53 protein-coding genes and 1 pseudogene (1 of these 54 only partly in view) are annotated in these 57,066 nt (G+C 60.5%); 19 read left to right on the forward strand and 35 right to left on the reverse strand.

All coding sequences use genetic code 11. From position 1 onward, the window contains the following. A pseudogene (locus M0954_RS08830) lies at nt 1-227 on the forward strand (MFS transporter); the annotation flags it as partial. 14 nt (nt 228-241) lie between these two features. Beyond that, nucleotides 242-1,111: an amidohydrolase gene (locus M0954_RS08835; protein WP_297352712.1), complete on the forward strand. Its 870-nt coding sequence runs from the start codon at nt 242-244 to the stop codon at nt 1,109-1,111. Here M0954_RS08835 and M0954_RS08840 read toward each other — a convergent pair. From M0954_RS08840 to M0954_RS08880, 9 genes are all read right to left on the reverse strand, one after another. Continuing rightward, on the reverse strand, nt 1,108-2,058 hold the full coding sequence (locus M0954_RS08840) for a dihydrodipicolinate synthase family protein (RefSeq protein ID WP_297352714.1): 951 nt from the start codon (nt 2,056-2,058) through the stop codon (nt 1,108-1,110). The genes M0954_RS08835 and M0954_RS08840 overlap by 4 nt on opposite strands. Nucleotides 2,059-2,117: 59 nt before the next feature. Then, the gene (locus M0954_RS08845) at nt 2,118-3,440 is read right to left on the reverse strand and encodes an MFS transporter (RefSeq protein ID WP_297352716.1); all 1,323 of its coding nucleotides are present in this window, start codon (nt 3,438-3,440) and stop codon (nt 2,118-2,120) included. A 62-nt stretch (nt 3,441-3,502) separates the two neighbouring features. Further along, complete coding sequence (locus M0954_RS08850) at nt 3,503-4,849, reverse strand: MFS transporter (RefSeq protein WP_122158053.1); 1,347 nt, start codon at nt 4,847-4,849, stop codon at nt 3,503-3,505. A 69-nt stretch (nt 4,850-4,918) separates the two neighbouring features. Further along, a complete protein-coding gene (locus M0954_RS08855) occupies nt 4,919-6,343 on the reverse strand; it encodes an FAD-binding oxidoreductase (RefSeq protein WP_297352717.1) in 1,425 nt (474 codons plus the stop codon). Nucleotides 6,344-6,424: 81 nt separating this feature from the next. Continuing rightward, complete coding sequence (locus M0954_RS08860) at nt 6,425-7,309, reverse strand: dihydrodipicolinate synthase family protein (protein WP_297352719.1); 885 nt, start codon at nt 7,307-7,309, stop codon at nt 6,425-6,427. A 211-nt stretch (nt 7,310-7,520) separates the two neighbouring features. Beyond that, nucleotides 7,521-8,216 carry a GntR family transcriptional regulator gene (locus M0954_RS08865; protein WP_122158050.1) on the reverse strand — a complete coding sequence of 232 codons (696 nt, stop codon included), beginning with the start codon at nt 8,214-8,216 and terminating at the stop codon, nt 7,521-7,523. Between the two features lie 112 nt (nt 8,217-8,328). Next, complete coding sequence (locus M0954_RS08870; RefSeq protein WP_123388305.1) at nt 8,329-8,568, reverse strand: hypothetical protein; 240 nt, start codon at nt 8,566-8,568, stop codon at nt 8,329-8,331. A gap of 401 nt (nt 8,569-8,969) precedes the next feature. After that, complete coding sequence (locus tag M0954_RS08875) at nt 8,970-9,260, reverse strand: DUF4148 domain-containing protein (protein ID WP_122158048.1); 291 nt, start codon at nt 9,258-9,260, stop codon at nt 8,970-8,972. Between the two features lie 159 nt (nt 9,261-9,419). Then, the gene (locus tag M0954_RS08880; protein WP_122158047.1) at nt 9,420-9,875 is read right to left on the reverse strand and encodes a hypothetical protein; all 456 of its coding nucleotides are present in this window, start codon (nt 9,873-9,875) and stop codon (nt 9,420-9,422) included. Between the two features lie 125 nt (nt 9,876-10,000). Here M0954_RS08880 and M0954_RS08885 point away from each other — a divergent pair, with 125 nt between their 5' ends. Further along, entirely contained in the window at nt 10,001-10,591 is a 591-nt protein-coding gene (locus tag M0954_RS08885; RefSeq protein ID WP_297352721.1) for a YigZ family protein, read from the forward strand. Nucleotides 10,592-10,605: 14 nt separating this feature from the next. On the opposite strand, the gene M0954_RS08890 is transcribed toward M0954_RS08885, so the two are convergent. The 4 genes from M0954_RS08890 to aldA all read right to left on the reverse strand — a co-directional run bounded on the left by M0954_RS08890 (nt 10,606) and on the right by aldA (nt 16,454). Beyond that, nucleotides 10,606-12,267 (reverse strand): GMC family oxidoreductase, encoded by a 1,662-nt coding sequence (locus tag M0954_RS08890; protein ID WP_297352723.1) that lies wholly within the window; start codon nt 12,265-12,267, stop codon nt 10,606-10,608. Nucleotides 12,268-12,322: 55 nt separating this feature from the next. Beyond that, a complete protein-coding gene (locus tag M0954_RS08895) occupies nt 12,323-13,540 on the reverse strand; it encodes a mandelate racemase/muconate lactonizing enzyme family protein (RefSeq protein ID WP_297352725.1) in 1,218 nt (405 codons plus the stop codon). Further along, complete coding sequence (locus tag M0954_RS08900) at nt 13,541-14,863, reverse strand: nitrate/nitrite transporter (RefSeq protein WP_297352727.1); 1,323 nt, start codon at nt 14,861-14,863, stop codon at nt 13,541-13,543. Between the two features lie 166 nt (nt 14,864-15,029). Beyond that, a complete protein-coding gene (gene aldA, locus M0954_RS08905) occupies nt 15,030-16,454 on the reverse strand; it encodes an aldehyde dehydrogenase (RefSeq protein WP_297352729.1) in 1,425 nt (474 codons plus the stop codon). Between the two features lie 973 nt (nt 16,455-17,427). Between aldA and M0954_RS08915 the strand changes: the two genes are divergently transcribed. Continuing rightward, the gene (locus M0954_RS08915; RefSeq protein WP_123388311.1) at nt 17,428-17,685 is read left to right on the forward strand and encodes a hypothetical protein; all 258 of its coding nucleotides are present in this window, start codon (nt 17,428-17,430) and stop codon (nt 17,683-17,685) included. A 655-nt stretch (nt 17,686-18,340) separates the two neighbouring features. On the opposite strand, the gene M0954_RS08920 is transcribed toward M0954_RS08915, so the two are convergent. Together M0954_RS08920 and M0954_RS08925 are read right to left on the reverse strand one after the other, a co-directional pair. Further along, nucleotides 18,341-18,601, reverse strand: a complete 261-nt coding sequence (locus M0954_RS08920) for a DUF6723 family protein (RefSeq protein WP_122158040.1) — start codon at nt 18,599-18,601, stop codon at nt 18,341-18,343. A gap of 127 nt (nt 18,602-18,728) precedes the next feature. Next, complete coding sequence (locus tag M0954_RS08925) at nt 18,729-18,998, reverse strand: hypothetical protein (RefSeq protein WP_074266312.1); 270 nt, start codon at nt 18,996-18,998, stop codon at nt 18,729-18,731. Nucleotides 18,999-19,215: 217 nt separating this feature from the next. Between M0954_RS08925 and M0954_RS08930 the strand changes: the two genes are divergently transcribed. After that, nucleotides 19,216-19,419, forward strand: a complete 204-nt coding sequence (locus M0954_RS08930) for a cold-shock protein (RefSeq protein WP_074266313.1) — start codon at nt 19,216-19,218, stop codon at nt 19,417-19,419. A gap of 172 nt (nt 19,420-19,591) precedes the next feature. Here M0954_RS08930 and M0954_RS08935 read toward each other — a convergent pair whose 3' ends face one another. Further along, the gene (locus M0954_RS08935) at nt 19,592-20,302 is read right to left on the reverse strand and encodes a 1-acyl-sn-glycerol-3-phosphate acyltransferase (protein ID WP_297352731.1); all 711 of its coding nucleotides are present in this window, start codon (nt 20,300-20,302) and stop codon (nt 19,592-19,594) included. Nucleotides 20,303-20,759: 457 nt separating this feature from the next. Here M0954_RS08935 and M0954_RS08940 point away from each other — a divergent pair, with 457 nt between their 5' ends. From M0954_RS08940 to M0954_RS08950, 3 genes are all read left to right on the forward strand, one after another. Next, a complete protein-coding gene (locus M0954_RS08940) occupies nt 20,760-21,434 on the forward strand; it encodes a response regulator transcription factor (protein ID WP_122158038.1) in 675 nt (224 codons plus the stop codon). 145 nt (nt 21,435-21,579) lie between these two features. After that, on the forward strand, nt 21,580-21,849 hold the full coding sequence (locus tag M0954_RS08945) for a DUF4148 domain-containing protein (RefSeq protein ID WP_122158037.1): 270 nt from the start codon (nt 21,580-21,582) through the stop codon (nt 21,847-21,849). 92 nt (nt 21,850-21,941) lie between these two features. After that, entirely contained in the window at nt 21,942-22,217 is a 276-nt protein-coding gene (locus tag M0954_RS08950) for a hypothetical protein (RefSeq protein WP_122158036.1), read from the forward strand. A 173-nt stretch (nt 22,218-22,390) separates the two neighbouring features. Here M0954_RS08950 and M0954_RS08955 read toward each other — a convergent pair whose 3' ends face one another. The 5 genes from M0954_RS08955 to M0954_RS08975 all read right to left on the reverse strand — a co-directional run bounded on the left by M0954_RS08955 (nt 22,391) and on the right by M0954_RS08975 (nt 27,583). Next, the gene (locus tag M0954_RS08955; RefSeq protein ID WP_123388313.1) at nt 22,391-23,071 is read right to left on the reverse strand and encodes a response regulator transcription factor; all 681 of its coding nucleotides are present in this window, start codon (nt 23,069-23,071) and stop codon (nt 22,391-22,393) included. A 13-nt stretch (nt 23,072-23,084) separates the two neighbouring features. Next, a complete protein-coding gene (locus tag M0954_RS08960) occupies nt 23,085-24,548 on the reverse strand; it encodes a HAMP domain-containing sensor histidine kinase (RefSeq protein WP_133893612.1) in 1,464 nt (487 codons plus the stop codon). Nucleotides 24,549-25,128: 580 nt separating this feature from the next. Further along, entirely contained in the window at nt 25,129-26,274 is a 1,146-nt protein-coding gene (locus M0954_RS08965) for a porin (protein ID WP_123388315.1), read from the reverse strand. 340 nt (nt 26,275-26,614) lie between these two features. Beyond that, the gene (locus M0954_RS08970) at nt 26,615-26,926 is read right to left on the reverse strand and encodes a DUF4148 domain-containing protein (protein WP_297352733.1); all 312 of its coding nucleotides are present in this window, start codon (nt 26,924-26,926) and stop codon (nt 26,615-26,617) included. Nucleotides 26,927-27,280: 354 nt separating this feature from the next. After that, entirely contained in the window at nt 27,281-27,583 is a 303-nt protein-coding gene (locus M0954_RS08975; protein WP_297352735.1) for a hypothetical protein, read from the reverse strand. Between the two features lie 387 nt (nt 27,584-27,970). On the opposite strand from M0954_RS08975, the gene M0954_RS08980 reads away from it, so the two are divergent. The 3 genes from M0954_RS08980 to M0954_RS08990 all read left to right on the forward strand — a co-directional run bounded on the left by M0954_RS08980 (nt 27,971) and on the right by M0954_RS08990 (nt 31,459). Next, nucleotides 27,971-29,986 carry a bifunctional DedA family/phosphatase PAP2 family protein gene (locus tag M0954_RS08980; protein ID WP_122158030.1) on the forward strand — a complete coding sequence of 672 codons (2,016 nt, stop codon included), beginning with the start codon at nt 27,971-27,973 and terminating at the stop codon, nt 29,984-29,986. Between the two features lie 111 nt (nt 29,987-30,097). Beyond that, the gene (locus M0954_RS08985) at nt 30,098-31,144 is read left to right on the forward strand and encodes a VTT domain-containing protein (RefSeq protein WP_122158029.1); all 1,047 of its coding nucleotides are present in this window, start codon (nt 30,098-30,100) and stop codon (nt 31,142-31,144) included. A 111-nt stretch (nt 31,145-31,255) separates the two neighbouring features. Beyond that, nucleotides 31,256-31,459: a cold-shock protein gene (locus tag M0954_RS08990; RefSeq protein WP_074266324.1), complete on the forward strand. Its 204-nt coding sequence runs from the start codon at nt 31,256-31,258 to the stop codon at nt 31,457-31,459. Nucleotides 31,460-31,554: 95 nt separating this feature from the next. On the opposite strand, the gene M0954_RS08995 is transcribed toward M0954_RS08990, so the two are convergent. Then, entirely contained in the window at nt 31,555-32,166 is a 612-nt protein-coding gene (locus M0954_RS08995; RefSeq protein WP_297352737.1) for an H-NS histone family protein, read from the reverse strand. Between the two features lie 263 nt (nt 32,167-32,429). Between M0954_RS08995 and M0954_RS09000 the strand changes: the two genes are divergently transcribed. Beyond that, entirely contained in the window at nt 32,430-33,719 is a 1,290-nt protein-coding gene (locus M0954_RS09000; RefSeq protein ID WP_122158027.1) for an Nramp family divalent metal transporter, read from the forward strand. 15 nt (nt 33,720-33,734) lie between these two features. Here M0954_RS09000 and M0954_RS09005 read toward each other — a convergent pair whose 3' ends face one another. Further along, nucleotides 33,735-35,555, reverse strand: a complete 1,821-nt coding sequence (locus M0954_RS09005) for a GGDEF domain-containing protein (protein ID WP_297352739.1) — start codon at nt 35,553-35,555, stop codon at nt 33,735-33,737. 500 nt (nt 35,556-36,055) lie between these two features. After that, nucleotides 36,056-36,997, reverse strand: coding sequence for a LysR substrate-binding domain-containing protein (locus tag M0954_RS09010; RefSeq protein WP_122158025.1), 942 nt, complete (start codon nt 36,995-36,997; stop codon nt 36,056-36,058). 393 nt (nt 36,998-37,390) lie between these two features. Here M0954_RS09010 and M0954_RS09015 point away from each other — a divergent pair, with 393 nt between their 5' ends. Continuing rightward, a complete protein-coding gene (locus M0954_RS09015) occupies nt 37,391-38,977 on the forward strand; it encodes an inorganic phosphate transporter (RefSeq protein ID WP_297352741.1) in 1,587 nt (528 codons plus the stop codon). A 111-nt stretch (nt 38,978-39,088) separates the two neighbouring features. Here the strand turns inward: M0954_RS09015 and ppk2 are convergent, their stop codons facing one another. Beyond that, nucleotides 39,089-40,015, reverse strand: coding sequence for a polyphosphate kinase 2 (ppk2, locus tag M0954_RS09020; protein ID WP_122158023.1), 927 nt, complete (start codon nt 40,013-40,015; stop codon nt 39,089-39,091). Nucleotides 40,016-40,331: 316 nt separating this feature from the next. On the opposite strand from ppk2, the gene M0954_RS09025 reads away from it, so the two are divergent. Both M0954_RS09025 and M0954_RS09030 read left to right on the forward strand, forming a co-directional pair. Next, nucleotides 40,332-41,378: a trypsin-like peptidase domain-containing protein gene (locus M0954_RS09025; RefSeq protein WP_123388317.1), complete on the forward strand. Its 1,047-nt coding sequence runs from the start codon at nt 40,332-40,334 to the stop codon at nt 41,376-41,378. Nucleotides 41,379-41,509: 131 nt separating this feature from the next. Continuing rightward, nucleotides 41,510-41,779 carry a hypothetical protein gene (locus tag M0954_RS09030; protein ID WP_122158021.1) on the forward strand — a complete coding sequence of 90 codons (270 nt, stop codon included), beginning with the start codon at nt 41,510-41,512 and terminating at the stop codon, nt 41,777-41,779. Nucleotides 41,780-41,869: 90 nt separating this feature from the next. On the opposite strand, the gene ggt is transcribed toward M0954_RS09030, so the two are convergent. From ggt to M0954_RS09060, 6 genes are all read right to left on the reverse strand, one after another. Next, nucleotides 41,870-43,594: a gamma-glutamyltransferase gene (ggt, locus tag M0954_RS09035; RefSeq protein WP_122158020.1), complete on the reverse strand. Its 1,725-nt coding sequence runs from the start codon at nt 43,592-43,594 to the stop codon at nt 41,870-41,872. A gap of 181 nt (nt 43,595-43,775) precedes the next feature. Then, the gene (locus M0954_RS09040) at nt 43,776-45,179 is read right to left on the reverse strand and encodes an MFS transporter (RefSeq protein WP_122158019.1); all 1,404 of its coding nucleotides are present in this window, start codon (nt 45,177-45,179) and stop codon (nt 43,776-43,778) included. Nucleotides 45,180-45,404: 225 nt separating this feature from the next. Further along, nucleotides 45,405-46,169, reverse strand: a complete 765-nt coding sequence (locus tag M0954_RS09045; RefSeq protein ID WP_122158018.1) for a phosphocholine cytidylyltransferase family protein — start codon at nt 46,167-46,169, stop codon at nt 45,405-45,407. Nucleotides 46,170-46,182: 13 nt separating this feature from the next. Next, nucleotides 46,183-47,199 carry a flippase-like domain-containing protein gene (locus M0954_RS09050; protein WP_122158017.1) on the reverse strand — a complete coding sequence of 339 codons (1,017 nt, stop codon included), beginning with the start codon at nt 47,197-47,199 and terminating at the stop codon, nt 46,183-46,185. Further along, on the reverse strand, nt 47,196-48,017 hold the full coding sequence (locus M0954_RS09055) for a 2OG-Fe(II) oxygenase (RefSeq protein WP_297352743.1): 822 nt from the start codon (nt 48,015-48,017) through the stop codon (nt 47,196-47,198). Before M0954_RS09055 ends, M0954_RS09050 begins: the two co-directional genes overlap by 4 nt. Further along, on the reverse strand, nt 48,014-48,697 hold the full coding sequence (locus tag M0954_RS09060; RefSeq protein WP_297352745.1) for a CDP-alcohol phosphatidyltransferase family protein: 684 nt from the start codon (nt 48,695-48,697) through the stop codon (nt 48,014-48,016). The genes M0954_RS09055 and M0954_RS09060 overlap by 4 nt, the downstream gene beginning before the upstream one ends. Nucleotides 48,698-48,924: 227 nt before the next feature. On the opposite strand from M0954_RS09060, the gene M0954_RS09065 reads away from it, so the two are divergent. Beyond that, the gene (locus M0954_RS09065; protein WP_122158014.1) at nt 48,925-49,365 is read left to right on the forward strand and encodes a hypothetical protein; all 441 of its coding nucleotides are present in this window, start codon (nt 48,925-48,927) and stop codon (nt 49,363-49,365) included. A 50-nt stretch (nt 49,366-49,415) separates the two neighbouring features. Here the strand turns inward: M0954_RS09065 and M0954_RS09070 are convergent, their stop codons facing one another. After that, a complete protein-coding gene (locus tag M0954_RS09070; protein WP_122158013.1) occupies nt 49,416-49,952 on the reverse strand; it encodes a hypothetical protein in 537 nt (178 codons plus the stop codon). A gap of 630 nt (nt 49,953-50,582) precedes the next feature. Here M0954_RS09070 and M0954_RS09075 point away from each other — a divergent pair. The 3 genes from M0954_RS09075 (at nt 50,583) to M0954_RS09085 (ending at nt 53,063) form a co-directional block, all read left to right on the forward strand. Next, nucleotides 50,583-51,740 carry a porin gene (locus tag M0954_RS09075; RefSeq protein ID WP_123387042.1) on the forward strand — a complete coding sequence of 386 codons (1,158 nt, stop codon included), beginning with the start codon at nt 50,583-50,585 and terminating at the stop codon, nt 51,738-51,740. 272 nt (nt 51,741-52,012) lie between these two features. Next, nucleotides 52,013-52,357: a sugar ABC transporter ATPase gene (locus tag M0954_RS09080; RefSeq protein ID WP_122159467.1), complete on the forward strand. Its 345-nt coding sequence runs from the start codon at nt 52,013-52,015 to the stop codon at nt 52,355-52,357. Nucleotides 52,358-52,544: 187 nt separating this feature from the next. Then, a complete protein-coding gene (locus tag M0954_RS09085; protein ID WP_297352747.1) occupies nt 52,545-53,063 on the forward strand; it encodes a metal-dependent hydrolase in 519 nt (172 codons plus the stop codon). A 36-nt stretch (nt 53,064-53,099) separates the two neighbouring features. Here the strand turns inward: M0954_RS09085 and M0954_RS09090 are convergent, their stop codons facing one another. The 3 genes from M0954_RS09090 to M0954_RS09100 all read right to left on the reverse strand — a co-directional run. After that, nucleotides 53,100-54,305, reverse strand: coding sequence for a PLP-dependent aminotransferase family protein (locus M0954_RS09090; RefSeq protein WP_297352749.1), 1,206 nt, complete (start codon nt 54,303-54,305; stop codon nt 53,100-53,102). A gap of 275 nt (nt 54,306-54,580) precedes the next feature. Beyond that, complete coding sequence (locus M0954_RS09095) at nt 54,581-55,753, reverse strand: FAD-binding oxidoreductase (RefSeq protein WP_297352751.1); 1,173 nt, start codon at nt 55,751-55,753, stop codon at nt 54,581-54,583. Nucleotides 55,754-55,811: 58 nt separating this feature from the next. After that, nucleotides 55,812-57,066, reverse strand: the 3' portion of a protein-coding gene (locus tag M0954_RS09100) for an aldehyde dehydrogenase family protein (RefSeq protein WP_123387039.1). It continues 245 nt past the right edge of the window; only the last 1,255 of its 1,500 coding nucleotides appear in the window; its start codon lies off the right edge, out of view — the gene reads right to left on this strand; its stop codon occupies nt 55,812-55,814.

The raw sequence follows: 57,066 nt of genomic DNA on the forward strand, positions 1-57,066 counted from the left end.
AACTCTATCCGCGTGGCACGCGCGGCACCGGTGTCGGCTTCTGCTATAACTTTGGACGGGTGGTCTCGGCCGGCTTCCCGGTCATGGTCGGACACCTCGCCGGCCAGTTTTCTCTGGGCTTTGCGATTGGTATCGATGCTGCGATCGCCTATGCGATAGTCGCGGTCTCGGTCCTCATGCTGCCGGAGACACGCGGCCGTACTCTGGACGAAGAACCCGCAGCTTGAGTTGAGTGTCACGAATGACTGCTTCTAACGGTACGTCCGCCCCATGCACTGATACTGTTCTGCCCGTCACGGGCATCGACAGTCACGCGCACGTGTTCGTGCACGGCTTGCCGCTCGCATCGGGCCGGCGCTATGCGCCGGCCTATGAGGCCACGCTCGACGACTATCGCGCGATGCTCGCGAGCCTGGGCTTATCGCACGGTGTTCTGGTTCAACCGAGTTTTCTCGGCACCGACAACAGCTTCCTACTGTCCTGTCTCGACGCGCATCCTGAACAGTTGCGCGGCATCGTCGTAGTGGATCCAGCTCGCGATATCGCGCAGATCGAAACCTGGCACGCCCATGGCGTGGTCGGCGTGCGTGCCAATCTGATCGGCGCGGCGCTGCCCGACTTTGGCGATACGACATGGGCTCCCTTTCTCGAACGCATGGCGGACCTGGGCTGGCATCTCGAGGTGCAGATCGAGGCAGCACGTCTTTCAGCGATTGCGCCCGCCGTGCTTGCCAGCGGCGTGCATATGGTGGTCGATCATTTTGGCCGCTTCGATCCGGCGCTCGGCACCGGTGACCCGGGCTTCGCCACTCTCCTCTCGCTCGGCCCGACGCGACAGGTGTGGGTGAAAGTGTCGGGTGCGTATCGCGTGAGCCCAGAACGCGATGATCCGGGTGCGGCATTGGCGGTCGCCGCTAGCGCATGGCCCGCGCTGGTTCGTGAATTTGGCGTCGACCGTCTGGTGTGGGGCACCGATTGGCCGCATACGCAATTCGAAGACGTGCAGAACGCCCGGCTGACTCGCGATCAACTCGAGTCTTTCGTGAATCAGCCAGACCAGTTACGCGCCGTGCTGGTCGACACGCCCGCGTCGCTGTTCCAGTTCCGCTAGCGCACCGCAGCGATCCGCGCGCGGAAATGCTCGGTGCCGGCAACGATCTTGTCGAGCACCGCGTCGAGCGCCCAGAAACGTTCACGCACGTCGTAGTCGATCACGCGGCAACGGATCGAGTTGAATGTGCCGATGCGCTGATGGTAGATCTTCGCGAGCGCCGGGTAGCCGAGTGCCTCCGACACTGCCGCAACCACCAGAAACGTCGACAATTCTTCGGCTAGCAGCGGATCGCGAGCGCTCCCGCTACGCAGCCATTGGTAAAGATCCGGGTGAAAGTTGGTGAATACACCGTTGAAACCTGCCGAGCCGACCTTCATCGCATCCCATGCGATCGCGGCATTCGCATTCAGGATCTTCAACGGTGCCCCCTCGGCCAGCGCGACACGACGCTTCACGGTGGGTAGATCGCAACTGACGTCCTTGAGCATGACGAAGCGTCCCGTGTCGATACAGGCCTTCAGCTCTTCGTCTGAAAGCAGCCGCCGATACGGCGCGGGACATTCGTAAAGCCCGAGCGGCAGGTCGGACGGCAAACGCTGCAGCAGGCGTCGCAGATTCGTCAGAAAGGTCGCCGTGCCCTCACGCTTTGGATCGAGCCGATTCGTGACCAGCACCACCCCTTGCGCCCCCGATGCTGCAGCCGCCAGCAGTTCTTCAGTCTGCGCATCCGGATCGTCGCTGATATGACCGGACGCGACCACGGACACCCGCCCCGCCACCTTATCCACCACAAAGCGTGCGAGCGCGGCCCGCTCCTCAAGGCTCAGGAACTGCATTTCACTCGACTGCGCGACTGCGAACAACGCGTCCGCGCCATGCTCGAGATACCATTCGATCAGGCGCTCGAGTCCGCCGTAGTCGATCGCTCCGCTCTCGTCGAACGGCGTCAGCATCACGGGAACAATGCCCTCGATAACACCCGCGGGCTTCGATGTATGACCCATCAACCTCTCCTCAAAAAATACTGTTTCAATCGCGACGCGCAACGCATGTCCCGCTCTCGTCAAGCGGGTACATGAGCCACGCCTGCCGCGCTTTCCTGTTCGGGAATCGGTTTGCGCACCAGCAGCAGATAGGCCATCGCCCCGGCACCCGCGATGCCTGCGGCCGTCAGTAGCGCTGGCACGAACGACGACGCCTGGGCAATAAAGCCGGTCACGATCGGCGCCAACGCACCACCGAGAAAACCACCGAAGTTCTGGATGGCCGCCAGCGAGGCGATGCGGCTGGGTGGCGCCGCCGCTGTCGCCAGCGCCCATGACGAGGCGGCCGCCGCATTGCCCAGAAAGACCACCACCGAAATGCAGGCGACCGCAATCGCATTGCTCTCGACGAGAGCAGCCGGAATCGTGAAGACCATCATGCCGAGCATCGAGACTACCACCGCGTTGCGGCGACTCGCCACCGGCGAACGGCTGCCTCGGGTAATCAGATCGGAGAACCAACCCGCCACCAGCGCCCCGACGATGCCGCACAGGAACGGCACGGATGCCGCGAAGCCCGTATGTATCAGGCTCATGTGCCGCTCGATCGTCAGATAGCCCGGCAACCACGTCAGATACACCCAGTTGAGGTAGACCGAACCGAAGAAGCCGATCAGCATCCCCCAGGTCGTCCCATACGAAAACAGACCACGCCATTCGGCGAACGTGAGCTTGGGGGGAGCTTCGCCTGCGGAATGGCTGTCCTCGTCGAGATAGCGGCGCTCTGTCTCGGTCATCTGCGACTTGTCCGGATCGCGATACAACGCGAACCAGACGATTGCCACCACAAGACCCAGCATGCCCGTTGCAATGAATGCCCAGCGCCAGTTGAACGACACCACGACAAACGACAGGCAGAGCGGTGCAAGCGCGCTCCCCAATGGCGAGGCCGCGTTGTAGATGCCGGTGGGCGTGCCGCGCGAGCGCAACGGAAACCAGTTGCTCACGACCCGGGCGGCCGAGGGAAACTGTGGCGCTTCGCCAATGCCGAGCACGGCGCGCGCAACGATAAAGAAGCCGAAGCTGGACGCGAGGCCACCGGCCATCTGCGCCAGCGACCACACGACGAGTCCAACGCCCAGCAACCGGCGCGGGCCAATGCGGTCGACCAGGCCACCAATCGGCAACTGGCACACCGCGTAGATCCACAAGAACGCCGACAGCAGCAGACCCATCTGACCGAGCGAAAGTCCGAGTTCGGTACGGATCATCGGGTTGGCGACAGCCAGCGTGCCGCGATCCATATAGTTGACGACACCGCTCACCATCAGCAGCACGAGCGCTACATTCTGGCCTCGGCGGATTCTTGGCGGGGTGGGCTGACTTTGCGCGATATCGCTCATGCTCGCTGTCTCCGTCTCATAGTAAGTATGGCTGCGTCGTCGTAGTAGTTTGCCGCCGTGTATCACACTTCCGCGCGCAAAGGCTCGGCCGGATCGGACGCGCGGCGATCGGCTTGCGCGGGACGCAGCATGGCAAGCAGAAGCGCCGCCACGAGGCCGCTCGCCGCAAGCACATAAAGTCCCGCAGGTACCGAGTGAAACGACGCCTCCACTGCGTTGCGCACGGTCGGCGCAAAGAAACCACCAAGATTGCCGATCGCGTTGATCACCGCGAAGCCCCCTGCCGCTGCGGTGCCGCCCAGATAGGCCGCTGGAAACGTCCAGAAGATCGGCTGTACCGTCATGATGCCCATCGTGACGAAACAGAGGGCCACGATCGCCCCGACGGGACCCATATTGGCCGAAACCGCAAGACCAAACGCAATCGAGAGCGCCGAGAGCACCGCGAAACCACGCCGGTGTCCGGTACGCACCGCGAAGCCCGGATAAAACGCACCCGCCACAATGGCGCAGGCCCACGGAATAGCCGAGATCAGCCCGACGTGCAGACCCACCTTGACATGCAGCAGCGCACTTACCTGGGTCGGCAAATAAAACGCCACCCCGTAGCCTGCAATCTGGATCGAGAAATAGAGGAGCGCGAAATGCAGCAGCTTCGGATCGACCAGTGCGGCGCGGAAAGTCATCTTGCCGATTTTCTGCTTCTGCCGATCTTCGGCAGCAAGTGCGCGCGTGAGCGCTTGTGCTTCATCGCGCGGCATCCACTTCGCGTCTTCGGGACGATTGCATAGATAGAAATAGCCCCACACACCCACCACCGACGCGAGCAGACCTTCCACCAGGAACATCAATTGCCAGCCATGCAGGCCGAACAGGCCATCGAGCTCAAGCAGCATGCCCGACAGCGGACCACCCAGCATCAAGGCCAGCGGTGAGCCGAAGTAGAAGATCCCCATGATCTGTCCACGTGCGCGAGCCGGAAACCAGTACGTCATGTAGAGAACCGCACCCGGGAACAGCCCCGCCTCGGCGGCGCCTAAAAAGAATCGGATGAACGAGAACAGCGAATCGCTCGACGCATACGCCATGGCCGCCGAAATCAGCCCCCATGTGACCATGATGCGCGAAAGCCAGACGCGCGCGCCGACACGATGCATCATCAGATTGCTTGGCACTTCGAACAACGCATAGGCGATGAAGAAAATACCTGCGCCGAAGGCAAACGCGGCGTTGCTCACGCCGGTCGACGCCTGATAGGACTGCTGCGCAAAACCGATGTTCGCCCGATCCAGATACGACAACATGTACATCAGGATCAGAAACGGCACGATCCGCCACTTGGCACGCCTGATTGCGCGCTCCACCAAAACCTCTTCATCCCCGTGTATGGGGTGCAGGTTCGTCTCCATCTCGTCTCCTTGTTGTTCCCTTGACGGGATACCGCATCCGGTCTCGTGCCGGTGATCGTGCACGGTGGTTTAAACGACCTTGCCGGGATTGAGCAGATTCAGCGGATCGAGCGCGGCTTTCAGGCGGCGCATCAGGGCAATCTCCGGTTCGCTGCGCGTGTACGGCAGCCACGGCTTCTTGGTGATGCCGATGCCATGTTCGGCTGAGATCGTCCCGCCGAACTGTTGCACGAGGCCGTAGACAATCGCGGTGATCTCTTCTTTCGGTTGCGGCGAAGCACCCGGCACGCAGGCGACGATATGCAGGTTGCCATCGCCGATGTGGCCGTAGAAGAGCGCGACCGCTTCGGCAAAGCGGGCGCGCAAGGCGGCGAGACACGCGTTCACGTATTCGTCCATCACCGCGACGGGCAAACCGATGTCGAATGGTTCGTGAGGCCCGAGGACCTGCGGAAATTCCGCACAGGCATCGCGCACACCCCAGAATGCCTGTACGTCCCCGAGCGATTGGGCCAGCACTCCGTCGGCGAGTACGCCATCTTCGATCTGATGCATCAACCAGGCCTCGAAACGCGGGGCGTCGTACGCTTCGTCCATCCCCTGCGCTTCGATCAGTACATAGCAGGCATGCTCTCCCGGTAGCGGATTGCTCACCCCGGGTACGCGCTGCGTGACCGTCTGCCAGTAATCCGGCCACATCACCTCGAAAGCGGACAGGAGCGGCCCCAGGCCGTGGCGCGCAGCGTTCAGTAACGCGATCAGCTTGTCGTAGCTTTCGAGTGCGCACAGCGCTGCCATCGTGCAACCCGGTTTGGCAGACAGGCGCAGGACGATGCGTGTGATGATGCCGAGCGTCCCTTCGCTGCCGATGAACAGATGCTTGAGGTCGTAACCCGCATTGTTCTTCAGCATCTTGTTGAGATTCGTGACCACGCTGCCGTCTGGCAGCACGACTTCGAGCCCCAGCACCATTTCGCGCGCCATGCCGTAGCGGATCACCCGATTGCCGCCCGCGTTTGTCGACAGATTGCCGCCGATCGCGCACGAGCCGCGAGCACCGAGGTCCAGTGGAATGAAAAAACCGGCCTCATCCGCGGCCTCTTGCACGCTCTGCAGCGGCGTCCCCGCCCTGACCGTCATGGTTGCCGATGCAGGGTCGATCTCTTCGATCCCCACCATGCGCTCGAGCGACAACGCCACCGCCCCCTCGATGGGCCGGGCGCCACCGCACAGTCCCGTCAATCCGCCCTGCGGCACCACCGGTACGCGATACTGCGCACAGATGCGCATCGCCGCAGCCACACCTGGTGTGTCCATAGGACGTAGCACCGCGAGGGGCCGCTGTGGCCCGAGCGTGCTCCAGTCCTGCTCGTTACGTGTGGGGATGTCGTCGCCGGTCAGCACAGCGGTGGTGCCGAGGGCATCGCGCAGTGCGGCGAACAACGCCTCGGATGTATCGCCGGCCCTCTCGGGCAGGCAGATTTCGTGATCCATCGTGTCTCCTTGTTCTCGCAGCGTGCGCGGGTTCGCATCGGCTCAGCGCGTGACTACCAGCAGTGGCGTTCGCTTACACCGTCAAAGCGTCGTGCCGGCCAGCAGTGCACGCGGCAATGCGGCTTTTACATCCGCGTCAATGGACATGAGCGGCGCCCGTACACGACGCCATCCGTCGTTGCTCTGGCAAGCCGCGACCCATGCCTTGAGAAGCGGCACAAAGGGCTGACCTGCTACTGCCCGCAGCAGATCCTTTAGCACGCCGAAGTCTGGATCCTGTTCGTGGTCGTAAGACGCGCGAACCTGCTCCGGCGCGATATTGGCGAGCCCACAGATCGATCCGGCGCCGCCCGCTGCCCGCGCGCGTCCAATTGTGTCCTCTGCGCCCACATAGACCTTCAGGCCCGGATGATAGCGGATCAGCGCGAGCGAATGGTCCAGGTTCCCGCTGCTGTCCTTGATGCCGTCTATCACGTTCCCGTAGCGCTGACGCAGTGTCGCAATGGCCTCGTCGTCGAAATTCACTCCGGAGACCTGAGGAATGTGATAGAGGATGACGCGCAAACCCGGATCGTCGGCCGCGTCGATCACCTGGCCGATCGCTTCGACCACGCCGGCGCTGCTGATATCCTTGAAATAGAACGGCGGTACGAGCAAGACATGGCGACAGCCCTGCGCCAGCGCATGCCGCGTCAGGGAGATTGCATCGCCCAGTGCCGCAGCGCCCGCGCCAACAACCAGATCACCGCTGCTGACTCCGCGCCCAAGCAGCCCTTCGAGCGCAGCGCTCCGCTCGGCGACCGTGAACGACTGGCCCTCGCCAGTCGTGCCGAACAGAGTAATGCCGTGTAAGCCGCGCCGCAGAAGATCAACCGAATGCTGCGCCAGCAGGGCCACATCCACGTGATTCGCTGCATCGAGCGGCGTCGTCACCGCTGCCAGCACGCCCTGTCCTTCGAAAGGCATAACCCGTCTCCTTCAGTCATACGCCCCGGGGCGCCACCGCCGCGGTGGGCGTTCGGAATCGATCCGGCGCGATCCAGCCATCATCCAATGACGGACCGAACTGTAGCTGACATGTTAGTTAGAAATCGACGAGGCGTCAAAGAAGAATTTTTACGGAGCGTAAGAGACATTCCAGATGTTCCGCGGGCCGATCTGGCCGGCCCGCGCGCTGCTAGCCAAAGTTGCCCATCGAGCGTTGGCGTGCGTTCTCGATATGCGTGCTGAGCACAGCGACCGCTTTTGCCACGTCGCGCTCACGAATGGCCGCAATCAGTTCGAGGTGTTCATTCATCGTCGGCACCACCACTTCGGGCCTCAGGACCACGTGTTCGAGGCGGATCAGGCGGATGCGCAAGCTGTTGACGCGATAGATGTTCGAGACGATATCGTTGCCCATCGCATCGATCATCATGTCATGCAGACCCCAGTCGACTGTCTGTGCGTCATTGAGAAGACGATCGTCGATTTTCTTGGCCACGGCCCGGCGCACGATATCCCTGTGCGCCCGCTCGATCTTTTCAAGGTCGGCGTCGGATGCGGTACGGGTGAAATTTGCTACCGCCTCCCGCTCGAGCATGAGGCGCAACTGAAAGGCGTTGCGGATCAATCGCAGATCGACATGACAGACCTGAAGACCGCGATTCGGCACGGTCTTGATGAGCCCCTCGGCTTCGAGGCGCGGCACCATCTCACGAATCGCGCCAAGCGGCATGTCGGTCAGGACCATCAGTTCGCGTTGCGAGACGAATTGCCCAGGCCGGATATTGGCGTTCAGGATTTGCTGCGTGAAATTTTCATAGGCGACGAGGCGCAGAGACTTTCCCTGGCTCTCGTCCGCGTCGGTTTTTGCCGGTGTCATTGTATTCATAGCCGGTCTCGCGTACGTATTGGTTGCACGGCAACATGTTAGCACGTACTTTTACGCTACCAGCCGTCGCGAGACGGGGCAAGGAAGTCACGCGGCGATGCGCGTTGGCCGGTCACTCATAGACATTGATGTGCCGATCGAGGTAGATAATTGCGGCATCAGGCGATTCGGCCTCATAGATCGGCTTGCCGGCGTAGAGAACCGTGCAGCCGCGTACCGAGAGTTTGGGGAGCGGGTCCTTGTCCGTGAAGCTAGCTGTAGCGGTAGCGTCAATCTCACAGGCGAACAGGAGATCACCAGCACGGGCCAACTCGAATTCGAATGAAGGCGATAAGCAAAAATCCCTTCGCATAGGTATTTCCGTTCACATGTTCCGTCTGGGAGCACACATACTCTCATCACAATTTGAATATCCCTATGTGCGGACTCTTACACTTCGTTTCCGGCGAATCGCAACAGACGAGGGCGCCCGCGTGCTCACGCGCGCAAGCGGGAGCAGCGCGAGGAATATTTAGTAATGGTCGAAAAGGAAAAAGCGCCCAGACTGCAAACGTCTGAGCGAAGCCATCGGGAGCCCGACGGCGGAGGTATTCAAGGTGAAAGCGACCCGCTACCGCCATCGAATCCGTTAGCGGGCCAGCTCTCTGCACGGCGCCGCTCTGCGGTAGTGCGCGCTCATACAGTAGTCTTCAATGAGCAGATGCGTCCGGTATTCTTCCGCGGCGCGAGATCAACGCGTCAGCGGCCGGACATTCAGTTCTGGTTCGACTTCGACACGGCTGGCTGTGCCATATCCGACGAACCATTTGCGACGCCACCCACATCTGTTGCACCGTTTTGTGCTGCTATTTTGGCGTCAGCAGCCTGAATCTGCGCAGGATACAAATTTTGGTCACCGTCGCCCGGGTGATAACCAGCCTGTTCGACCTGCACCAATTGGGCGCGCACTTCCGCACGGGTGAGAGGCTGGTTCGATTGAGCGAACACGGCGACCGGTGCAGCGAGCGCAGCGGCAACGACAACGGCTTGAATAAGGGATTTCATGGCTAATACCTCCAGACTTTTGTTTGTCCTGCAACGAACAGCCCTGTTCGTCAGTCAGTGTCTACAGTCTAGGTAAGTACGCGTTTAAGATTAACCCCCGCGTCCGAAAGGGATTATTGTCAAATAGCCGTTAACCCTAATGAAAGGTTGGCCGTGGCCTCAGTGCCTGCTGGCTCTGCGAAGGCCCAAGGCGCCCATGATGGCGCCAGCAATGCCCGTAATCGCGCCCACGATGCCCGCGATCATAGCCACGTAGTTGGTCCAGTCGGTGGTCTCGGGAGCCGTCGAAGCCTTCGAAGGGAGTGGCGCAGCGACCACGACAGGCTGCGGCGGCGAGACCTTGTTCGGGGGAGATTCCTGGGGAAGCGCGGTTGCGGTCACGCTCGGCGTCGCCACGACCGATACCGACGTGGACGTCCCGGGCGTCGCATAAAGCCCTGTCGCGAGCGCCATGGAGGCAGCAGGCGTATCCCGTGCGACATCGCCGGCCAGTGCGACCCCGCCGTGTGCGGAGAAAAGCAACGTTGCCACGAGCGGCAGCAGACGGCCCCTCGCGTGTTGCGATTGACAAGCGGATGCGTCGATGCGCACCGCTGTAAAGCGTTCCTGTTTCATCCCCCGTCCATGTAGGCACTGTGTAGGCATATCATGTCGTAGCCGGTCCATCGGGGTCAATATATGCACGGCAGAAAACGGCGTTCAGGCACGTGGTTTAATTGATTTAATCGAGTTCCATAAACGTGAGTCACACTCTTTCAACATCCGTCTCTGCAGAAATCGAAATCCGCAAGAGCCGCTTTATCGCTTATGCAATTCCCGTTGCGGACCGCGATGCGGCGATGGTCGAACTGCGCCGCCTGCGTGAAGCGCATCCCAACGCAACACACGTGTGTTGGGCCCTGCTGGCAGGGGGACATTCCGGCATGTCCGACGACGGCGAGCCGTCCGGCACCGCCGGCAGGCCGATCCTTGAAGTATTGCGCCATCACGACCTCGACGGCGTGCTGGCCGCCGTCGTGCGCTACTACGGCGGCGTGAAGCTAGGTGCCGGTGGCCTCGTGCGCGCGTATGCCGACTCAATTGCTCGCGTGCTGCAGGACGCGCCGCGCATCGAACGGATTGCGCAAACCTTGCTGACCGTGGAGATCGGCTATCCCGACGAAGCGCGCGTGCGACGCTGGATCGAACAGGAAGGTTATGCGCTGGCTGATAGCGGGTATGAAATGGAAGTGCGGTTGACGATCGGCATGCCTGTTACTGCGCTGGACGCGGCGCGCGATGCCTTGCGGGATATGACGCAAGGGCGCGCCGTGTTGCACGACGCGCTGTGAAGCTCTGCTGACGTTCAATGCGTCGCGGCCAACTCCGGTTGACCACGCTTGGCCGCGACATCCATTAGCGCATCCTCGAGAATCATCTGCGCCCCTTTCTCCGCCACCATCATCGTCGGAGCATTGATATTGCCGGATGTGATGTTCGGGAAGATCGACGCATCCACCACCCGCAACCCCGCGATACCATGCACGCGCAGGCGTTCGTCGACCACTGAAGTCTGCGCATCCGAACCCATCGCGCACGATCCGCACAGGTGGTAAATCGAGCCCGACTGCTCGCGGAAATACTGCAGAAAGCCCTCTCGCGTATTGACCTGCGGCCCCGGTGAAATCTCTTCGACCGTGATGCCCAGCAGCGCCGGCGTGGCCATCACCTTGCGCACCAGTTCACAGCCCTGAATCACCTCGTTGATGTCTTTGTCGGTGGTTAGCGCGTTGATACGGATCTTCGCCGCATCCTCCACGCGGTTCGAAGCGATTTCAATCGAGCCGCGGCTCGTCGGCCGGCATGGATTGAAAGCCAGCAGGAAGCCCGAATACGGTTCCGGCTCGAGGCTCGCCTTGCTGCTCTTAGGAATGCGATACGACAATGGGTTGAAATAGAGCTGCAGGTTAGGCTGCGTCTGCTGATCGTTACCCTTGAAGAAACCACCCGACTGGTTCACGCTCATCGCGAGCGGCCCCGTGCGGGTCAACAGATACTGCAAGCCCAGCTTGAGCTTGCCGAGCAACGGCCGCATTTCGTCGTTTAACGTCTTGACGTTGGCGCGATAGTAGAAGCTCACGCACAGATGATCCTGCAGGTTTTCCCCGACTGCCGGCAATTCATGCACGAGCGGAATACGATGCTGCGCAAGCAACGCCTTGGCGCCGACGCCCGACAGTTGCAACAGCTTCGGCGTATCCACCGCGCCTGCCGACAAGATCACCTCGCGATTCGCGACGAATCGGCGCTCACTGCCACCCTGCTTGACCACTACGCCCGTCGCACGCTTGCTGGCATCGAACAGCACCTGGCTCACCAGCACGTCACGCTCCACGCTCAGATTCTTGCGCTCCAGCACCGGATGAAGATATTCGAAGCTGCTCGACGAACGCTGTCCGTTGCGCGTGTTCACGTCGTAAATGCCCACGCCTTCAAACTGCGCACCATTGAAGTCTTGACTCCGCCCATAACCCGCCTGCTCGCAGCCCTTCAAAAACACATGGCAAATCGGATGCACGGCATCTTTCATCGGTGAAATGCGAATCGGGCCGTCGTCGCCGTGGTATTCAGTATTGCCAAGCGGATGCGACTCGAGCTTGCGGAAATACGGCAGCACGTCGTTAAACGACCAGCCTTTGTTGCCAGCCGCCGCCCAGTCGTCGAAGTCGTGCGGTTGACCGCGCACGAAAATCATCGCGTTGATCGATCCAGAGCCACCCTGCACCTTGCCGCGCGGACAATAGATCGGCCGGTTGTCGAGCTCCTTTTCGGGCTCGCTGTAGTACATCCAGTTATAGGTTTCGTTGTAGTACGTTTTGGTGAAACCCACTGGGACCTTGAACCAGAACGAGCTATCCTTGCCGCCCGCTTCGAGCAGCAGCACGGAGTATTCACCCGAGGCCGTCAGGCGATTCGCGAGAATGCAGCCCGCGGAGCCAGCGCCGACAATAATGTAGTCGTAGTTCATGGTGTAGTTCGCCCGACGGCGCCCGCTTCAGTGAATGCGAAAGTAACTCTCAAGCTCAACCCTTGGCCGGCGCAAGATCCTTGACGTCAGCGGGCTTCGCGGCCATCTGCAAATGCAGGCGTTCACCGCTGTACGGCGAGTGCTGCCGCACCACGTCCATGTTCAGTTCAACGCCCAGACCCGGCTCCCGCGACGGAATGATGTAGCCGTCTTCCCAGCGAATCGGCGTCTTCAACACTTCCGCATGGAATCCGCCCCACGTACCGATACTTTCCTGAATCAGGAAGTTCGGCGTGCAAGCCGCCAGTTGAATGCTCGCTGCGGCGCCCACCGGACCGTTGTAGAGGTGCGGCGCGATCTGCGCGTAGTACACCTCGGCAATGCTCGCCACTTTCTTCGCTTCGAGAAGACCGCCTACGCGCGCCACGTTCAACTGCAGGATCGACGCAGCGCCTGCTTCGAGCAGCTTGAAAAATTCATACTTGGTGGTCAGACGCTCGCCGGCCGCGATGGGAATGCTGGTGTGTTTGGCCACTTGCGCCATTGCGCCCTCCTGTCCCGGCGGCACCGGCTCTTCGAACCACAGCGGATCGTATTTCTCGAGACGTTTGGCGAGGCGGATCGCCGACGACGGCACCATTTGCCCATGCGTGCCGAACAGCAAATCGGCCTTGCTGCCCACCGCTTCGCGCACCCTGCGGCAAAACAGCTCGCAACGGTCCAGCACTTCCATCGACAGTTGATGACCGGAATACGCGGTGTACGGACCTGCCGGGTCGAACTTGACCGCCGTGAAGCCGCGCCTCACGTTCTGGACCGCGCATTCGGCCGCGAGATCGGGATCGTCGTAATCGTATTCGCCGTCGCGATTCTTGGGATACAGATAGGTGTACGAGCGAAGCCGTTCGTTGACCATGCCGCCCATCAGTTCGTAGACAGGTTTGCCGGCGGCCTTGCCGATGATGTCCCAGCAGGCCATCTCCAGGCCGCTGACGATACCCATCATGGTCAGGTCGGGACGCTGCGTAAATCCGCTCGAATAGGCTTCACGCCACAGCCGCTCGACGTGATGCGGATCCTTGTCGAGCAGATAGCGGCCGAACACATCGTCGATGAGGTGGGTCATCGCATTCGGATGAAACGTCGCCGAATAGATTTCGCCGACGCCCTCAATCCCGCACGCCGTCTTCAGCTTGACGAAGATCCAGTACATGCCGCCCAGATGCGGCGGCGGCACGGCGACGATATGCGTTTCGAGCGAGACAACTTTCATTTACAGACCTTCTTTCCTGTTAAGCATGTTTCTGAGCGCCAGCGCAGCAAAGCCACCGAGCACGGCCACTGCGGCCACATAACCAAAATAGAGTTGATAACCGAATACGCCGGGGTAGGTCTGCGTCAGATAGCCGTTGATAAGCGGCAGAAAGACGTCCGGCGAATAACCGAGTACCGAGATCAAACCGATTGCCAGGCCCATCGTTTCGACGGGCACATTGCAGCGGTCGAGCAACGACCAGTACAGGCCGCGAATCGCGTAAGTCAGAATGCCGATGAACAACACGAGGAAAACCAGCGCAACGTGACTGCCGATGCCAGGCGCGGCAACCAGTCCGAGCAGCGAGAGTGCGGCGAGGAACAGCGCGATCACCAGTACGGAGACCTTCGAGAAGCGGTCGCCAAGGAAACCGCCGCCAATCCCACCGATAGGCCGCATCCACAGCTTGAGCGTCGTGATCGTGCCGGCCATCACCACGGAGAGGCCAATGGCGCCTTCATGCAGATACGCCGAAAAGCTGTAGGTCGCCCAGAAGACCTGATAGCCGCAGAACACAATCGCTACCACCAGCCACAGTTCCGGAATCGAGGCGAGTGTTTTCAGGTCGACGAGGACGTTGCTGCGCCTGCGTGCGGCGGCGTGGTCCGCGGCAGCCTCGCCTCCCTGCGGGTCCTTCACGAGACCGAGCACTATGCCGAGCGCAATGCACAGAAACGCGTACATATAGACGACCAGCTTGAAACCTGCCGCGACTGGCTCGCCACGCGTCTGCGTAACCCAGGCAAACAAGGTGATCGCAACGGTCGCTAGCAGCGCTTCGATCAGGCCACGTCCACCGTCGAGAAAGCCGAAGAAACGGCCTTGTTCATCTGCTCCGGCAAGCATTGAGACGCGCTTGATGACAGCGGCCCAGAACGTCAGACCGGTCGACAGGCCCCAGCCGCCGAAGATGACCATCAGCAGATGAAACGACGGCGCGCTCGAATACCACAGGCCCAGCGCGCCGGTTGCGACCAGTGAGAAGCTAATGAGCATTCGCGGCGCGATGCGGTCAGCGAGCCAGCCGCTCGGCAGATAGCTCAGCAGGAAGATCGTCCCGAGCGACGAGTACAGATAGCCGAGCTGGCTGTCCGTGATATGGAACACCTCCAGCATGGTCGGCTGATACACCTGCCGCAGATAGAGAATCGGATAGATCGCGCCAGCGGCGATCACCAGCAACAGCAGTTGTACATAGCGCTGTGCAGCGTTTTTCCGCAAGGCGGCTGCGTCGTGAGCGACCGACAGCGCGGCGTTGGATTGAACCGGTTGAGATGACACTGAGGTGCTCCTGGGAGACACACAAAGCCCACAGCGCGTTGTTGCGCCGGCTTTGTCGCATCTCCGATATCTTTGTTATGGTTGCAGCGTGCTTACACGAAACTGCAGGTTCAGAAAGGGCATGCCGCTATGCGCAGCGTGCCGGGCTAGAGTATGTATCGAGCCTTTAGTACTTCATGACCACGAGGCGCGTCTGCGTAAACTCGAGCATGCCGTGCTTGCCGTCGTCGCCGCCCAGGCCAGAGCGCTTCCAGCCTGCGTGGAAGCCCTGATAGGGATCGGCCGGCGTGCGGTTCACGTACAGCTCCCCTGCTTCGATGCCGTTGGCGATTTTCATCGCGGAGCGATAGTTCTCGGTGTAAAGCACTGACGACAAACCGAACTGGTGATCGTTAGCCATCTCAAGCGCTTCGTCGAGCGTGCCGTATTTGACGACCGGCATGATCGGCCCAAAGGTCTCTTCCTGGATGATCTCCATGTCCTGGCGGCAGTTCGACAGCAACGTCGCCGGGTAAAAGAAGCCGTTACCGCTGGGCAATTCGCCGCCCGTCTCGAGCGTGGCGCCCGCTTCCACAGCGCGCATGACCATTGTGTGGATTGACTGACGCGATGCCTCGTTCACAAGCGGCCCCATGAGGGCGGCATTTTCAGCGCGGTCGCCGATTTTCACGGCACTCATGTGCTGCCTGAGCAGCGCGACAAAGCGGTCGTGCACGCTCTCATGCACATAGACGCGTTCGATCGCCGTACACAACTGGCCACAGTGTGTGGTCTTGGACGCCACCAGTTCGCGCGCGGCCTTTTCGAGGTCGGCATCCGGCTCGATGATGGCGGGCGTTTTGCCGCCCAGTTCGAGCGACGGCTTGGCGATATTCGCCTTGCAATACTCGAGCACCTTGCGCCCGGCACTGACGCTGCCCGTCAGCGTGATCATGCCGATCGCCGGATGCGTGCAGACGTCTTCTGCTGTGGCGTGACTCATGGCCAGAATGTTCACGACGCCTGCCGGTACACCGGCGCGTTCGACTGCCTTGGCAATTTCGAATGCCGAAGTCGGTGTGTTATTGCTCGGCCGCACCACGACCGTGTTGCCGGAAATCAGCGCAGGCGCGATCTTGCGCAGCAACGTGTAGACCGGATAGTTGAACGGAATCAGGCAGGCGACGACACCGATCGGCTCGCGATGCAGGACCAGGTTCTCGTCGGGGGTATCGCTCGGAATGACTTCGCCTTCGATGCGGCGCGCCCATTCCGCGTGATAGTGGGTGATCTGAGCGGCATAGATGGCTTCGTTGGTGGCATCCGCGACGCTCTTGCCGGACTCCAGCGCGAGCGCGGCGCCGATAGCCGGCGCGCATTCGGTCAACGCATCTGCAAGCTTGTGCAGATGGACCGCCCGCTCGGCGGCCGGCAGCTTACGCCAGGCTTTCTGCGCAACTGCGGCGGCGTTGACCGCGGCAATCGCTTCGTCCTTCGAAGCAGCCGAGACCTGGGCAACCAGGGCCCCAGTAGCGGGGTTGTAGACGGAGATGAGGTCACCGGTTGCGGGTTCGATGAACTGGCCGTTAGCAAAATTCCGCTCGAGTCGCATGGTCTTTACCAGGTAGCGTGGTGCGAAAAACACATTGCCGACGGCCGTGAATGGCGTGCCGCCGGTGCATGAGCAGAATTCTTGTCCGCGTCGGGAGGACCGGCAAGCGACTAATTCGAGCCATAAACATTCGAAAAACTCATGTTATGGGCCGAGGCGTGGCGCGGAACACGAACGATTAAAATGCGAGGCCAGACTTGCCTGGAAACGTGATCCGAGCCCTGGGCTACTGCCGTTGTTGCGTCATGATCAGCCCCGGCAATGGCGCCTCCGAAGCCTTGTTCGCATCGAACGGGTTCAAAGAGGCATAGCGGTGGTAAAGCGCCGGCGACACCGGCTTATCGGGCAATCGAGAACGTGCGCCACCGGGCGCATTCAGAGCCGCTAGCCGAGACGCAACAAGGATGCCTGACTGGCAAGCAGAGTTTGAAGTTCATTGGAATCGGGCCGCGTCCCCCAGTTCCGGGCGCCGGCCACTGACGCGATGGCGATCCATGAATTGGGAGGAAACCATTCCTGCACGACCGTCGTGCCCTGCAGAACACGAAGACGCCCCGTTTGCTCGCAATAGTCGGCGCACAGCTCCGTGCCGTCCAGTTGGGCAGTGACGAGGGGGTTACGCGTTCGCTGCATTGAGATCTCCCGCATAAAAAGCTTGGCGCACGAGGGCGACGAGCGGCCCCGTGCGCGATGCCGACCGCGGCGTACATGCGAGCGCGCACGACCTCGGTGATCGACTCATGGCCGGACGCTACAAGCGACACAGGCAGTGACGGGAGTCTATGGAGAGTTCGGATTTACAGGTGAAACGTGCATGCGAGATTGGTAACGTGAGGTTACCGGGCTGCGCCTCGGGGAGCGCGGCATTTGTCGTGGACTTTCGACTTTATTGCGTCGTGCATCCAGTGATGAGGAGACCTCGTATATGAAGTGACGCGGCGCAATCTCTGCATCGCATTCTGGGAGAAATGAAATGAACAAGGCAATTCTGACTGTCGTCTTGACGGGAGTGGCTGCGGTTTCGTTCGGGGTGTCGGGTGTGGCGTTTGCCGGGAATGCGCACGGTGCTGCGACGGCGGGGATGACTTATCAGGGGGACCCGGTTTCTAGTCCGTGGACGACCAAGCCTGCCGGGTGGACTATGGGACAGGGTGCAGGCGCGGGGCCTGCGGTGGCTGGTGATACTTCTCAGAATGTGACGGTCAGTCATGCGCAGGTGGACGCGCAATAAGAGCTAGGGGGTTTTGCCTGCGGCGCTTGTCCGTGTTCCTGTGGTGTTGGCCTTTCCTTGCATTCTTATTGGTTTGCTTGTGATGCCCCTGTGCGGGGCGGCACTTACTGTCTTTGTCCCACAGGGACTACCTTCGGGTCGCCGCCGCAAAGAAAGTAAGCAAAGAAAGCGGGCTTCACACCGCCAGCCTGTAGGTGTCCACCAGTGAGATGAGCCCGGAGTGGCGCGCGCACGAAATGATCTCTCGCATCGCCGCTGGTTTTGACAAGGGACTCATTCATCCCACTCCGCACTACGTGCGTCGCGGACCGGTCTGCCAGGGAAGGCGTGGTTTGCGAGGGAAGACTGGAATTTTCGGCGAAGGGGCAATCCAACATAGTTAGAACGCCTACACAGTTTGCAGAGGGGCTTATGCCCGACGGCGGGGCGCGAAGCGCGACGCTGGAACGGATGAGTCCTTTGTCACTAACGGGGGGGTGCGAGGGCGGCTCTCGTGCGCGGACCACTCTGGCTTCATGCCAGTGGGGGACACCTACAGGCTGGCGGTTGCAAGCCCGCTTTCTTTGCTTACTTTCTTTGCATAAGAATGCAAGGAAAGGCCAACACTATAGGAACACGGAAACCAAGGCGCCGCAGGCACCCCCCCAAACGCCGCCTATAGCTCCGGATTCCCCAAATCCCCCGCAACAATCCGCTCACCCTGCACCTGCGCAGCAGCAAGCGCCTCAACCTTGGTAGCAAACGGCCCAATCTCCCCCGCCCCATCGAATGGAAACAACACCTTCCCATCGGTCTTGCGAACCACCTTCAAGACGCCAAAAAACCGCCGATACCCGGCGAGGCGAGTCGAAGCCGAGACTTCGAAATCGCTCTCGGACTTCGCTGGAACACTGGGAATGAATGCAGACTTGCTCATACGTCGAAACGAGGTGAATTAGGAAGCGCTAGCGCCCACGACCACGTACAGATCGCCGAAGGCACCCACCGCAAACCATCATTGTCGCAAATCTTCACGCACCGCGAGTGACACGAGCGATATCAGATCAATACGCTTCCCTGAACCACGGGCCCCACACCGCTCCATCGCCCTTCAGCCGCGTATAGGTAGCGCTTTGCCCCGTCGGAAGCTCCGACGTATCGCCCTGCGGTTTGGCATCAGTGGTATGCAGCGCAAATGCCTGCCGCTCGTCCGTGTCCACAGTGACACGCCCAATCGGCTCCAGAACGTCGCTTTGCGCGGATTCCAGCAGCGCGAAGTAAGGGGTCAGACGGCCCCAAAACGATGTCAACTCTTCCTGCAAGTAATGTTTCATGTATTTCCTCGGGAGAGTGTAGGCGCAGTTTACCCTACCCTGACATTACAGTTTCCCAACACCGCCTGGCTGTCATTTGTCCGATTTAAGCGACCTACTGAAACATCATGATTGGCAGGTTTGATATCAGCGTGGTACAAAGTCATTCTTCGCGTTCGGTCGCGGGGCGAAGACGCGGCAAACGCGAACGCGACATTTAAATTGAATGGATTAAAAAATGGCAACCGGTATTGTGAAGTGGTTCAATGATGCAAAGGGTTTTGGTTTCATTACGCCTGACGGCGGCGGCGAAGATCTGTTCGCACACTTCTCGGAAGTTCAGGGAAGCGGCTTCAAATCGCTGCAGGAAAACCAGAAGGTCAGCTTCGAAGTGAAGCAAGGCCCGAAGGGTAAGCAAGCGGCAAACATCACGCCGCTGTAACAGGCCGGGACGCTAGTTCCCCCCTGCTGCAAATGGCCCGCCTCGGCGGGCCATTTGCTTTTATAGAAGTCTGAGCCGCCCTATGGGCCTTTGTCGCGAGCACGCAGGCAATAAATACCCGATTAGACGCAAAGATCCGGTAAAACGTACCCGCATATTTTCCGCAAAGCCATCAGAGCTTTAGTAAAGCCGTTTTCATCCAGTCGTGAACCGCCCGGCTCAACTCCTGTTGCGAAGTCTCAACAGAGGAAAATTCGGGACCCACGACGACCCGGATATGCCCTTTTCTGTCTGGCCACCCTTTTGCCGGCCAAACTTTTCCCGCGTTATGCACCACGGGTACCACCGGGGCGCCAGTCGCACATGCCAGACGGATCCCGCCCGAGGTCAGCCGAAGCGGCGCGTCGTGCGGCACGCGGGTGCCCTCCGGAAAGATCACTACGACATCACCCTTGGCGAGCCGCTCGGCACACTCTTGCGTGACCGCCTGATGAGCCTGACGCGGCGACCCGCGGTTCAGGCTTACCATATCCAGGCCCCGCAGCACCCAGCCGAAAAACGGAATGCGCAACAAATCTTCCTTGAAGACGAAACTGATGCGGCGTGGAAACAGCGCGAGAAATGCCAGCGTCTCCCATGTCGACTCGTGCCGGCACAATAGAATCGACGGCCCGGCCGGGAGGTGCTCAAGCCCTTCCACCGAACAGGTCACGCCGGGTAGCCAACGCATCCATGCAACCATTGCACGACACCATTGCGCTGCCAGCCAGTAACGTCCTGACCTTCCCGCGAAAGGGAATAACACGAGGATCAACGCGGAATAGACCGTGCCGCTGCCGAGCAGGCCGACAATGAAAAACCATTTGAAGAACTTGGAGCGCATGAAAAACCGAGTGAATAAGGAATGGAACCGGAAGGTGTTGCGTCGCCGCCCGTCGAGATTGCGTGCGAGCCCAGACGTGCGTGTGTGATGTCGCGCGCGGTGGTGTCGTGACTGAAACCTCGACGCCGGGCCATGCAGGCTAGCGGCCGCAGAACCGATAGCAAGCTAGTCTGACACAAATTAAATCCGAGCCCATGCTTCGCGCGCAATCATTTCGGCGTGGAACACGTTGAAGTCACGGCGGCTCCCTTGTGTAACGACCTACCGCATAAAGCCGCACATCGCACCCGGCTCCGTTGCAAAACCATTAAAAACCCTTAATCCCTGTGGCGACGCCAGGTTACCAGCCATCGGTGATGATGACCGTGTGATCTCTTCGATGGTCATCCGAGCACGCATTGTCAGCAGTGCGAATGCAGGGTCGACTCGTGCCTCCTCCTTCGTGAACCGATAAGCCATGCCTAAAGTGCTCTCTGTGGAAGACGATGAATTGATGATTCACGAGATTGTGAGCTCGCTCTCGGAGTCTGGCTATGAGGTCGACGTCGCACGCTGCGGGCGCGATGGCATCGCCAAAATCATGGCGTTCCCCTACGATCTCGTAACACTGGATCGCACGCTTCCTGACCTGGATGGCTTGACGATTCTCACGACCATGCGCGACGTAGGCATCGATACGCCCGTGCTGCTCGTCAGCTCCATGTCGAATGTCGACGAACGCGTCAGGGGCTTAAGGGCCGGTGGCGACGACTATCTCACCAAGCCGTTCGCGCGCGAAGAAATGGCCGCTCGCGCCGAGGTGCTCCTGCGGCGCAAAACCCCGCAGCGCACGGCTGAAACGAGCCTTCAGGTTAGCGAACTGAAATTCGATCTGCTCAAGCATAGAGCCAGTCATCACGGTGAGGTGCTGGACCTCCAGCCAACCGAACTCAAACTGCTCGAATACATGATGCGCCACTCTGGCCAGGTGCTCACCCGTACGATGATCTTCGAGGGCGTGTGGGGTTGCCGCTTCGACCCGGGCACGAATCTGATCGATGTTCATGTGGGGCGCTTGCGCAAGAAGCTCGGCGCTGCGGGAGAAGCCCCGCAAATCCGCACGGTTAGAGGGTCCGGTTACATTCTTGGCTAAACATTGCTGCTGATTAAAAATCTCTTCACTTTCATGCTCGCGTTGCGATAGGCCCACCGCTCTATTCTGCTTCTTACCGAGACGCACATCGCGTTGTGCGGTACAGACCGGACCTAAACCATCTCTTCCTCTTAGAGGAGCAGTCATGAAAGCCATCAAGATCGCAGCTCTGCTGGGTATTCTCGCAACCAGCTCGGCCTTTGCCCAAAGTAACCAGGCCACTGCCGCTACATCGAACGACGCCCCGAGCACCGTGGCAATGTCGAACGCCACGCCGCAAGACGCCGGCACATGGGTTCCGCCGTCCCAGGCGATGGCGCCGAAGACCCGTGCCCAGGTTTACGGCGAACTCGTGCAAGCCGAAAAAGATGGTCAGCTTAACTACCTGAATACCGTCGTCTACGCTCATCCGTAAACGCCTCGCGGGATGCCGGCGTGACCAATGGCATCCCGCAACGCAATCCGGCTTCACCCGCCTTTGCACCTTCTGACATCAAGGAATCTGTCATGAAAACCTTCATGCTGGCAGCGCTTATCAGCCTCGCCGCAAGCAGCAGCGCATTTGCCCAGACCAACACGGGAGCAAGCGATCCGCATTCGGCATCGAGCGACTCCAGCTTCACCACCGCAGCAGCAACGCCCGATCAAGCCGGCCAGTGGGTCGCGCCTTATGGTCAACCGGTTGCTGGAAGAACCCGCGCACAGGTGTATCAGAGACTCGTCAAGGCCGAGCAGGACGGCCAACTCGCCTATCTCGACAGCACTGTGTATGCCCATCATTGAGCAACATGCGCTGGATGGCCGGCCCGCTTCAGTGGCCAGACCCACGTAACGCGAACAGGTCAATCCAGCCGGCTTAATTATCTAAAATGTTCAGTTATCCTTGTGATACCCGCTTAGTGCGACGCCAGACTGGGCGCGCCTTATCGTGCGCATGCAGATTCACCGTTTGATGTTCAACGCGAAGCCAACTGATAGCCGTACCGGCTAATCGTCTCGACCCTCGCTCTAAACTCGTTCATTTCCAGCTTGCGCCTCAAACGCGACACCACCAGGTTGACGCTGGACGGATCGACGTCCTCCTTGTCGGGCCATGCGTAGCGGATTAGCTGATCTCTCGCGACCGGTGCGTTCACCTGACGCAGCAGACATTCAATCAGCAGATATTCGCGCTTGGTCATCAGTACGCGCTTGCCGTCTTCGACGAGATCGCGGGTAAGCGGATCCAGCTTTAGCTGGATCATGGTGGCCGATGGTTGAGCCGAGCGCGCCACCGATGCCCGATGAAGCGCCAGCATGCGCTCCTGCATCTCCAGAAACGAATACGGTTGCACGAAGCAGGCGTCGGCGCCCGCGCGCAACACCCGGGCGCGATCTTGCGAACTGCCGCTGGCAAGCGCAACGATCACGGCCGGGGCACGTGGCAGCCGCGCCAGTTCGGGTAGCGCGTCGAAGAGCGAGGTGATCAGGGTGACGCCTACAGCGGAAATGACGATCGCATCGAACTCCTCATGCGAGGCGAGATAGAGGGCGTAGCGGAGATTGTCCGCTGCCTGGACGCTATGCGCGCTTTCCCTGAATGCCTTATGTAGGTAGACCGTCTCCGTTTCGGAGGAAGAAACCAGCAGGATTCTCATCTAGCGTTATGACCTACTGCAAGTTGTGTGGCCAGCAATCGATTGTGATTGTCGTTCCCCGGTCTTCGCCGCCAATTCGCAGCTCGAAGTCATGCAGCCGGATGATTGCCGAAACGATGCCAAGTCCAAGACCGGTTCCCGGTACGTGACGTGTCTGCTCGACACGGTAAAAGCGGTTTAGCACTGCATTACGCTCGCTCACCGGAATGCCGGGGCCGTTATCGGCAATCACGAGTTGAGGCCCCGACTGGCTCGACCATAGATCGACGCTCACCTCGCCGCCGTTGGGCGCGAATTTGATCGCATTGTCGAGCAGGTTACTGAATGCCTCGAATAGCAAGGCGCGGTCAGCATGCAACGGTCCGACTGCTTCCGTGCTGGACTTCAGAATGATCGATTTTTCTTCGGCAAGCGGTTCATAGAGCTCGCACAGCTCATCGACCAGAGTCCGCAAGGAGATCACGTCGAAGCCGCTGCGCCGTTGCAGCGCACCAATCTCCGAAATACGCAGCATCGCGCCAAAGCGTTCGAGAATCGAGTCGGCTTCGACACGCGCGTTAGCGAGCAGCGAGTCGGCCGCGTTGTCGCCCGTGGTCCGCACCCGCTCGGCGAGGTTGGCCAGCTGTAGACGCAAACGCACCAGCGGCGTACGCAGATCGTGCGCAATGCCGTCGCACGCGCCTTTGACTTCATTCATGAGGCGCTCGACTTCGTCGAGCATGTGATTGACGAGGTGACACAGCATGTCCAGTTCGTCACGACCGCCGGTGGGCAAGCGTTGCGCGAGGTCCCCATTGGCGATGCGGGTCGTCACGCGCCGCATGTCCGCCACGCGGCCCATCTGACGCAAGCTCAGCAACAGGCCGGTAGCAAGACTGAGCCCGAGACACAGCACGCCGCCGCCGATCAACACCTTGGTCAGTTCTTCCCGCACATGCTGCACATCGGACAGGTTTCGTCCTATGACGAGTTTGACACCGTTGTCGCGGAGCTCCCCTATCACACGCACCGTGGGCATCGACGCGTTATCCGGCAGTTCGATCGTGCGTCCCATGCTGGTGCTATGGGATTCGCCGGCTTTGTCGAGCTTCAGCCCTGGTGGCATCTCGCCAATGTCTCCCGCTATCCGGTGACCGTCTGGAGCGAATACGCCGTAGTAATTGGTGTGCCGGATTTCGCGCTCGAGTCTTTGGCTGATGACGGAGGCGAGTTGATCGTCAGACTTCGAATCGAAGTAACGCATCTGCCAGCGAATCCCACTGTCGGCTTCACGTTCCATCGCCGCGCCCACGGAGTATTCGAGGAACCCCAGCAAGGCCACGAAACACAAGGTAAAAATCGCCGCGTATGCTGACAGCCATCTAAACGTAGTCGTATGCCAGCGTTCGCCCGAACGGTGCCTGACGGTCGTCTCCTGTTTATCGGTGGAGATCGCCTTCCCTCGTACTTTGCCAAAATCCAGAGTGGACACGGTCATCGGCCCCTCACTTGTAGATTTGTTGAAAGCGTGGACTTGACGGGCATCCTCGCGACGCAAGCGGTCAAGAGGAAAATGGATTGAGCGTAAGACCACATAGTGAACATCCGAAAGTCACGCGCGTTTTCTGCTATCGATGTCGAAAGCTTCAACATCGCCAAAAACATTACAATAAGGATTCCATAGCTTACAGATTCTGCTATATTTAATTTGAGTGACGTCTCATCTACGCTTGCCGCGACACGCCTGCATCGGCGTCCATGCGAAGCTCGCCATCAGGCAGTGCCCTGCCAATCTCCTGTTGCGCGCCACCAGGACATAGTCCTACTGGTTACAGTCCTGGCATCATAGCCCCGCACGAATAAATACCAGACCGCACGAAGATGAAAAACCCGTCACGTTTGTACACATTGCATGAAACATCAATGCAAATTCTTTACATTGAGCCAACTGCAAGCCGTCACATGACTCACGAAAGATCGCGTCGAAGGCAACCTGAGCGCGAAATACCGCAACAATGAAAAAAGCACACGCCGAATTCCGGCGTGTGCTTTTTATGCTGACGCTAAAGTGGGGCGTCTTAGAAGCGATGCATCATAGCGATGCGATACACCATCTGGTTGCCGCTCGACGACTCGCCTGGCGATCCGAGAATGTTCGCATAATCAAAGTCCTGGCCGGTCTTGCCATCTGCATGTTGGTACGCTCCCTGCACGTAAACCGAGGTGCGTGCGCTCAGATCATAGTCGAGCATCAGCGATAGCTGGTTCCAGTTCGGATCCGAACTGCCCGTCACCGTCGAAACGTGAGCGCGCGTATACGTGTACGCCGCGCCTAGCCAGAAGTCATGTGCAAAGAAGTACTGGCCGTTGAGTTCGATATTGTCGAACTTCCACGAGTTCTGTGTTCCGGGCGCCGGTTGCGTAACGAAGTAAGCGTTGGAGGTCGGGTTGTAGATATCAACGTGCGAATAGGCCAGCGAGACGATCGCCTTGTCGGCGAACTTGTACGAAAAGGCGGCGTCGATGTTTTGTTGCGAGCTCCCCATGAACACCACTGTCGCGCTCGGCGCCGCGCCACCGGCAGTCGCACCGCCGTTGTCGGTCTTCATATAAGCGGCAACCGCAGTGACCGGGCCCATCTGGTACTGGACCGCTGCACTGTATACGCGATTGTCGGCAAACCCACCCGCCTCATTGCTAAAGCCGTACAGGGCCTCGCCGCTGAAGCCCGCAACCGTAGGCGACACATACTTGATCGAGTTCTGGATGCGGTAATCCCAGTCCGCATTGTCGTTGTCGTACGGGTGTGAACCAAGGTCGCCCTCCCAATTGCCGGCCGCGGTGAGAGCGCTCCACATATCGACGGTCGGATCGTACTGGCGGCCCATCGTGAAGGTGCCGTACTGCGCCGACGACAGGCCAACATAAGCCTGGCGGCCGAACAGCAGACCGCCTTGCCCCATTGTGCCCGTGTTGGTGTTGAAGCCGTTTTCCAAACGAAAGATTGCGCTCAGGCCGCCGCCAAGGTCTTCGCTGCCTTTCAGGCCAAAGCGGCTCCCGGCCGCGTCGCCGCTCACCATCTGGTAGCCGCGGTTGCCGGCGGCGTTGGTGGTGAAATCGAAACCCTCATCAATGAGGCCATAAAGCGTGACACTGTTTTGAGCATGCGCGACATTACACAGCGCAAGTGCGGACAACAATCCGGCCAAACATGGTTTCTTCATTTGCCTTGTACCTGATAAGTGAGGTGAGAGAGTCTGTCTTTTCCTTTGCCCTTCTGCGCTCTGCGGCGCTGTCACTGCCGGGTGCGGCAGCAACATGAAAGTGCAAGCAAAGTTTAAGTAGCCACTTTTCTTGACGAGACGGGCACTAAAGAAAGTCAGACTTTCAACAAACGCAAGTACGAAAGGCAGCCGCTCCATCGCCTTTGGTGGAGCGGCCTCGAGTTTCCTTTTTGAAAAAAATTGCTCGCTTTAGACCGGCAAGTGTCGTGCAGGTGCGACAGCATCGGTCAAAACAAGCTTCCGGGCTATTGCCGGACGTGCTCATGCGCTCTGCGGATCGCTATGGCGTCGCCGAGTATTGCACGGTCGGTACACCGTTCGCGGGCGTGCAATCCTGTCGATATTCCGCGTTCAGCTTCTTCTGAGCGGCCATGAGTTCGGACGGGTAATAGTTGTCGTTAGCGCTCGGGTCATAGCCGACCGCTTCGAGCTCCGACAGCTCGTTCATCAATTGCTTATGCGTAACCTCGGTTTTGAGGCGCGTGAACGGATAGTCGTTGCATTGCTGCGGTGTCAGTCCGGGGGATGCCCAGCCAGCCGCGCTCACGGTCAGCAAAACCGCTGCCGCTATTGCCTTTTCGAAGTGTTTCATTTGTGCCCTCCAGGGTTAGAGCCATTGAGCAGGCCTAACGCGAGAAGGACGCTCTTACGTTGGCCTGCTAAACAAGAACCTGCAAGACAACGTTAATCTTCCCAGCCCGTAAACGCCGTTTCGCCAAGATGAAGAATGATTTACGTGTCTACAGGCTGGGCACATGACACACACACGGAAATTATTTATCAGTTATCCAGATTAATTAGCACCGCTGCCCGGTGGCGATTTCTTCGTTCGGCTACGGCAGCCACGGCAATCTACCCTTTCGACACTACGCAGTTTTTCGCACGGACGGCGCCGCGTTTGCAAACGTGCGCCGTTACGTCCCGACCCGGGAAACACCGCCTGACGTCATCGGCCGCGGAAAATGTTGCATTGCGGACGGGTCGCGCATCGCGGGCCGCCCGACTGTCCATCGAAATCGACAGTACCTCCATATGACGCGTTAGTCATAGCGTGTGCCTGCGACATGCCGGGCTGCCCCGTTTCGCTGTAGGGCATGTCTGTCGCGTCTTGCGCGGTCTCGTTCGCGTTCCGCTCCTGGATCGCGCGCCCCCGCGCTTGCATGTCCGGGCGAATCTCCTGCCCGTTTGTTACGCTGGCCGCCAGCAGCAGCCCCGCGCCAGCCAACGGCAATACGATAAGTGCTTTCATCTCGACGCTCCTTGCATCCTCGAGCGGACGCACAACGGGCCGCCACGGCCCGCCGGCGACATTCCCGCCACGCTACCCGACTAACGACGCCTATCGCCCTCCCCGTTGCCCGAAGGGGCAATGCAGTGCAACAAACGAGCGTCTGAAGGGGGTTGATACCCAGCCCAAGACGCAGGGAATGCCCGCACCGCACCTCCGTTATAGGTCAAGTTCGCAAGACGTCAACGAACCGCCCCACCAGCGCAGACTCCCGCTGTCCAAGGCCGCCGCCTTGCTTGTCGACCGCATGCTTCGGTGCGGCATGACACCTGCTGAGGTTATATTCTGATATGACACGTTTTCCCGTTCGCGTTCATTCGTCATAGTGCTGCACCGCCGGAGAGGTAGATGGAGCAAGCGTATGTTCACCTGTTGCATCTGCTCGGCGGCCACGCGGGATGGACGTTGGCGGTGGTATTTCTGGCAGCCTTTCTGGAGTCGGTCGCAGTCATCGGTACCTTCATCCCCGGTAGCACAGCCATGTTTCTGGCCGGAGCGTTAGTCGGCACAGGTGCGCTCAACCTCGGCTGGCTGTTCGCTTGCGCGCTCGTCGGCGCCATCGCGGGCGACGGACTCAGCTATTGGATCGGCCACCGCTACCGCAATACGCTCGTCCAACTCTGGCCGTTCCGCACGCATCCGCAGATCCTGCAGACCGGCCATCAGTATTTCACGCAGCACGGCGCGCGCAGCGTCGTGTTTGCCCGTTTCATCGCACCGGTGCGCGCCATCGTGCCAGTCGTCGCAGGCATGCTGGGAATGAGCCCAACGCGCTTCTACGCGATGAACGCCCTGTCTGCAGTACTTTGGGCACCCGCGCACATTCTTCCGGGGGTCGTGTTCGGCGCGTCCCTGCAACTGGCGGGCGCCGTTTCGTTTCGTCTGGTCGCCGTCATCGCGATTCTCGCCGCAATCGGATGGCTGAGCTTCCAGGCAATGCGCCACATCGTCTTGCGCGCGCGGGCATGGGCCAACGCATCGCGTCGCGAGCTGGTCGTGTGGGCCCGTTGTCACAACGGACGTGCGGCAAGCGTCCTCGTGCAGGTGCTGGATCCCGAGAGGCCGGCGATGAGCATCGTCGCCATCATCTCCGTACTGGTGCTGTTGTTCGCAGGGATCTTCTTCGGGGTGTTTCAAGGCGTGGCCAATGGCGACCCGCTGGTTCAGATCGACATGTCGGTGTATCGATTCCTTCAATCGATACACTCTCCCTGGGCCGACTCGCTGGTATCGGGCCTCGCCACGCTGGGCAGCGTCCCTACGCTGGCCGCCGTTGTCGCGACCGTTATCGTCTGGATGACATACGAACGGCGTTGGCTCGCCGTCGCCTACTGGCTGGCGGCAGTCGCTTTTTCGCAATTGCTGATCTTCGCCATCCAGTTGACGGTGCGGCAGGTGTCGCCCGTTTCCACCGGTTTCGAAGCGTATGCATTCCCCAGCAATCACGTAGCGGCAAGCGCGATTGTCTACGGCTTTCTCGCCTTCCTGCTGTCGCGTCGCGTCGGCAAAATTCAGGGCGTCCTGGTAACGACGGTCAGCGCCGCGATCGTCGTGGCGGTAGCGTTCGCCGGGCTCTACGTGGGACGCTTTTCGTTCTCCGATGCGGTGGGCGGCGCGGCGTTCGCGGCGATCTGGGTCGCCGTCGTTGCATTGACCGCCGTGTGGCGCAACCCTGGGATGCCCGCTCCACGCGAGTTTATGCCCGCTGTGATGCTGCTGGTGATCTGCGCCAGCGCAGCACCGCAAATCGAACTTCACCATTTGGGCAGCGTACCGTCCAGCGAACAACGCCCTCCTCTCGAGGTCGTCACCGAAGCGCAATGGACCGATACGCTCTGGAAGACCTTTGCCTGCTACCGCTCTGACATGACAGGCGACCGGCGCGAGCCGATCACGGTGCAGTGGTCAGCCAACCGCGAACAGATCGAATCGCAATTGGCCGACCGCGGCTGGATGGAAGGCACGCAACTCTCGGTGCGCTCCATCCTCTCGCTGGTCGCCCCCGACCCCGAGGCGACCGCGTTACCCGTTTTGCCGAAGCTCAATAACGGCGAGCCCTCGACACTCGTCTTTACGCGTGCCCGCGATGCGCGCGACGAGCGCGACGTCTTGCGCTTCTGGCCCACCACGTATGCCGTGCAACGCAAAAGCGGTGGACCGTCCGCGCAGATCTGGCTAGGCTCGCTGGTCCATGAGCGGTTGCGGCGCCCAACGTGGCCATTCAATGTGCTACGCCCGGACCGGCAAATCGATCCGCTGATCTCCGTGGAGGGACCCAAAGGCCCATGGCGCGAACTTGAAGTTTCCAGCGACGCCGGATGCGAAGGCGTGCGCGTGACGCTGATCGATTCAAACGTAAAATGAACCCGTGTTGACGCCTGTCCGGGCATCCGGCTTGCGAATGCAACATTCCATGAACGCGGATGCAGCGGCGCTGCTGCTGCGCCCTCAGCCGTGACTTCAGGAGCCGCGCAATTGATAGAGTTTCCGCAATCGGAGATTTCGACCTGGGGCGGCGCGGTCGTCTTTCTAAACGTCTTTCTGACGCGTCTCGGTGTTCCCCTACCCGCGGTGCCCGTCCTGCTGTTCGCCGGTACCGCGGTCGCGAGCGGTGCCCTGTCGTTCTGGTATGTATTGCCGGCAGCGGTGCTCGGCGCATTGCTCGGCGATGGCATCTGGTTCGCGGCAGGACGCCTGTACGGCCAGCGGCTGATTAACGCGCTTTCGCGTCTATCGATGTCTGCCGGTGCACGCGTGCGGACTACGCGCTCCCTGTTTGAGCGCTTTGGCGCGCCGATCGTGTCGGTGTCCAAATTCATCCCGGGTCTTGCCCTCGCCACCCCGCCGCTAATGGGTACCACGCGGGTCGACCCAAAGATATTTGCCGCATGGGATCTGCTAGGCGCTGTGATATGGGCAACGTTCTGGCTGCTAGGGGGCGCCCTGTTCCAGAAGCAGCTCGGTCTGTTCGTGCTCGCAGTCCGGGCACATGGCACGACGGTGATCGATCTGGTGCTGGCGGCGTCGCTCCTCTACTTCGTGGTTCGCTGCATCCAGCGCTGGCGCTTTAGACGCTGGCTCAAGCAGGTACGGATTACCCAGGAACAGTTCGAGGCGACCTTGCGCTCGGAGTCGCCGCCGATCATTCTGGACGCGCGGCCAGAGTCCGCGGTGCAGGACGATAGCCATCGCATTCCCGGCGCCCAGCCGCTCGATGCGACTTCGGCGGCCGAGATCGAAGAGGCTTTGCCGGGAAAGCACCGCGTGGTGTATTGCGTGTGTCAGGACGAGGCTACAGCCATGCGCATCAGGTTACATATGCGCCGTAAAGGGTTTACGCGGATTCGCGCGCTCAAGGGCGGCCTCGACTCCTGGGCACGCCGCGGCTACGCCTTCGACCCGTTTCCTTCAGGGGCCAGCGCGGCCGCCCTGGCAGCGCGGGTGGAGAGTTTGCGCTCGGAGACAGAGGCCGTCACGCTACGCGGCGTCGCGCCAAGACGAGAAAGTTCCGCTAAACCGTAGCCGCCCTGGTTGTGGATTGTCAATTTACTGTGGTACAAAGACGCGTCGCGCTCCGCCGACCTTGGCGGCACGACACCAACACAACACGTCTTTTTTGGAAAACTCAGGAAAATGGCAACAGGTACAGTGAAGTGGTTTAACGATGCAAAGGGCTTTGGTTTCATTACGCCGGACGGCGGCGGCGAAGACCTGTTCGCGCATTTTTCTGAAGTCCAGGGAAGTGGCTTCAAATCGCTGCAGGAAAACCAGAAGGTCAGCTTCGAAGTGAAGCAAGGCCCGAAGGGCAAGCAAGCGGCTAACATCACGCCGCTGTAAGCAGCCGGAACTCACGTTCCCGCAGAACATTGGCCCGCCTTGGCGGGCCAATGTCGTTTTCAGGCGCGAACTGCAGCTGTTATCTGCGGATGTCGTCAGGCGGCGACTGCGCTCGGCACTGTCTTTTTACCCGGCGGCCTACCCCGGGTTGCCCTCTTCGCGACCGGCTTTTTCGCAGCGGCCTTCTTTGCTGCAGATTTTTTCGCCGGAGCCCTCGCGCTCGGCGCTTTCTTAGCCGCGGTCTTTTTCACAGCGGCCCGCTTGGCGGGCGCTTTCTTCGCAGCCGTTTTCTTCGCCGCCACCTTCCTTGCAGCAGTCGTCGCTTTGCTAGTGCCGCTGCCGTTCAATACGATCCCAGCTGCGCCGTCAATAAGGAAACGGGTACGGTCCTTCACGTCCTTGATCCAGGCGGGTGGCCTTGCATGACCGCTCCATGTTGCGCCAGTTTTAGGATCACGATACTTCGGCGGTAGCTTGCCCTTGGCGCCAGCGACACTCTTCGCAACGCCATTGGAAAGACGGCGCCCCGCTGCTTTAGCTTCTCGCCTGGCCTTGGCACGGGCTTCGATATCCGCAGTCGTCAAGCCGTGCTTGATCATCAGTTCGCGGATCTGGTCGACGGCCTTTTGCGCGCGTTCGGCTAGTAAAGTTTCGGCTTGCGCCTGGAGTTTCTTCATACGCGCTTGAATCTGCTCGAGAGTGGCCATAGTGCCTCCTTTACGTGTGGACGATGGTCGCACTATGCCATGAGCACACAACAAAGCGCTATGGTTTCGCACATAACGAGACAAGGCATAACCCTTTATCGGCACTGCATCGCTCAAAAAATATCGGCTTGCAGGGCGGATGACTGTTTCATTAATAGAACTGAGCATAGGTCATCCCCATTCGTCCACTCAAACCCGTGGCACGAATAATGCTGACCAGCACAGGCTAGCTGCGAACCGGCCGCCACCTTCAAGGAACCAACGTGCCCACTGAACCATTAGATCCAGAGCTTGTGGTTGAAGATGAGGCCGGCCGGTCGTGGACCCGGCGCCTGGGTCCGGGCCTCGTCACGGGCGCGGCCGACGATGACCCGAGCGGCATCGCAACCTACTCGCAAGCCGGCGCACAATTCGGCTTTGGTCTGCTGTGGACCATGCTGCTCACCTTCCCGCTGATGGTTGCGATTCAATCGATCAGCGCGCGCATGGGACGGGTTACCGGCCGCGGACTCGCCACCAACCTGCGCCGCCACTATCCTTCGCAGGTCCTGTACGCCGCCGTGATGGTTCTGCTGGTTGCGAATACGATCAATATTGCCGCTGACCTCGCGGCAATGGGTGCGGCCGCCAAGCTTGTACTCGGCGGTCCCGTGCAGATTTACGTGGTTCTGCTAGGCACGTTTTCCCTTTTGCTGCAGGTCTTTATGCCATACGAGCGCTATGCCCGTATCCTTAAGTGGCTCACGCTCGTCTTGCTTGCGTACGTTGCGATCGTGTTTGTCATTCCGGTCGACTGGAAAGCCGTTGGCCTAAGCATTGTCAAACCGCCCATTCAAATCTCCGGCCACTATCTGACGACCGTCGTTGCCGTGCTCGGCACCACGATCAGCCCTTATCTGTTTTTCTGGCAAGCCTCGCAGGAAGTAGAAGAGATTCGCTCCGAACCAGGGCAAGAGGCATTGCTGCGCGCGCCGCAGCAGGCAAACGCCCAACTCAGCCGCATCACCTTCGACACGTGGATAGGCATGGCGATGTCGAACGGCGTGGCGTTCTTCATCATTCTTGCTGCTGCGGCGACCTTGCACGCCCATCACATCCAGATCACCACTTCCGCCGACGCCGCAAGCGCCTTAAAGCCGATTGCCGGTTCATTCGCATTCCTGCTGTTCAGCCTCGGCATCATCGGCACCGGCCTGCTCGCTCTTCCTGTGCTGGCGGGGTCCGCGGCTTACGCCGCTGCCGGCACGATGAAGTGGCGCAACAGCCTGGCGCTGCAGGTTAGCCTCGCCAAGCAGTTTTATGCGGTGATCGCGATCGCGATTCTCGGCGGCGTCATACTCACGTTTGTAAATTTCGATCCGATCGATGCGCTTTACTGGAGCGCCGTCGTGAACGGGCTAGCGGCGGTACCGATCATGGTGCTGGTCATGCTCATGTCGGGGCGCCGGGAAATCATGGGCGAGTTTATCGTGACCGGTCTGTTGCGCTGGGTGGGATGGATCGCGACTGCGGTGATGACGCTCGCGGCAGTGGGAATGTTCTGGCCGGCTTAGCTCTGCCGACAAATATCAGGCAAGCGAGCCAAGACCTGCGTCGTCGCTCTCAGACACGCAGATCTGATTGCGACCTCGCCGTTTGGCAACGTATAGGGCGCGGTCCGCTGCCGCCACCAGACCACTTGCATCGCCACCCTGGCGCGGCTGTTGTGCTGCGACACCCAGACTCACGGTCACTACCCCGGCGGGACTCGCGAGGTGTGGCACCTGCAGCGCTTCAACCGCCAGACGGATGCGCTCGGCGACCCGCCGTGCGCCGTGCAGATCGGTGTCCTTAAGGACCAGCGCGAACTCTTCACCGCCATAGCGGGCCACGATATCCGAGGGACGCCGCGCCGACAAGGCAATCGCCTGCGCGATCGTGCGCAGACAGTCGTCGCCGCGCTGATGACCGTAGTGGTCGTTAAAACTCTTATAGGCGTCGATATCGATCATCACGACTGCCGTAAAGCTGGAGTCCTCCGCCTCCGCGAGGTGCCGCCACTGATGCTCCAGTTCGCGATCGAAGTGCCGACGGTTAAAGAGCCCTGTTAAACCATCGCGATACGCTAGCCCCTGCAGTTCGAGACGTTCCTCGGCAAGACGTTGTTCGGCGGCCTTGCGTGCCGTGACGTCGCGTGCCGTCGCCGTCAGCGTTTCGGGCTGCCCGGAAAACGGATCGATCACCGGACGAAGGTACGTTTCAAGCCACAGGATCTGACCGTCGGGTCGTCTGAAGCGGCTCACCTGCGATACCTCGCTCGCACCGGTGGCCAGTTTTTCGATAGCCGTAGCCAGCGCGTCGCGGTCGTCGGCAATGACCAGATCGGGAAAGTACTCACCGATCAGTTCATCAGGATCGCGGCGCATAACCGTTTGAGCGCGCGGCGAAACATAGGTTAGACGACCATCGAGCGTCACGCTCATGACGATGTCGGTCGCGTTCTCCGCCAGGATCCGGTAGCGCCGCTCACCCTCGCGCAACAGTCCCACCAGGCGGCTGCGCGAAACCTGAGTCGCGCTGATCGGCAGTGCAATGCCTAACGCAGCCAGCAAAAACAGTTGCAGCGAAAAGATGCGCGCTTCCATGTTCTCATACGGATACATCCAAAGCGGTCCGATGCCGTGCATGGTGAACGCCACTGCAATGGCAAGACACAGCAGCAAGCCAACCATGACGCTAGCGAGGTCTGCCTGAAACGCCAGCAGCATGATTGGCAGCAACGCCCAGTAAAGCAAAGGGAACTGGCTTTGTGCAAAGACGCCAGTCGTCACCGCACAAACCAGCAGGAGCAGTCCCAAGGTCTTTACACGCCGCTCGCCACGCAACAACTGCGCTGCCTCGCCACTCCAAAGCACGAGCGCTCCGGGCGTAAAGATGGCCAGACTTAGTGCGTCCGAAACGAACCAGTTGGCGAAATTGGGCAGCAGATTACCGCTCAGTTGTTCACGCAACAACGTGCATGCGAGCACGCCGGACACGAGCGGTGCGAGTATCACGCCGCCGGCCAGAAATCTGATGAGCGCTTTGGGCCGCAGCAGTTCGGCGATCGTAGTCATGCGTGGTGCAAAGCTAAAGGCAATCAGCACCTCGAGCGTATCGGCAAACGTGTAAGAGAGGGACACCGCAAGGCTCTCGCCAAGCAGATTGGCCGCCATATTGCCTGCTATGCCGCCGGCGAGCACCCAGTAGCGCTGGGCTGGCGCGGCCGCCATCATCTGGCCGAGCAGCAAAGCATTCGCAAGCCAGATGGCCGCAATTTCGCCGGCCATGCTTTTGAGTGCGCCACTCAGCAAACAGGTGAGCATCGTCACCGCGAACGCGAGCAGCGTGGCGCGCAGTGTCGCGCTCACCCTTGGCTGACGTGCTACACCCGGAAATCCCGGTGATTCTCCTGCTGGTTCTTCGCTTGACTGCCCCATACGCTTGCTCTCAGTTCTTCTTGTTGGCGTAGGCTCGCACGGAACTTCCAGCCGTTCCCCGTCGCGCGGCCTTACCTTGTTCTTCAAGACGATCTTGCGATTCGTCCCCGCAAAGCCAGTGTATAGAGATTCGCGCAAATCCAGGGCGGGTGCCTTGGGCTGAACGTGCAGAACACCGCAGAACGCGAGCTTTTAAGCGGAATGCTTAACTTACAGGACCTTAATCAACCCGCTCGGGCGGCTTGAAAGATCTCGGCTAGCGCGATTGTAAGAAGAGCGCATTTGTTGGCATGCCTAAGCCGTTGGCGCGATCTTATGCGTGGTGAATAGCCACTGAGCCTTGGCGGCTAAGGCAACCAAGGTCGCTAAAGACTGTTAAAAGCAGCCTGGGCGACGAAGGCCGATAAGGATCGCAGTGGCCACATCGCGACTCAATGCCCGCTGATCAGCCGATCCGGTGACGATGCCGACGGCTCCAGGTTACGTGCGGTAGACCACATTTCGTGCTGCAGCCAATCGCGAAACAAGGCCAGTTGCGGCAAATCGCCCTGCTCGGGGCGCGTCACCAGCCAGTACGACTGGTGGCCATCGACGTGCACGTTCAGCACCTGCACGAGTTCACCGGTTGCCAGTTCGCGCGCGATCATATGGCGGTCGGCAATCGTGATGCCAAGACCGTCGACGGCGGCGCGAATCGCCAGATCGAGCAGATCGAATTCGTAGCCCGCGGTCGTATCGACACCGACGATTCCCGCCGCTTTTAGCCAATGCTGCCAGGTCAGATAGCGTTGTTCGTCGTTCGCGAGTACGTGTAGCAGCGTGAACTGATTCAGGTCGATGCCCTGTTGCCCCGCATGCCGCGCGAGCAGCGCCGGCGAGCAAACCGCGACGTGCCGCTCGCTCATCAGCAAGCGATTGTCAAAGCCTTCCCATTCGCCGTCACCGAAACGGATCGCACAATCGAGTACCCCCGATTCGGCGAGCTTGTCCTCGACGCGCGTCGACAGACTCAGTTCAAGCTCCGGATGTTCGTCGCGCAGGCGTCCCAGACGCGGCATCAGCCAGCGGCTCGTAAAGGTGGGCGGCGCATTGATACGCAAACGGTTAAGGTGAGTCTTTTCCTGAATGCTGCGCACGGTCAGTTCGATCTTGTCGAACGATTGCTGCAGCGCCTGCAGAAGCAGACGCCCCGCCGCCGACAGCTCAAGATGGTGATGGCGGCGTTGCAGCAGGGACTCCCCGAGTTGCTCTTCCAGTTGGCGCACTTGCCGGCTGACCGCGCTCTGCGTGACATTCAACAATTCGGCGGCACGTGTGAAGCTGCCAGTGCGGCCAGCCACTTCAAAGGCTTTGAGCGCATTGAGCGCGGGCATTTTTCGTTTCAAGGGCGTCTCTGATCGGGTGCGGCAAAGCGAAGTGACATTTTACGCGTTCGCCGCGAACGTCCTTTCGCCACCACGAGCGCGAAGATATACCGGCCCCTGCGCACAACATGCAATCGTTCCAATGGACAGACAAATTACTTCGTATGACGAATTGATTTTGAAATGACACCTCGACTCCACAGTCAAGCGCCAGAATTTGCGTAGCAAATCGAAATAGTAGTTGGTTCTCGTATGCGATTTTCCGATGGGGCAACCTTACCAGGTAAGGCTTACGCCCTTTCGTTGCTTTCAAAGGGCCCGAAAGACACATGTCTGTCATAAACACGACATATTCGTAAACCAGCATGAAACGTTGACGCGACTACTTTTTGGGGCAACGCCATGCCGGAACTGTCTTACCCGCAAACGCCTACCACGAGCGGCCGAAGCCGCAACATTGGTATGATCATTTTCCTGATCGTAATCGCAATTGGTGCGGTGTATTGTGCCGCCCATCTGGTCAGCGATCTGCAGTCGGTTCAATCGCTCAGCTTTCTGCCGTACCTGTTGCTTGGCGTCGCGTTGCTGATCGCGCTCGGTTTCGAGTTCGTCAACGGCTTTCACGACACCGCGAACGCCGTCGCCACCGTCATCTACACCCATTCGCTCGCGCCGAATTTCGCGGTGATCTGGTCAGGCACGTGGAATTTCCTGGGCGTCCTGACATCGACCGGCGCAGTCGCCTTCGGCGTGCTGCAGCTTCTGCCCGTCGAACTGATCCTGCAGGTCGGCAACAGCGCGGGTTTCGCGATGGTGTTCGCCCTGCTGATCGCGGCGATCATCTGGAACCTCGGCACGTGGTACTTCGGCTTGCCCTCGTCGAGCTCGCACACGCTGGTGGGCTCGATCATCGGTGTGGGCCTGATGAACCAGTTGATGCACGGCTCCAGCGGCACCAGCGGCGTGGACTGGAACCAGGCGCTGGGCGTCGGCAAGTCGCTCGTGTTCTCGCCGATCGTCGGCTTCCTGCTGTCCGGATTGCTGCTGATGGTCCTGAAAGCGGTCGTACGCGTGCCGGCCCTCTACGCCGAACCGAAGGGTAACGAGCCGCCGCCGTTCTGGATCCGCTGCCTGCTCATCCTGACCTGCACGGGCGTCTCGTTCGCGCACGGTTCGAATGACGGCCAGAAGGGCATGGGCCTCATCATGCTGATCCTGATCGGTACGGTGCCGACCGCCTACGCATTGAACAAGGCCGTGACGCCCGCGGAAACGCAAACCTTCATCGCTGTATCGCAACAGGCCGCCACGACGTTCGGCAAATACACCAATGGCGCGCCGCCCTCGGCCCATCCGCGCGCCGACGTCGAAGCCTATGTGCAGACACGTAAACTGACGCCAGCGACGCTGCCTGCGCTCCAGCAACTGACCACGCAGATCGGCCAGCAGGTCGGTGCGTCCGGGTCAATGGCAGCCGTGCCGCAGGATGTCGTCGATAACGTGCGCAACAACATGTACGTCGTCTCGGAAGCGATTCGCCTGATCGACAAGGCCAAGCAGCCCGACTTTTCCGCGGATGACGACAAGGTGGTCGATAACTTCAAGAAGCAGATCGACGGCGCCACCAAATTTATCCCGACGTGGGTCAAGGTCGCAGTAGCGATCGCCCTCGGCCTGGGGACGATGGTGGGCTGGAAGCGCATTGTCGTGACGGTTGGCGAGAAAATCGGCAAGCAGCATCTGACCTACGGGCAAGGCGCGTCGGCGGAACTGGTGGCGATGCTGACGATTGGCGCGGCTGACGTCTACGGTCTGCCGGTGTCGACGACCCACGTGCTGTCGTCAGGCGTAGCCGGCACGATGGCGGCCAACGGTTCCGGCCTGCAATGGAGTACCGTACGCAGCCTGCTGTTGGCGTGGGTGCTGACCCTGCCGGTTTCGATCGCGCTGGCAGCAGGCTTGTATTGGGTGTTCCTGCACGTGTTTTGAAGATTCAGCGGACGGGGTTGTGGCGGCACGATAGGCCGCCACAACCCGCCAGCCAAAAGAAAAGCGCGGCTCACAAGCCGCGCTTTTTTTGTCACATCGATCCACTTAAACTCAATACAGTTCCGGCACGATCATATTGCCCGGCACCGGTTGCCGGCTGTACTCGCTGTTGTGCACACGCTCCGGCAGGTTGATCGCCGGATGCTCGATCTCGTGGTACGGCACCTGGCTCAGCAAATGGTGAATGCAATTCAAACGCGCGCGCTTCTTGTCGACGGCCTGCACGACCCACCACGGCGCCTCGGGAATATGCGAGCGCTGCAGCATCACTTCCTTCGCATGGGTGTACGCCTCCCAGCGGCGCCGGCTTTCCAGGTCCATCGGGCTGAGCTTCCACTGCTTGAGCGGATCGTGGATGCGGGTCTGAAAGCGGATCTCCTGCTCTTCGTCCGTGATCGAAAACCAGTACTTGATAATCTGCACACCGCTGCGCACCAGCATCTTCTCGAACTCCGGCACCGAGCGGAAAAACTCCTCGTACTCTTCGTCGGTACAGAAGTTCATCACGCGCTCGACGCCCGCCCGGTTGTACCAGCTGCGGTCAAACAGCACCATCTCACCACCCGCCGGCAGATGCGTCGCATAGCGCTGAAAATACCACTGCGTGCGCTCGCGATTGTTTGGCGCCGGCAATGCCGCAACCCGGCACACGCGCGGGTTCAGGCGCTGGGTGATGCGCTTGATCGCGCCACCCTTGCCTGCCGCGTCGCGCCCCTCGAAAATCACTACCAGACGGTGCCCTGTGGCGACGATCCAGTCCTGCAGCTTGACCAGCTCCCCTTGCAGACGGAACAGTTCACGGAAGTAATGCTTGCGCGCCTCGCGATGCTCGACTGAGAAGCCCGCTTCACCATCGCCGATGCGGTCATCCACCTCCATCTCGAGCTCTTCGTCGTACGCGTCGATGAGATCCTCTTCAAAACGGCGCTGCCGTTCTGCCATCGATGCCGTATCGGCGCTGGGATCCTGCTCTTTCATCGCGACTCTCCTGAAACGGGGAATAGGTAGGCGCACCGCGCGAACCGCTGCGGCAACCGCGCGATTATCGAGCACCGAGGTGTCACTGTTATTACTGGGGCGACATGAGCTCACGCCTGAAAGGCCGCCACGGATGATTTCCGCATTTCCGCTCATCCATCGCTGATCCGCGCGCAAATCACCGTATGCAAACCATGATAACCAGTTTTGGCCACCTTTAAATTGGCCTACGGCCAGTTTCGCACCCCCTTTCCCGTGTCTTGAAAACAGGCAGACAGCTCCGCACTTAGGCTCCCGCCTTGTCCGGAGCTTCATCATGGGAAGCCGTCCCCGTTTTATCGACGACCTGTCGCGCGCGGCGTCTGAGCCCGCTGCGCCTGGCGGGTCCGCCGCGCCGTCCATGCTGTCCGACGACGCCCTGCTCGACGCTTACTCGCGCACCGTGATCGGCGCGCTGGAGCGTGTCCAGCAGGCAGTCGTCTTCATTTCCGTCGAACACCGAACCCCCGCCCATCCCAGCGGCCGCGGCGCGCGCGGCGGCACCGGTTCGGGCTTTCTGTTCACACCGGACGGCTACCTGCTGACCAATAGCCATGTCGTGCATGGCGCCGCGCAGATCCGCGTGACGCTCGCGGACGGCAGCCAGTTCGACGCCGATCTGGTCGGCGACGACCCCGGCAGCGACCTCGCCGTGCTGCGGATCGGTTCGGCCGAACCGTTGCCGCACGTCGAGCTTGGCGAATCCGGGCGGCTGCGGGTCGGTCAGATTGCGATCGCGGTGGGCAACCCGCTCGGCCTCCAGCAGACCGTCACAACCGGCGTGGTGTCGGCCCTTGGCCGCTCGCTACGCTCGAACTCAGGCCGCATGATCTACGACGTAATCCAGACCGACGCGGCCTTGAATCCTGGCAATTCGGGCGGCCCGCTGATCAACTCGGCGGGCCAGGTGATCGGCGTGAACACGGCTATCATCCCCGGTGCGCAGGCCATCTGCTTTGCCACCGCAATCGACACCGCCAAGTGGGTCATCATGCAGATCTTCGCGCATGGCCGTGTGCGCCGTGCGTATATCGGCGTAGCGGGCACCACGACGCCGCTGTCGCGGCGTGTGCAGCGCTACTTTGGACTCAGTTCGGAGACTGGGGTGCGGGTGATGGAAATCGTCAAGGCGAGCCCAGCCGCGCTTGGCGGACTGCGCACCGACGACACGATCGTCGCGATCGACGCGCTGCACGTCGATGGGGTTGATAGCCTTCAACGTGTGCTGGATGCGTCGCGCATCGACCGCCCGGTCAATGTGACGGTGTTGCGCGGCGCGCAACAGCTCGAACTGACGCTGACTCCGGTGGAACAGGCGAGTTGAGATTGATGCGAAGAGAAACGCACCAGTGTCACGGCGATTTTCTATACTGAGGAAACCGACCCTCGACCGCAATCAAACTGCATGGGACCGGCGTAGGTGCTTTAGCGCCAACGCCGACACAGGAGAGCGATGTGACAAGCAACTATCAGGTGCGAGTCACGCGGAACACCGCCGACTACGACGACTCCGGCGTGCCGCGTGTGACGAAAACCCCAGCGCGCGTTGAAATTGCCGCATCGCGACGCGAGTTGGTGTTTGCCGATCGCGACGCCCTGCAGCAATTTATCGACGCCTGTGTCAAAGCCCGCGAAGAGGCGTTCGGCGTTACGTCGAACGCAGCCCTTTCCGAGGACGACAAGGCGGCATGGGCACGATTCTTCGGGCGGTTTACAGAATTGTAAGCACTCGCGCATCGGCTGCGCGAGACTTGTCTCGCTGCATGGCGGGGGCGCTGCGCTGAATGTGCCCACACCCGCCGCCATTTCAAACGTTCACTGAATCACGCGCGTCACGCCACGGCCACGCGGATCGGCAGCGGGCTCGGGCGTATCACCGTTGACCTTGATCGCCTGAATGTCGCCGCTGAAATCCTGGCCTTTCAACACGTAACCCTTCGCCTCGATCTGCTGCGCGAGGTCGCCGGTGATCGGCATGTACGGCTCCCAGAAGATCGTATTCGGCGGCAACAACTGGTGATGAAAGCGCATCGCGGCGACAGCATCGGGCAACGGCATGTTGAAGTCGTAGACGTTGTTGATCACCTGGAAGATCGACGTGAAGATGCGCGAACCACCCGGTGTGCCGATCACCAGCGACACCTTGCCGTCCTTCGTCAGGATAGTCGGAGTCATCGAAGAAAGCGGACGCTTCTTCGGTGCGATCGCATTCGCATCGCTGCCCACCACGCCGAACATGTTCGCCACGCCCGGCTTGGCCGAAAAGTCGTCCATCTCATCGTTGAGCACAATACCCGTGCCGTCCACCACGACACCCGAACCGAAGTAGCCGTTGATCGTGTAGGTGTTCGAGACGGCATTGCCCCACTTGTCGATCACCGAGAAGTGCGTGGTTTCAGCCTTCTCCGGCATCGACGTGCCCAACCCCGGCTGTACGCTCTTCGTATCCGATGGCGTGGTCGGGTTGACCTCGGCAGCACGCTTGGCAAGGTATGCATCGTCAATCAACTGATCGACCGGCACCTTGTAGAAGTCAGGGTCACCCAGGTACTGAGCGCGGTCGGCGAACACGCGTTTTTCGATTTCCGCGATCAGGTGCACGTACTGCGCCGAGTTGAGCGGCACGTCCTTGAAGTCGGGTGCGATATCCGCCTTCATCTTTAACAATTGCACGAGACCCACACCGCCTGAGCTCGGCGGCGGTGCCGTAATCACGTGATAGCCATTCCAGTCCGCCTGGACCGGCTCACGCCAGATGGCCTTATATTCGTGCAGGTCTTCTTTCGTGATCAAACCATGGCCGCGCATGGATGTGGCGATCAGGTTGGCAGTCTTGCCGTCGTAGAAGTCTTTGGCACCCTCGTTGGCGATACGCGTCAACACAGCGGCGAGGTCCGCCTGCTTGAAGTTGACGCCCTGCTTGAGATTGCCAAAGTAGGTATCGAAGTTGGTCTTGCCTGCGAAGTCTTTAGCGGAAGCGTCACGGCGTTGCTGCAACTGCTCGCTCACTTCGAAGCCGTCGGTAGCGTATTTGATGGCGGGGGCCAGTACCTGCTTCCACTTCAGCTTGCCGAAACGGCGCTGCGCTTCCCACATGCCTTCGACCGTGCCCGGCACACCCACGGCGCGATAACCGAAGAGGCTCATGCCCTTGACGACCTCACCCTTGTCGTCGAGATACATATTGCGTGTGGCCGCAAGCGGCGCCTTCTCGCGATAGTCGAGGAAGTAGGGTTTGCCGTTGACATACAGCGTCATGAAGCCGCCACCGCCAATGTTGCCGGCTTCCGGATACGTCACGGCAAGCGTAAAGGCAATCGCCACGGCGGCGTCGACGGCATTGCCGCCTTCCTTGAAGATCTGCTCGGCGGCATCGGCGCTGAACTTGTCGGCCACGGCGACGGCCGAGGCATCCAGAACGGTGGCTTGCTGAGGGGCCTTGGCATACGCCGGGGCGGTCTCGAGAAAACCGCTTGATACGGTAAAGAATGCGGCTGCTGCAAATGCACTAGCGGACAACTTTACTTTGCCTACTGACATTGACTGTCCTCCTTGACCATTCCCTGACTAAACGAAACGTCTGCCTTGGGCTTATAGCACGCTCGACAACGTTTGCGAAGGCACAACCTGTAGTCCTAACTTTGCCGTGCTGCAGTGAAGCCACTTGTTCGCGTCGTTTGAGCGCACGCCTCGTATGTGCCTCATGTCCCTCATGCAACGCTTACGCACGCCCCCGGGTCCCCTTTGCGATCTCATCGCCGCTACCCTGCGGCAGACGCGCCGTCACAGGAATAGAGCCGAGCGAGAACAATCCCACCACCAGAAATGCAGGCCAGAAGTCCGACCATACGATCGCAGGATGCCCCTGCAGATGATGCGAAATCTCCAGCACCATGCCGCCGATCGTCACGCCGAGCCCAAGCGAAATCTGCTGGATCACGCTCGCCACGCTGGTGGCGCGGCCGATGTCGCGGGCAGGGATATCCGCGTAGGCAAGCGTATTCAGCGAGGTGAACTGCAGCGACGGGAAGAAGCCGCCGAACAGTACGATGCACCAGATAGCCCAATGCGGCATGCCGGGGAAAAACAGTCCGTAGACGGCAATCGCCAGGCCCGCGAGGCCCGCGTTGACCATCAGCACCTTGCGGAAGCCGAAGCGCTCGAGCACCCGCGAGGCAGCCGCCTTCATGAAGAACGAACCGAACGCCGAGGCGCAGGTAATCGAACCCGAGACGAAGGCAGTCATGCCAAGCCCTTCCTGTAACGCCAACGGCAGCAGAAAAGGCACCGCGCCGAGACCGATACGAAACAGCGAGCCGCCTAGCACGCTCGCATGGAAGCTAGGAATGCGCAGCAGGCGCAGATCGAGCACCGGCAGTTCAACGCGGCTCGCATACAGCCAGTACAGGAGCAGCAACGCGGCGCCTGCCACGCACATGCCGAGCGACAGGCTGTTCGACACCAGTTCGCCGCCCACCAACGACGCGCCCAGCATAAACAGCGAAGCACCGGCCGCCGACAACACAAAGCCAAACCAGTCGAGCCGTCCCGGATGCGCCTCGCGGGCATTGGCGATGTGCTTGTTGGTGAGCCAGATGCCGAGCACGCCGATCGGAATGTTGATAAAGAAGATCAGGCGCCAATGCAGATAGGTAGTGATGAACCCGCCGAGCGGCGGCCCAAGCACGGGCCCGAGCAACGCAGGCACCGTCAGGTAGTTCATGGCCCGGATGAACTCCGACTTCGGCAACGAGCGGAAAATGATGATGCGTCCGACCGGCACCATCAACGCACCGCCGAGACCTTGCACGAAGCGCGCAAACACAAACGTGCCGAGGGAGCTTGATGCAGCGCACATCAGCGAGCCGGTCATGAAGATGCCGATTGCCGTGCGAAACACCGTGCGCGAACCGAAGCGGTCGGCCACCCAACCGCAGATGGGAATGAAGACGCCGAGGCCGATCACATAACTCGTGATGGCAAGCTTAAGTGTAATGGGACTTTGGCCGAGGTCGCGCGCGAGAACCGGGAGCGAGGTCACGATGACTGTGCCGTCCACGTTTTCCATGAACATCGCACATGCGACGATCAACGGAACGATGAATGCACCCAGGGCGAGAGGCATTGGCAAGACGACGGCTGACGAAACCGTCGGCGTAAAGGCGCAATTATCGCATTGCCCTGACAACAGATGTTGTTAAGGAAGGTGATTTACACAGCACGGCATGCTGTTGTGAACCTGCGTGGGATTTGTGCGAGATGGTTGAGGATGCAACGAAGCGTGCAGAAAACAAGTGTGCCGGCATCGGCCGGCACACTCACAATCGCATAGAAACGCGGCAAGCGAAGCTTAACGCGGCGCTGTGACCAGCGGCTGCAATTGCGGCAGGATCTCGGTGCGGGCACGCACGACATCGTTCGGGAAGTCGATCTCGATCCACGGTGCGCCGGTCACGTCGGCAGTATCGAACACCTGGCCGCCCTCGAGCAGCAGGTCGCGTACCGCTTCTTCGTGCGGCAGGTTCGAGCGACCGCTATCGATGTAGCCCGCCACGATCTGCGCAAAGCGCTGCGCGGTTTGCTCGCGGAAACGGAAGAACCCGACCGACTCGCCAATCGTGTCGTACTCGAGGTTAACCGCGAGCTGCTTGCGCAGCTCCACTGGCACGCCGTCTTTCAGACACAGCTTGACGGGCTCGTCGCCCGCTTCGAAATCGCGGTCGATCAGCAGCCGGTTGGCCGTCTCGCCCGCCACCAGGGCGTTCAGGATGCGCTCGTCATACAGCACGTCGGCGTCCATCAGCAAGACGTCGCCGCCGCGCGTCAACGCGTCCGCCACGGTGTGCACCGTCAGCACGCTGCCGAGGTCGAAACGCGGGTTGATCACCGTCTCGACCGGGTGCGGCCAGTTGATGCGCTTCAACTCTGCCGCGACCAGTTCCGGCTGGAACCCCAGCGCCAGCACGACGTCGGTCACGCCAGCGGTTTCGAGCATCTGCAGATGCCGCTCGAGCAGGCTCACGCCGTCGAACTGCAGCAGACACTTCGGGAACTGTTCACCAGGCGGAAGCTGGAGACGCAGGCCAAGGCCCGCAGCGAGAATAATGGCACGCATGCGCGGTCCCTTTCTAAAAGTAAGATTTGTCGACAGCCGGCACCCGCGTCGCGCGCCGACGCTGCCAGTTTCTTTCACTGAAATGCAAGTACAACAGGCCCGGCAAGCCCAACAGGAGCTCGCGGGCGCGCTTGGCAAGCGACAACGCCAGCGCCGCCTCCGGCGGCAAGCCAACGAGCGGCGCGAGCAGCAGATAACCGCCCTCCTGCACGCCAAGCGAACCGGGAATCGCAAACGCGGCGCCGCGAATCGCCTGACCCAGGCTTTCGAGCAGCAACGCGTCGATCCAGCCCACCGGATGGCCGAGGAAGCGCAGCGCGAGCCACACTTCCACGGTGCCGACGATCCAGCCTACCAGGCTCAGCGCAAAACTCGCCAGCACACGGGCGCGGTCGCGATAGAGCGCCTGCACGGCACCGTCGACAGCGTCCGCGCGCATGGTCAGTGACGACCAGTCGCGCTTGCCGAACACCTTCGACACCACCCGCAAAAGCCGCCCGAACAGGCCGCGCCGCTGGGCGAAGAAGAACAGTGCAATCATTCCTGCGAGTATAGCGGTGGCAATAAAAGTCGCGGTTCGCAGGTCGTGCAGCGCACCTTGCGCCGCATAGGCGCCGAACAGCAGCAGGCCGAGCACGGCAAAGACGATTTGCGCGAGCGCCTGCATCGTGGTACTGACCGTGATCGCAGCGGCTGCATCGCGCATGCGCATGCCGCGTTGCGACAGTTGCCGCACGATTACCACGGGGCCACCGATCTGCCCTGCCGGCAAAAGGCTGTTGACCGACTCGCCGGTCCAACGCGCGAGCAGCGCATCGAGCGCGCTCACGCCATCGCGGCGACGGTCGAACAACACGGCAATCGCTGCTGAATCGAGCACCAGCGGCACGAAATGGAATGCGGCCACCAGCGCGAGGCCCCAACCGGCCACCATCAGCGTCGAGGTAACGGAACCGAGGCCCTGCCAGGCGAGCAGCGCGACGAACAGCGCCACGCCGATCGTCAGCAGGATCATGGCCGCGCGAGTCATGCGCCGGCCCCTTTGCCTTTGATCATCTGACGGAACACCTGGCGGAAGCCGAAGTAGGCGATCGCGTCTTTCATGTTCGAGATGAAACGGCGCCACGGGCGCATGTTCGGATCGGTGACATATTCGAACGTCAGCGAGACGCGAAATTCGTTAGCGGCCGCCGGCGTGATGCGGTGGCGCAGCTTGTCGCCGTCGAAAAACACCAGGCCGCCCGGCGGAATCTGTACGGAGCCGGGCACGTCCGGCACGTCGGGATTGCGCGTATGCAGTTCGTAATCGAGACGGCACGACGATTCGTCGATCACGCCAAGCAGCAGCGTATAGCGGCGGCCGTCGTAGTACGAGGTGTCGTAGTGCCATCCAATATGGTCGCCCGGCCGCATGTAGTAGTACAGCGCATAGGCGTGCGGGTCGTCGGCCGGCGAGACCATCAGCTTGTCGCCGCTCAACTGCTCCAGCCAGCCGATCAGCTCTTTCGAGCGATACAGCTCGGCAATGAACGGCGCGAGACGGTCGATCGTGTGACGGCTGACGCTGCCGCCCTGCTTGTGTCCCGGGAGGTAGTTGCGGTTCACCTCGTCGAGCAGCGCGCGGGCGCTATGCACCAGTTGCGCCGTCACCTCGGGCGCCAGGAAGTCTTCCATGTAGAGGAAGGCGCCCTGGTCGGCGAAGCTCTTGTGCAGACCTGCCGTGTCGAACTGGCGTGTACGGCCGGCCACTACGCGATCCGCCTCGGGAGCCGCCGCGGGTGCTGGCGCGCCGGATACCTGCTGGAACGAGGCCTGGCTGACCACGTGTTCTTCGACCTGCGTACTCATTGGCTAACCTGCATCTGACTGGTCTCGGCCACTGGGCGTGCAGTGCGACGCAGCGCGCGGCGATAGTCGACGATCACCCAGATGGCAAAGAGCGGCGCGCCGATCGAAGCAGCCACGACGAACGGCGTGATGATGCCGGTCAGCGTGACGAGCGGCAGCAGATACAGCACGTCTTCGGTCTCGAAACCGGCCACCGTTGCCTGTTTGGTACCCGACTTGCCTTCCATGTCTTCAATCCGCATACGCAGGAAGAAAATCACGGCGACCGCCACTCCGGCGAGGCCTCCAAGGAGGCCGCCCGGCAAGACCCGACCGGCTTCGTGCACCGGGCCAATGCCGAGGCCCAAGCCGACGAACAACAGGACCGTCACCAGCGCGTCGCAAGCCAGGTCGTAAAAATGACCGATCCGGCTCGACTTGCCTCTGATGCGCGCGAGCTCGCCGTCCGTGTGGTCGACGAAATTCGACAACACGATCAGCAGTGCGCCCGCGTTGGTCCAGGCAAAACCGCCACGGGCCAAGCCCAGCGCGCCTGCCACGCCGATCAGGAGGCGCAGGGTAGTGAGGTGATTAGGCGTGACAAACGTGTTCACAAGCGGCGTCACGAGCCGGCGGGCGAGCCTCGCGTCCCACGTTGTTGGGACCGGAACGTTTTTTAAGGGTATTGGTCGCGAATTCATAACCCGGAAATATATACGGTTACAGGAAATCTTGCTCTTCTCCGCAACAAAAATCCCTCTAACCGTTGCCAGGGGCGGACCTCAGCACAAATCCCCGAACGTTGGTAGAGTGCGAATCCAGTTGCGCCTGTAACGCTGTGTAATCCAGAAGCGCAACCCCGCGCGGAGGCCTTTCCAGTCTTGCCACGCGGCGAATTCGCCATTTCGATCACGCTACCCCGAAGGCTATGAAGCACGTTTTTTCGACCGCCCTGCTCGTCTTGTCCGCGACAGCCCTGCCGCTTGCCGGCCACGCCGCCACGGCGCTCGACGCGTCGCTTGCCTGCAACGAATCTGGCCACCAGTTCATTGCGGACCTCGCCCAGCAGCAATTGATCGACGCAACACCGACGCGCGTCGAAAGCAATTCGATCAATGCATTCAAGCCGGCCAAAGGGGCCGATCTGACCGCCTTCGGCTTTCACGTGTTCGCGGTGGTCGGCTTCGAAAAGGACGATCCGATGTTCCGTACCGGCGACGGCGAGCCGCTTGCCAATTCGGCCTACGGCGCCGTGGTTTGGGGCAGCGATTCGAGCGTGCAGGACGCGATGACACAGGCCGGCAGCACGGCGGCGATCGTGCATCACGTCGCCCCACACGTCACGGCAATTTTCTGCAAGCGGAATTGAGACGGGCGGTAGCGCCGCGCCTGGACGTTTAATTCGGCTTTAGCGCCGATTCAGTTCGGCCGACGGAAGCCGTCTTCCACCCACGCCGTAGCGTTTGCTTTGCCTAGCTTGAAGTTCGGCGCCACCTTCACCTGCGCGAGCTGCTCGCCCAAGGCGTCGAACGCGGTCAGCAGCGCGTAGGGATCATCTTCGCTCGGCACGATGTCGAGCGTGACCGCCAGCTCCCCATCGCCGGACGGCGAATCTACCGTGACCCGCTTGTGCAGCATGGCGTGCAACTGCTGCTCATGGCGGCGCAGTACCTCCGACGCCGTCTTCACCAATGTATTGAAAGCACCCGTGTCGAGCGGCTTCGGGTTCTTCTTGTCACGCCCCATCGTCCATGGTCCGACCAACGCAGGTTCCGCCTCCCCGTCCTTGATCATTTCCACCGCCCAGCCGTCGTCGTCCTGGTTCTTGATGACGCGCGCCGTCCAGCCGTCATCGCGCCACAAACGCGCGTCGTGCTGGGTCTCGGGCACTTCGGGGAGGTCTTCCGTCGCGGAATAGGCAGCGGTGTCGGGCGAAGGAAGGGGCTTTTCGGTCATTGCAGGGTCGCTCAGGTTCGGAACAGGTTCATCAGCACAAGGCTCAGGGTTCGATTCTACCTGTCCGCGCGGCCGCCAAGGACGGCCTACTCCTTTCGGTCGAGGCGCCCGATTCTTTCCATTTATAGAAAAATGTTTTTCAAAATTACCCGGAACTTATAATCGAATTCGATATGGAATAAAAAAACGCGGCCCGAAGGCCGCGTATAAACAGATGAAAAAGACACCCTCGGTCAAAGGGTGCGCTTAATTGTAAATCGAGTAACCCAGCGTAATCACAGCGTCAGATGGAATAATCTATTTCCTGAAACTCAAGAATCAAAATGCTGTCGCTCAACCAATAGTCCGTAAGGCTCTCAGCCACCAGGAACGGGCGTCGCGCATGTACAACATCAAAACAGTTGACAGCATCGTGACACCCAATAAATCAAACAGAAATTCACTTTATTTACTTGCACTTACGTCTGATCAAACGCGCCATTCCTGATTCGGAAAAGCATTGTTGCGTCATCCAACGTTAATCAATGGATTAGACGTAATACACTTCGCTGCGAATCACTAGGCGGCCGGCGGCATCGGCATTAAGTCCTATATCGCGATTCTCTACGGACTGTCTCGGAGTTAAAAAGCATGAAAAAAACCCTTATCATCGCGGGCATCATGGGCGCGTTCGCCATCAACGCCCACGCACAAAGCAGCGTCACACTGTACGGCACGCTGGACGCCGGCCTGGTCTACACGAACAACCAGGGTGGCCACAACAACTGGCAACAAGGTAGCGGCACGGTGTCGGATACGTACTTCGGCCTGCGTGGCAGCGAAGACCTCGGCGGCGGCCTGCATGCCATCTTCACGTTGGAAGACGGCTTCAACATTAACAACGGCCAGTTCAACGAAAGCAACACGTTGTTCAACCGTCAAGCTTTCGTTGGCCTGCAAAGCGACCAGTACGGTACGCTGACCCTCGGCCGTCAATATGACTCCGTGGTCGACTACCTCGGCCCGCTGTCGGAAGCAGGTTCGGGCTACGGCAACAACCTCGCCGCTCACCCGTTCGACAACGACAATCTCGACAACTCGTTCTCGATCAAGAACGCAGTCAAGTACCAGAGCGCGAACTACGCCGGTTTCCACTTCGGCGGCTTGTACGGCTTCAGCAACGACGCGGGTGGTTTCGCGAACAACCGCGCATATAGCGCCGGCGCTTCGTACACCAATGGTCCGTTGAACGTGGCTGCTGCCTACCTGCAACTGAACAACTCGCTGGGCAGCACGAACTCGGGCGGCGCAGTGTCGGCAGGCGCGGGCAGCGACGCCAACCTGACGGCAGTAACGCAGCGCACGTATGGCGTGGGCGCGAACTATTCGTTTGGTCCGGCTACGGTTGGCCTGCTGTGGACTCATACGCAGGACGACAACCTGATCGCTGGCGACCAGAACGGCGTGGGTTTCACGGTGCCGACGGGTACGAACCTGCACCTCGACAACTATGAAGTCAACGGCAAGTACGCTCTGACCCCGGCCCTGAGCCTGAACGCAGCGTACACGTTCACGAACGGCCATGCGACGGGCGGCACGAGCGATGGCGATCCGAAGTGGCAAACCGTTTCGCTGCAAGCTGACTACTCGCTTAGCAAGCGCACCGACTTCTACCTGGAAGGCGTGTACCAGCATGCGTCGGGCACGCTGGGCGATGGCAGCGCGAACGTGGCTATGATCAACACGCTGTCGCCGTCGTCGAACGGCAACCAGGTGGCAGCGACTGTCGGTCTGCGTCACCGCTTCTAACGAAGCCGCAGGCCGGGTCGAACGATCCGGTCTGCTGAGACTGTTGAAAACGCGCGCGTGATTGTGTCACGCGCGCGTTTTTTTATGGACGCGCGAAATGCACAAGTGTCGAACCGTCATGCATACGCAGGTATACTCGATGCAGCCGCCTTCCACGTTGCTTGCCTCGTCAGGCGCTCGCCGCGGTTGACCGGCGGCTTCGTCGCGGAGCACCACGTTCTCCGCCCATGGCCCAGTTCCCGCGCCCGGCCGGGAGCGCCGACGATCCAATCATGAAAAAACTTCTTCTTTTGCTCGTCCCCACTGCTCTCACACTTGCAGCCTGCGGCTCGTCCGGCCCTACGCGCGATGCCTCGCAACCGCTCGTGTTCGTGACGTCGCAGCGCACCACCTCCGACATTACACAGTGCCTGGAGAGCCGTCTTTCGCGCGTACGGGCGTCGTCCGTGGGCGGTGCGACCGAACTGGCCGTTGGATCGGATTCGAACACTTCTTACTTCGTGACGCTCACTCCTGTCAGCGCTGGGTCCGTGATCAAGGTGATGCGACCGGCCAACTCGCCGGACGATCCGCCGGAACCGGAAATGCGCTTCGATATCGCGCGCTGCGCGACTTAAGTGGCGGGCGTTGCGTCTGCGTCTGCGTTTTGCGCTTTGCGGCGATCGCCGCTTGACGAATGTGAGTGAGTCTCTCGCGCCGCGCCTGCACTGCACGCGCGGCGCTGTCTTTTTGTGCTGGCATCTGCGAATATAGCGGCCCTTCGTATTCGTACTCAGGTGGCGCTCGTAGCGCCGCGCACTTCCGATGGCATCGAACAAAGCACATCACGCCACCGGCTTCGCGGCCGGTGTTATCGCCGCAGCCATTGTTGCGCGCAGTGGCGCGGGCGGTCCATTTCATCTGTGGGTGTTGTTGAGTTTTATCGCCGCCGTAGCCGGCGGTACGGCTCCCGACTGGATGGAGGTGGCATGGTGGTCTCGCAAGCGGCGCTTGTGGATCACTCACCGCACCGTCACGCATTGGGGCATTGGGTGGGTCGTACTGCTGGTGTTGTCGTATCGTTGGCTTGGGCAGTTGCATCCGTTTGCTGCAATCGCGTTTGGCTTCGCTTGCGGCGGCTTGATGCATTTACTCGCGGATTGGCCCAACCCGCTTGGCGTGCCATGGATTGCAGGGCGTCACTCGCTTAACTGGTGGAATAGCGGGCACTGCGATCTGCTGGTGGTCGGGGCTTCCTGGATCGCTGCGTGGTTTGTGGCGGGACATGTGTCGCTGCATGGCGTGCATGGGTTTGCGTTGTTGCAGCATTTTCGGGTGGGGTAGGGGTTATCGATGGCACAGCACGCGCCACCGCAATCTTCACGCCCCGCCAAACGCGTCAAGCGTCCGCTTCAGCCGCAGCACACCTTCTTCGATATCGCTCACGCCAGGCGCCGCAAACGACAATCGCAATGACGCGACGTCAACATTGTCCTTATAGAACGCGACGCCAGGCACAAACATCACGTTCTGTTCGATACACGCCTTCAGATAAACGGACGCGTCGAATCCGTCGCTAAGCCGTCCCCAAACGAACATCCCGCCCGCAGGACGATGAAACGCAATCTCATCTTTCAGATGCGTCTGGAGCCCATCACACAGCGTCGTGCATTTCAACGCGTAGGCCGCGATGATCTGCGGCAGATGCACTTCAAGCGCACCGCTCGCAAGATATTCCGCTGCAATCACCTGAGTCAACGACGAGGTGCACAGATCCACGGTCTGCTTGGCGACCGTACAACGCCGCAGAATCTCCGCATGTGCCACAGTCCAGCCCACGCGCAAACCCGGCGCCACGATCTTCGACAAACTCGAAAAGTGCACGAGCCAATCGCGCGAGCCGGGCACCTGGGCGCTCAACGCGAGCAGCGATGGCACCGCCTCACCCGCAAACCGCAGATCACCGTATGGATCATCTTCAACAACGAGAAACCGATAACGCGCCGCCAGCTTCAGCAATGCAATCCGGCGGTCATGGGAAAGCGTCGCACCGGTCGGATTCGCAAACGTAGGCACCGTGTAAAGCAGCTTCGGGGGACGCTCGAGCGTGCCCGCTTCAAGTAGCGTGGCCAACGCATTCACGTCGAGGCCATCCTGATCGACCGGGATCGTGATCACCTCGGCTTGTTGCAACTTGAGCGCCTGCAGCGTCGCCGGATAAGCCGGCTGTTCGACCAGTACGACATCGCCAGCGCCCACCATCACGCGTAGCAGCAAATCGAAGCCTTGCTGCGAGCCCGTCGTCACCAGCAATTCCTGTGGCGTACACGGCGTGCCGCGCAGCGTCATCAGTCTGGCGAGCTCCTCTTTGAGGACCGGCAAGCCGTCGGTTGGACCGTATTGCAGACAGAGGGCGCTCTGCTGCGATGCGCGCGCCGCCGCTGCGTCAAGACCTGCACGATCGAACAATTCGCTCGCCGGATAACCGCCTGCGAACGAGATCATGCCCGGCTGTCCGAGGTACTTGAACAGCTCACGAATCGGTGAGCCAGTCGGTGCTTCGAACGGTGGGGTGAACGAGTACATGGTGTCGTAGTGGTAGACCGCAGGCTCGTGGCAGACGGTTAAGTGAGCGGGCGAAAAGTCTAGCCTTAAGGGCTTGGGGCGCGCCGCGATCCAGCGCCAGCACCGATTGTGGTCAGCAACCCCGCGCGCGGCAAACGATATCTAATCACTACGTTTTGAGTTTTCGGAATCACTCAGCGCACAATGAAAAAACCCGGCGCGAGGCCGGGTTCAACTGGTGCAATGCCAAAAGGCGCCTGCAACGTGACGACCAACGCAACCGCGCATGTCCGCACCTAGACAACGTTCTTTTCGACGATCGGCCGGTTCTCCAGCACGCGCTCAAAATTAAGCGACGACAGATCGAGCGTCGTATAACGCCCGTTCAGAATCAGTTCACTGACCCCGCGCCCCGTGGCCGGCCCTTGCTGCAGGCCATGACCGCTAAACCCGTTGGCAAAGATACAGTTATCGACCTCCGGGTGATGGCCGATAATCGCGTTCTGATCCAGCACGTTGTATTCGTAGTAGCCCGACCAGCAGTTCTGTACGCGCAACGCTTCAAATTGCGGCACGCGATGCGCCAGCGTCGGCCAGATCACCTCATCGAACAGCGCATGGTCGACCTCGTCGAGCGGCAGATCGTCCGGATCGTTATCCGCACTCGGCGACGTCCCGCAGATAAACGACTTGCCTTCGGGGCGGAAATAGACGCCAGTTGGATCGATCAGCAACGGGCAATGTCCCAGTTGCGCGGGCGAACTGACGTTGAAAATACTGCGGCGGCGCGCGAACACCGGAATGTCGATGCCTATCATCTGCGCGACCTTGCGCGACCACGCTCCCGCTGCGTTCACCACCACGTCGCAGGGGAACGTTTCGCCGCCCGCCGTCATCACTTGCGTGACACGCTTGCCATCGCGGTCCAACGCTGTCACAGCATCGGCCACGTAGCGCGCGCCGAGCGCCTGCGCCTTCTTGCGCAAAGCCTGCACCAGGCCATAACCGTCGAACCAGCCCTCGCCGCTTTCGCCATACGCGCCCGCCACCAGACCCTCGGTATTGAGCCATGGGAAACGCGCCTGCAATGCCGCTTTCTCGAGCAGACTGATGTCGGCGCCAAGGCTTTTTTGCAGCGCGTGATTCTCGCGCAAGGTCGGCTCGCCAGCCGGTGTGGCGAGGAACAGATAGCCGCCTTCATGCAGATCGATCGAAGGTTTCGCGCCGTCGATCTCCAGACGCTCGCCGATCGAACGCAAAAACTCGATGCCGAACAGCGACATCTGGATCGACAACGGTGTCGAGAATTGCTGACGGATCGACGCCGCGGACAACGCCGACGACGAGCGCGCATAGGTCGGATCGCGCTCGATCACGGTGACGCTCACGGTCGGGTCCGAAACCCGCAAAAAATACGCGATCGAGCTGCCGATCACGCCACCGCCGACGATTACGACTTTCGAACTCACGACAAGGCTCCACCGAAAGCATGCGCTGACCGCGTGAACCACGCGGTCAGCCGGAAAATCAGTCGATATTGAAGTCGATACCCTGCGCGAGCGGCAGCGCCGACGAATAGTTGACCGTGTTGGTCGCGCGGCGCATATACGCCTTCCACGCATCCGAACCCGATTCGCGGCCGCCGCCGGTTTCCTTCTCACCGCCGAACGCACCGCCAATTTCCGCACCGCTCGGTCCGATGTTCACATTGGCAATCCCGCAATCGCTGCCGGCCGCCGAGAGGAAACGTTCTGCTTCACGCAGATCGTTCGTGAACACGCACGAAGACAGGCCATGTACCGCGGCGTTGTTCGCGTCGACCGCATCTGCGAAGTCCGTATAGCGCAGCACGTAGAGAATCGGCGCGAAAGTTTCCTTCAACACAACCGCTGTTTGCGACGGCATTTCGACGAGCGCCGGGCGCACGTAATAGCCGCTTTCATAGCCCTTCACCTCGACGCGTTCGCCGCCGAACACCTTGCCGCCTTCCGCGACAGCCTGCTGCAACGCTTCCTGCATACGGTTAAACGACTGCTTGTCGATCAGCGGGCCCATCAGCGTGCCCTTCTCCAGCGGGTTGCCGATCGGCACCTTGCTGTAGAGCTGCTTCAGACGTTCGATGGTCTGTTCATACATGCTGTCGTGCACGAACAGGCGGCGCAGCGAGGTGCAGCGCTGGCCCGCGGTGCCGACCGCGGAGAACAGGATGCCGCGCATTGCGAGTTCATGATCGGCGCTTTGCGCAACGATGCCGGCGTTGTTGCCACCCAGTTCGAGCAGCGAACGGCCAAAGCGCTTCGCCACTTCGACGCCCACCGTACGGCCCATTTCAGTACTGCCGGTAGCGCTGACGATCGACGCACGCGGATCGGCAACGAGTTTCGCGCCCACGTCGCGGCCGCCGTTGATCAGCGCGGTGAGGCCTTCCGGCGCATCGCCGAATTCCTTCAGCGCTTCGGAGAGGATCTGGTTGACGGCCAGCGCGGTGAGCGGGGTCTTTTCGGACGGCTTCCAGATCACGGCGTTGCCGCATACCAGCGCCAGCGCGGCATTCCACGACCACACGGCGGCCGGAAAATTGAACGCGGAGATCACGACGCAGGTGCCCATGGGGTGCCACGATTCGGCCATCCGGTGGCCCGGACGCTCCGAAGCGATGGTCAGGCCGTATAGCTGACGCGACAGGCCGACTGCGAAGTCGCAAATGTCGATCATTTCCTGCACTTCGCCAAGACCTTCCTGGAGGATCTTGCCGGTTTCGAGCGTAATGATGCTGCCCAGC

The organism is Paraburkholderia sp., assembly GCF_026225065.1.
Lineage (GTDB): Bacteria > Pseudomonadota > Gammaproteobacteria > Burkholderiales > Burkholderiaceae > Paraburkholderia.

What these genes read in the sequence shown, in the direction of transcription:
- M0954_RS08935 (WP_297352731.1), bottom strand. Translation starts at nt 20,302, where the DNA reads ATGCGCTCCAAGTTCTTCAAATGGTTTTTCATTGTCGGCCTGCTCGGC.
- M0954_RS09065 (WP_122158014.1), top strand. Translation starts at nt 48,925, where the DNA reads ATGAAGCACGTTTTTTCGACCGCCCTGCTCGTCTTGTCCGCGACAGCC.
- M0954_RS08980 (WP_122158030.1), top strand. Translation starts at nt 27,971, where the DNA reads ATGGAGCAAGCGTATGTTCACCTGTTGCATCTGCTCGGCGGCCACGCG.
- M0954_RS08895 (WP_297352725.1), bottom strand. Translation starts at nt 13,540, where the DNA reads ATGAAAGTTGTCTCGCTCGAAACGCATATCGTCGCCGTGCCGCCGCCG.
- M0954_RS09040 (WP_122158019.1), bottom strand. Translation starts at nt 45,179, where the DNA reads ATGCCTCTCGCCCTGGGTGCATTCATCGTTCCGTTGATCGTCGCATGT.
- ppk2 (WP_122158023.1), bottom strand. Translation starts at nt 40,015, where the DNA reads ATGAAAGAGCAGGATCCCAGCGCCGATACGGCATCGATGGCAGAACGG.
- M0954_RS09085 (WP_297352747.1), top strand. Translation starts at nt 52,545, where the DNA reads ATGGCATCGAACAAAGCACATCACGCCACCGGCTTCGCGGCCGGTGTT.
- M0954_RS08960 (WP_133893612.1), bottom strand. Translation starts at nt 24,548, where the DNA reads ATGACCGTGTCCACTCTGGATTTTGGCAAAGTACGAGGGAAGGCGATC.
- M0954_RS09045 (WP_122158018.1), bottom strand. Translation starts at nt 46,169, where the DNA reads ATGCGTGCCATTATTCTCGCTGCGGGCCTTGGCCTGCGTCTCCAGCTT.
- M0954_RS08950 (WP_122158036.1), top strand. Translation starts at nt 21,942, where the DNA reads ATGAAAACCTTCATGCTGGCAGCGCTTATCAGCCTCGCCGCAAGCAGC.
- M0954_RS08915 (WP_123388311.1), top strand. Translation starts at nt 17,428, where the DNA reads ATGAACAAGGCAATTCTGACTGTCGTCTTGACGGGAGTGGCTGCGGTT.
- M0954_RS09025 (WP_123388317.1), top strand. Translation starts at nt 40,332, where the DNA reads ATGGGAAGCCGTCCCCGTTTTATCGACGACCTGTCGCGCGCGGCGTCT.
- M0954_RS08970 (WP_297352733.1), bottom strand. Translation starts at nt 26,926, where the DNA reads ATGAAACACTTCGAAAAGGCAATAGCGGCAGCGGTTTTGCTGACCGTG.
- M0954_RS09055 (WP_297352743.1), bottom strand. Translation starts at nt 48,017, where the DNA reads ATGAGTACGCAGGTCGAAGAACACGTGGTCAGCCAGGCCTCGTTCCAG.
- M0954_RS08955 (WP_123388313.1), bottom strand. Translation starts at nt 23,071, where the DNA reads ATGAGAATCCTGCTGGTTTCTTCCTCCGAAACGGAGACGGTCTACCTA.
- M0954_RS09090 (WP_297352749.1), bottom strand. Translation starts at nt 54,305, where the DNA reads ATGTACTCGTTCACCCCACCGTTCGAAGCACCGACTGGCTCACCGATT.
- M0954_RS09080 (WP_122159467.1), top strand. Translation starts at nt 52,013, where the DNA reads ATGAAAAAACTTCTTCTTTTGCTCGTCCCCACTGCTCTCACACTTGCA.
- M0954_RS08875 (WP_122158048.1), bottom strand. Translation starts at nt 9,260, where the DNA reads ATGAAATCCCTTATTCAAGCCGTTGTCGTTGCCGCTGCGCTCGCTGCA.
- M0954_RS08975 (WP_297352735.1), bottom strand. Translation starts at nt 27,583, where the DNA reads ATGAAAGCACTTATCGTATTGCCGTTGGCTGGCGCGGGGCTGCTGCTG.
- M0954_RS08860 (WP_297352719.1), bottom strand. Translation starts at nt 7,309, where the DNA reads ATGCCTTTCGAAGGACAGGGCGTGCTGGCAGCGGTGACGACGCCGCTC.
- M0954_RS08850 (WP_122158053.1), bottom strand. Translation starts at nt 4,849, where the DNA reads ATGGAGACGAACCTGCACCCCATACACGGGGATGAAGAGGTTTTGGTG.
- ggt (WP_122158020.1), bottom strand. Translation starts at nt 43,594, where the DNA reads ATGTCAGTAGGCAAAGTAAAGTTGTCCGCTAGTGCATTTGCAGCAGCC.
- M0954_RS08870 (WP_123388305.1), bottom strand. Translation starts at nt 8,568, where the DNA reads ATGCGAAGGGATTTTTGCTTATCGCCTTCATTCGAATTCGAGTTGGCC.
- M0954_RS09015 (WP_297352741.1), top strand. Translation starts at nt 37,391, where the DNA reads ATGCCGGAACTGTCTTACCCGCAAACGCCTACCACGAGCGGCCGAAGC.
- M0954_RS08990 (WP_074266324.1), top strand. Translation starts at nt 31,256, where the DNA reads ATGGCAACAGGTACAGTGAAGTGGTTTAACGATGCAAAGGGCTTTGGT.
- M0954_RS08890 (WP_297352723.1), bottom strand. Translation starts at nt 12,267, where the DNA reads ATGAACTACGACTACATTATTGTCGGCGCTGGCTCCGCGGGCTGCATT.
- M0954_RS09075 (WP_123387042.1), top strand. Translation starts at nt 50,583, where the DNA reads ATGAAAAAAACCCTTATCATCGCGGGCATCATGGGCGCGTTCGCCATC.
- M0954_RS08920 (WP_122158040.1), bottom strand. Translation starts at nt 18,601, where the DNA reads ATGAGCAAGTCTGCATTCATTCCCAGTGTTCCAGCGAAGTCCGAGAGC.
- M0954_RS08965 (WP_123388315.1), bottom strand. Translation starts at nt 26,274, where the DNA reads ATGAAGAAACCATGTTTGGCCGGATTGTTGTCCGCACTTGCGCTGTGT.
- M0954_RS09010 (WP_122158025.1), bottom strand. Translation starts at nt 36,997, where the DNA reads ATGCCCGCGCTCAATGCGCTCAAAGCCTTTGAAGTGGCTGGCCGCACT.
- M0954_RS08945 (WP_122158037.1), top strand. Translation starts at nt 21,580, where the DNA reads ATGAAAGCCATCAAGATCGCAGCTCTGCTGGGTATTCTCGCAACCAGC.
- M0954_RS08855 (WP_297352717.1), bottom strand. Translation starts at nt 6,343, where the DNA reads ATGGATCACGAAATCTGCCTGCCCGAGAGGGCCGGCGATACATCCGAG.
- M0954_RS09050 (WP_122158017.1), bottom strand. Translation starts at nt 47,199, where the DNA reads ATGACTCGCGCGGCCATGATCCTGCTGACGATCGGCGTGGCGCTGTTC.
- M0954_RS08880 (WP_122158047.1), bottom strand. Translation starts at nt 9,875, where the DNA reads ATGAAACAGGAACGCTTTACAGCGGTGCGCATCGACGCATCCGCTTGT.
- M0954_RS08845 (WP_297352716.1), bottom strand. Translation starts at nt 3,440, where the DNA reads ATGAGCGATATCGCGCAAAGTCAGCCCACCCCGCCAAGAATCCGCCGA.
- M0954_RS08940 (WP_122158038.1), top strand. Translation starts at nt 20,760, where the DNA reads ATGCCTAAAGTGCTCTCTGTGGAAGACGATGAATTGATGATTCACGAG.
- M0954_RS08925 (WP_074266312.1), bottom strand. Translation starts at nt 18,998, where the DNA reads ATGAAACATTACTTGCAGGAAGAGTTGACATCGTTTTGGGGCCGTCTG.
- aldA (WP_297352729.1), bottom strand. Translation starts at nt 16,454, where the DNA reads ATGCGACTCGAGCGGAATTTTGCTAACGGCCAGTTCATCGAACCCGCA.
- M0954_RS09060 (WP_297352745.1), bottom strand. Translation starts at nt 48,697, where the DNA reads ATGAATTCGCGACCAATACCCTTAAAAAACGTTCCGGTCCCAACAACG.
- M0954_RS08840 (WP_297352714.1), bottom strand. Translation starts at nt 2,058, where the DNA reads ATGGGTCATACATCGAAGCCCGCGGGTGTTATCGAGGGCATTGTTCCC.
- M0954_RS08930 (WP_074266313.1), top strand. Translation starts at nt 19,216, where the DNA reads ATGGCAACCGGTATTGTGAAGTGGTTCAATGATGCAAAGGGTTTTGGT.
- M0954_RS08835 (WP_297352712.1), top strand. Translation starts at nt 242, where the DNA reads ATGACTGCTTCTAACGGTACGTCCGCCCCATGCACTGATACTGTTCTG.
- M0954_RS08865 (WP_122158050.1), bottom strand. Translation starts at nt 8,216, where the DNA reads ATGAATACAATGACACCGGCAAAAACCGACGCGGACGAGAGCCAGGGA.
- M0954_RS09070 (WP_122158013.1), bottom strand. Translation starts at nt 49,952, where the DNA reads ATGACCGAAAAGCCCCTTCCTTCGCCCGACACCGCTGCCTATTCCGCG.
- M0954_RS08995 (WP_297352737.1), bottom strand. Translation starts at nt 32,166, where the DNA reads ATGGCCACTCTCGAGCAGATTCAAGCGCGTATGAAGAAACTCCAGGCG.